General features: G+C 65.1%; 47 protein-coding genes and 1 riboswitch (2 of these 48 cut by a window edge). Of the genes, 29 read left to right on the top strand and 18 right to left on the bottom strand.

Going from position 1 to position 57,671, the window contains the following annotated elements:
- Positions 1–2,990: the 5' portion of an endo-1,4-beta-xylanase gene (locus ACW5CM_RS14585; RefSeq protein WP_457125440.1), read on the bottom strand. Its footprint begins 1,243 nt before the window's first position; the window shows 2,990 of its 4,233 coding nt (coding positions 1–2,990); the start codon lies at positions 2,988–2,990; the stop codon falls past the left edge of the window.
- A 230-nt stretch (positions 2,991–3,220) separates the two neighbouring features.
- Between ACW5CM_RS14585 and xylA the strand changes: the two genes are divergently transcribed.
- The 4 genes from xylA to ACW5CM_RS14565 are packed head-to-tail and all read left to right on the top strand — an operon-like array spanning position 3,221 to position 7,172.
- Positions 3,221–4,408 carry a xylose isomerase gene (gene xylA / locus ACW5CM_RS14580; RefSeq protein WP_457125439.1) on the top strand — a complete coding sequence of 396 codons (1,188 nt, stop codon included), beginning with the start codon at positions 3,221–3,223 and terminating at the stop codon, positions 4,406–4,408.
- Positions 4,409–4,410: 2 nt separating this feature from the next.
- A complete protein-coding gene (xylB, locus tag ACW5CM_RS14575) occupies positions 4,411–5,862 on the top strand; it encodes a xylulokinase (protein WP_457125438.1) in 1,452 nt (483 codons plus the stop codon).
- The gene (locus tag ACW5CM_RS14570; RefSeq protein ID WP_438253207.1) at positions 5,859–6,578 is read left to right on the top strand and encodes a DUF6882 domain-containing protein; all 720 of its coding nucleotides are present in this window, start codon (positions 5,859–5,861) and stop codon (positions 6,576–6,578) included. Before xylB ends, ACW5CM_RS14570 begins: the two co-directional genes overlap by 4 nt.
- A gap of 51 nt (positions 6,579–6,629) precedes the next feature.
- Positions 6,630–7,172: a hypothetical protein gene (locus tag ACW5CM_RS14565; protein ID WP_457125437.1), complete on the top strand. Its 543-nt coding sequence runs from the start codon at positions 6,630–6,632 to the stop codon at positions 7,170–7,172.
- Between the two features lie 105 nt (positions 7,173–7,277).
- Here ACW5CM_RS14565 and ACW5CM_RS14560 read toward each other — a convergent pair whose 3' ends face one another.
- Both ACW5CM_RS14560 and glyA read right to left on the bottom strand, forming a co-directional pair.
- Complete coding sequence (locus ACW5CM_RS14560; protein WP_457125436.1) at positions 7,278–8,165, bottom strand: bifunctional methylenetetrahydrofolate dehydrogenase/methenyltetrahydrofolate cyclohydrolase; 888 nt, start codon at positions 8,163–8,165, stop codon at positions 7,278–7,280.
- Complete coding sequence (gene glyA / locus ACW5CM_RS14555; protein ID WP_438253204.1) at positions 8,162–9,436, bottom strand: serine hydroxymethyltransferase; 1,275 nt, start codon at positions 9,434–9,436, stop codon at positions 8,162–8,164. The genes ACW5CM_RS14560 and glyA overlap by 4 nt, the downstream gene beginning before the upstream one ends.
- Before the next feature lie 62 nt (positions 9,437–9,498).
- Positions 9,499–9,583: riboswitch (ZMP/ZTP riboswitch) on the bottom strand.
- Positions 9,584–9,657: 74 nt separating this feature from the next.
- Between glyA and ACW5CM_RS14550 the strand changes: the two genes are divergently transcribed.
- The 6 genes from ACW5CM_RS14550 to ACW5CM_RS14525 all read left to right on the top strand — a co-directional run bounded on the left by ACW5CM_RS14550 (position 9,658) and on the right by ACW5CM_RS14525 (position 16,867).
- Complete coding sequence (locus ACW5CM_RS14550) at positions 9,658–11,157, top strand: beta-N-acetylhexosaminidase (protein WP_457125435.1); 1,500 nt, start codon at positions 9,658–9,660, stop codon at positions 11,155–11,157.
- Positions 11,154–12,302 carry an N-acetylglucosamine-6-phosphate deacetylase gene (gene nagA / locus ACW5CM_RS14545; protein ID WP_438253202.1) on the top strand — a complete coding sequence of 383 codons (1,149 nt, stop codon included), beginning with the start codon at positions 11,154–11,156 and terminating at the stop codon, positions 12,300–12,302. The genes ACW5CM_RS14550 and nagA overlap by 4 nt, the downstream gene beginning before the upstream one ends.
- A 375-nt stretch (positions 12,303–12,677) precedes the next feature.
- Positions 12,678–14,669 carry a sigma-70 family RNA polymerase sigma factor gene (locus ACW5CM_RS14540; protein ID WP_457125434.1) on the top strand — a complete coding sequence of 664 codons (1,992 nt, stop codon included), beginning with the start codon at positions 12,678–12,680 and terminating at the stop codon, positions 14,667–14,669.
- 68 nt (positions 14,670–14,737) lie between these two features.
- Complete coding sequence (locus ACW5CM_RS14535) at positions 14,738–15,109, top strand: YrdB family protein (protein WP_457125433.1); 372 nt, start codon at positions 14,738–14,740, stop codon at positions 15,107–15,109.
- Positions 15,106–16,467 carry an FAD-binding oxidoreductase gene (locus tag ACW5CM_RS14530; RefSeq protein WP_457125432.1) on the top strand — a complete coding sequence of 454 codons (1,362 nt, stop codon included), beginning with the start codon at positions 15,106–15,108 and terminating at the stop codon, positions 16,465–16,467. The genes ACW5CM_RS14535 and ACW5CM_RS14530 overlap by 4 nt, the downstream gene beginning before the upstream one ends.
- Positions 16,460–16,867, top strand: coding sequence for an NUDIX hydrolase (locus ACW5CM_RS14525; RefSeq protein ID WP_457125431.1), 408 nt, complete (start codon positions 16,460–16,462; stop codon positions 16,865–16,867). Before ACW5CM_RS14530 ends, ACW5CM_RS14525 begins: the two co-directional genes overlap by 8 nt.
- Before the next feature lie 98 nt (positions 16,868–16,965).
- On the opposite strand, the gene nagB is transcribed toward ACW5CM_RS14525, so the two are convergent.
- Together nagB and ACW5CM_RS14515 are read right to left on the bottom strand one after the other, a co-directional pair.
- Positions 16,966–17,745 (bottom strand): glucosamine-6-phosphate deaminase, encoded by a 780-nt coding sequence (gene nagB / locus ACW5CM_RS14520; RefSeq protein WP_438253197.1) that lies wholly within the window; start codon positions 17,743–17,745, stop codon positions 16,966–16,968.
- A gap of 150 nt (positions 17,746–17,895) precedes the next feature.
- A complete protein-coding gene (locus ACW5CM_RS14515) occupies positions 17,896–19,080 on the bottom strand; it encodes an ROK family transcriptional regulator (protein ID WP_457125430.1) in 1,185 nt (394 codons plus the stop codon).
- Positions 19,081–19,273: 193 nt separating this feature from the next.
- Here ACW5CM_RS14515 and ACW5CM_RS14510 point away from each other — a divergent pair, with 193 nt between their 5' ends.
- Positions 19,274–20,737, top strand: coding sequence for a L,D-transpeptidase (locus tag ACW5CM_RS14510; protein WP_457125429.1), 1,464 nt, complete (start codon positions 19,274–19,276; stop codon positions 20,735–20,737).
- Between the two features lie 69 nt (positions 20,738–20,806).
- On the opposite strand, the gene ACW5CM_RS14505 is transcribed toward ACW5CM_RS14510, so the two are convergent.
- Complete coding sequence (locus ACW5CM_RS14505) at positions 20,807–23,026, bottom strand: NADP-dependent isocitrate dehydrogenase (RefSeq protein ID WP_457125428.1); 2,220 nt, start codon at positions 23,024–23,026, stop codon at positions 20,807–20,809.
- Positions 23,027–23,144: 118 nt separating this feature from the next.
- Here ACW5CM_RS14505 and ACW5CM_RS14500 point away from each other — a divergent pair, with 118 nt between their 5' ends.
- From ACW5CM_RS14500 to ACW5CM_RS14470, 7 genes are all read left to right on the top strand, one after another.
- On the top strand, positions 23,145–23,603 hold the full coding sequence (locus tag ACW5CM_RS14500) for a GNAT family N-acetyltransferase (protein WP_438253193.1): 459 nt from the start codon (positions 23,145–23,147) through the stop codon (positions 23,601–23,603).
- A 172-nt stretch (positions 23,604–23,775) separates the two neighbouring features.
- Entirely contained in the window at positions 23,776–24,786 is a 1,011-nt protein-coding gene (locus tag ACW5CM_RS14495) for a LacI family DNA-binding transcriptional regulator (RefSeq protein WP_457125427.1), read from the top strand.
- An 82-nt stretch (positions 24,787–24,868) separates the two neighbouring features.
- Entirely contained in the window at positions 24,869–26,173 is a 1,305-nt protein-coding gene (locus ACW5CM_RS14490; RefSeq protein ID WP_457125426.1) for an ABC transporter substrate-binding protein, read from the top strand.
- 57 nt (positions 26,174–26,230) lie between these two features.
- Complete coding sequence (locus tag ACW5CM_RS14485; RefSeq protein ID WP_457125425.1) at positions 26,231–27,193, top strand: carbohydrate ABC transporter permease; 963 nt, start codon at positions 26,231–26,233, stop codon at positions 27,191–27,193.
- Positions 27,193–28,080, top strand: coding sequence for a carbohydrate ABC transporter permease (locus ACW5CM_RS14480; protein WP_457125424.1), 888 nt, complete (start codon positions 27,193–27,195; stop codon positions 28,078–28,080). The genes ACW5CM_RS14485 and ACW5CM_RS14480 overlap by 1 nt, the downstream gene beginning before the upstream one ends.
- The gene (gene yicI / locus ACW5CM_RS14475; RefSeq protein WP_457125423.1) at positions 28,080–30,317 is read left to right on the top strand and encodes an alpha-xylosidase; all 2,238 of its coding nucleotides are present in this window, start codon (positions 28,080–28,082) and stop codon (positions 30,315–30,317) included. Before ACW5CM_RS14480 ends, yicI begins: the two co-directional genes overlap by 1 nt.
- Complete coding sequence (locus ACW5CM_RS14470) at positions 30,314–31,750, top strand: GH1 family beta-glucosidase (RefSeq protein ID WP_457125422.1); 1,437 nt, start codon at positions 30,314–30,316, stop codon at positions 31,748–31,750. Before yicI ends, ACW5CM_RS14470 begins: the two co-directional genes overlap by 4 nt.
- 3 nt (positions 31,751–31,753) lie before the next feature.
- Here the strand turns inward: ACW5CM_RS14470 and ACW5CM_RS14465 are convergent, their stop codons facing one another.
- A complete protein-coding gene (locus ACW5CM_RS14465; protein WP_457125421.1) occupies positions 31,754–32,662 on the bottom strand; it encodes a hypothetical protein in 909 nt (302 codons plus the stop codon).
- Between the two features lie 239 nt (positions 32,663–32,901).
- Between ACW5CM_RS14465 and ACW5CM_RS14460 the strand changes: the two genes are divergently transcribed.
- On the top strand, positions 32,902–33,741 hold the full coding sequence (locus ACW5CM_RS14460; protein WP_457125420.1) for an endonuclease domain-containing protein: 840 nt from the start codon (positions 32,902–32,904) through the stop codon (positions 33,739–33,741).
- Positions 33,742–33,836: 95 nt separating this feature from the next.
- Here the strand turns inward: ACW5CM_RS14460 and ACW5CM_RS14455 are convergent, their stop codons facing one another.
- Together ACW5CM_RS14455 and ACW5CM_RS14450 are read right to left on the bottom strand one after the other, a co-directional pair.
- A complete protein-coding gene (locus ACW5CM_RS14455; RefSeq protein WP_438253182.1) occupies positions 33,837–35,651 on the bottom strand; it encodes an ABC transporter ATP-binding protein in 1,815 nt (604 codons plus the stop codon).
- Positions 35,648–37,519 carry an ABC transporter ATP-binding protein gene (locus ACW5CM_RS14450; RefSeq protein ID WP_457125419.1) on the bottom strand — a complete coding sequence of 624 codons (1,872 nt, stop codon included), beginning with the start codon at positions 37,517–37,519 and terminating at the stop codon, positions 35,648–35,650. Before ACW5CM_RS14450 ends, ACW5CM_RS14455 begins: the two co-directional genes overlap by 4 nt.
- A 261-nt stretch (positions 37,520–37,780) precedes the next feature.
- Between ACW5CM_RS14450 and ACW5CM_RS14445 the strand changes: the two genes are divergently transcribed.
- Positions 37,781–38,236, top strand: coding sequence for a hypothetical protein (locus ACW5CM_RS14445; RefSeq protein WP_438253180.1), 456 nt, complete (start codon positions 37,781–37,783; stop codon positions 38,234–38,236).
- On the opposite strand, the gene ACW5CM_RS14440 is transcribed toward ACW5CM_RS14445, so the two are convergent.
- From ACW5CM_RS14440 to ACW5CM_RS14420, 5 genes are all read right to left on the bottom strand, one after another.
- Complete coding sequence (locus ACW5CM_RS14440) at positions 38,228–38,731, bottom strand: methylated-DNA--[protein]-cysteine S-methyltransferase (protein WP_457125418.1); 504 nt, start codon at positions 38,729–38,731, stop codon at positions 38,228–38,230. The two genes, ACW5CM_RS14445 and ACW5CM_RS14440, sit on opposite strands and share 9 nt — an antisense overlap.
- Positions 38,728–40,227, bottom strand: a complete 1,500-nt coding sequence (locus tag ACW5CM_RS14435) for a DNA-3-methyladenine glycosylase 2 family protein (protein WP_457125417.1) — start codon at positions 40,225–40,227, stop codon at positions 38,728–38,730. The genes ACW5CM_RS14440 and ACW5CM_RS14435 overlap by 4 nt, the downstream gene beginning before the upstream one ends.
- A gap of 65 nt (positions 40,228–40,292) precedes the next feature.
- The gene (gene purH / locus ACW5CM_RS14430) at positions 40,293–41,900 is read right to left on the bottom strand and encodes a bifunctional phosphoribosylaminoimidazolecarboxamide formyltransferase/IMP cyclohydrolase (RefSeq protein WP_439256108.1); all 1,608 of its coding nucleotides are present in this window, start codon (positions 41,898–41,900) and stop codon (positions 40,293–40,295) included.
- A 34-nt stretch (positions 41,901–41,934) separates the two neighbouring features.
- Complete coding sequence (purN, locus tag ACW5CM_RS14425) at positions 41,935–42,516, bottom strand: phosphoribosylglycinamide formyltransferase (protein ID WP_439256109.1); 582 nt, start codon at positions 42,514–42,516, stop codon at positions 41,935–41,937.
- A gap of 9 nt (positions 42,517–42,525) precedes the next feature.
- Positions 42,526–43,857 carry a cell division protein PerM gene (locus tag ACW5CM_RS14420; RefSeq protein ID WP_457125416.1) on the bottom strand — a complete coding sequence of 444 codons (1,332 nt, stop codon included), beginning with the start codon at positions 43,855–43,857 and terminating at the stop codon, positions 42,526–42,528.
- Positions 43,858–43,948: 91 nt separating this feature from the next.
- Here ACW5CM_RS14420 and ACW5CM_RS14415 point away from each other — a divergent pair, with 91 nt between their 5' ends.
- The 4 genes from ACW5CM_RS14415 to ACW5CM_RS14400 all read left to right on the top strand — a co-directional run bounded on the left by ACW5CM_RS14415 (position 43,949) and on the right by ACW5CM_RS14400 (position 49,584).
- Positions 43,949–45,382 (top strand): NCS2 family permease, encoded by a 1,434-nt coding sequence (locus ACW5CM_RS14415; RefSeq protein WP_457125415.1) that lies wholly within the window; start codon positions 43,949–43,951, stop codon positions 45,380–45,382.
- Between the two features lie 117 nt (positions 45,383–45,499).
- Positions 45,500–46,255: a GntR family transcriptional regulator gene (locus ACW5CM_RS14410; protein WP_438253172.1), complete on the top strand. Its 756-nt coding sequence runs from the start codon at positions 45,500–45,502 to the stop codon at positions 46,253–46,255.
- 147 nt (positions 46,256–46,402) lie between these two features.
- Complete coding sequence (locus ACW5CM_RS14405) at positions 46,403–48,370, top strand: glycerophosphodiester phosphodiesterase (protein WP_457125414.1); 1,968 nt, start codon at positions 46,403–46,405, stop codon at positions 48,368–48,370.
- Between the two features lie 179 nt (positions 48,371–48,549).
- Complete coding sequence (locus ACW5CM_RS14400; RefSeq protein WP_457125413.1) at positions 48,550–49,584, top strand: hypothetical protein; 1,035 nt, start codon at positions 48,550–48,552, stop codon at positions 49,582–49,584.
- Here the strand turns inward: ACW5CM_RS14400 and ACW5CM_RS14395 are convergent.
- The gene (locus ACW5CM_RS14395) at positions 49,559–49,936 is read right to left on the bottom strand and encodes a VOC family protein (RefSeq protein ID WP_457125412.1); all 378 of its coding nucleotides are present in this window, start codon (positions 49,934–49,936) and stop codon (positions 49,559–49,561) included. The genes ACW5CM_RS14400 and ACW5CM_RS14395 overlap by 26 nt on opposite strands.
- A gap of 103 nt (positions 49,937–50,039) precedes the next feature.
- Here ACW5CM_RS14395 and ACW5CM_RS14390 point away from each other — a divergent pair, with 103 nt between their 5' ends.
- Both ACW5CM_RS14390 and ACW5CM_RS14385 read left to right on the top strand, forming a co-directional pair.
- Positions 50,040–50,624, top strand: coding sequence for a TetR/AcrR family transcriptional regulator (locus ACW5CM_RS14390; RefSeq protein WP_457125411.1), 585 nt, complete (start codon positions 50,040–50,042; stop codon positions 50,622–50,624).
- Between the two features lie 72 nt (positions 50,625–50,696).
- A complete protein-coding gene (locus tag ACW5CM_RS14385) occupies positions 50,697–51,629 on the top strand; it encodes a glycerophosphodiester phosphodiesterase (protein ID WP_457125410.1) in 933 nt (310 codons plus the stop codon).
- Between the two features lie 44 nt (positions 51,630–51,673).
- On the opposite strand, the gene sucD is transcribed toward ACW5CM_RS14385, so the two are convergent.
- Both sucD and sucC read right to left on the bottom strand, forming a co-directional pair.
- Positions 51,674–52,576 carry a succinate--CoA ligase subunit alpha gene (gene sucD, locus ACW5CM_RS14380; protein WP_457125409.1) on the bottom strand — a complete coding sequence of 301 codons (903 nt, stop codon included), beginning with the start codon at positions 52,574–52,576 and terminating at the stop codon, positions 51,674–51,676.
- An 18-nt stretch (positions 52,577–52,594) separates the two neighbouring features.
- Positions 52,595–53,761 (bottom strand): ADP-forming succinate--CoA ligase subunit beta, encoded by a 1,167-nt coding sequence (sucC, locus tag ACW5CM_RS14375; RefSeq protein ID WP_438253164.1) that lies wholly within the window; start codon positions 53,759–53,761, stop codon positions 52,595–52,597.
- 113 nt (positions 53,762–53,874) lie between these two features.
- Here sucC and ACW5CM_RS14370 point away from each other — a divergent pair, with 113 nt between their 5' ends.
- The gene (locus tag ACW5CM_RS14370) at positions 53,875–54,540 is read left to right on the top strand and encodes a TetR/AcrR family transcriptional regulator (protein ID WP_438253163.1); all 666 of its coding nucleotides are present in this window, start codon (positions 53,875–53,877) and stop codon (positions 54,538–54,540) included.
- A gap of 4 nt (positions 54,541–54,544) precedes the next feature.
- On the opposite strand, the gene ACW5CM_RS14365 is transcribed toward ACW5CM_RS14370, so the two are convergent.
- Positions 54,545–55,033, bottom strand: coding sequence for a hypothetical protein (locus ACW5CM_RS14365; RefSeq protein ID WP_457125408.1), 489 nt, complete (start codon positions 55,031–55,033; stop codon positions 54,545–54,547).
- 31 nt (positions 55,034–55,064) lie between these two features.
- Between ACW5CM_RS14365 and ACW5CM_RS14360 the strand changes: the two genes are divergently transcribed.
- Positions 55,065–56,528 carry a phytoene desaturase family protein gene (locus ACW5CM_RS14360; protein WP_457125407.1) on the top strand — a complete coding sequence of 488 codons (1,464 nt, stop codon included), beginning with the start codon at positions 55,065–55,067 and terminating at the stop codon, positions 56,526–56,528.
- 132 nt (positions 56,529–56,660) lie between these two features.
- Positions 56,661–57,671: the 5' portion of an ATP-dependent DNA ligase gene (locus tag ACW5CM_RS14355; protein ID WP_457125406.1), read on the top strand. It continues 33 nt past the right edge of the window; 1,011 of the gene's 1,044 nt are visible here — the first part of the coding sequence; its start codon is at positions 56,661–56,663; the stop codon falls past the right edge of the window.

Below are 57,671 nucleotides of genomic sequence, written 5' to 3'. Positions count from 1 at the left end.
AGATGCTCGCCCTCGACAACGGTCTCGATACCGGGGACGGAGTCCGGGGCATCCTTCTGGTAGACGAACTCTTGGTCGCCATAGGTGAACTCGACGCGGTCTGGGGCGACCGTGCTACGAACCAGAATGGTCAGATGGTCATCGCTCCAGCGCGATTGGAACCCGCCCACGTCTCCGGTCAGCACGTTCTCTGGCAGGTTCTGCCATTCGATCGCGTCCGCGAATCCATCGGTCAGCGCGATGTCACCGGCGAACACGTTCGCGGTCGTGATCAACGCTGGCAGGCCATCCGGATCATCGATGACTCCGTAATAGGCGGGCTTGGCCTGCAAACCGGCACCGAACACGAGTGGCTCCTGCTCAGATCGCCATGAGCGGTTGTCGGTGAGACCCCAGATAGTGGCGGCAAACACCTTCTCCGCATCCGGTGCCGCCGCGTCATAGTCACGCAGCAGCCGGAACACATCGCGGTAGAAGTATCCCTGCCTGATCCGGTTAGCCTCTGTGGCCGGGTTGATCGTGACGTCGAGCTCCGTGACTTCCTGCAGCAAGCCGAGGCCGGCGAATCGGTCGAGCGCACCCTGCAGCGACGCGATCGTGGTGTTGATTGAGACGTGGAACTGGTGGCCCACGCCGTCCAATGGCACTCCAGCTGCCAACAGTCTCTTCACGAGGGCCTCATACTGCGCGCCCTTACGATCTTGCTCGGTGTTGTAGTCGTTGATGAAGAGCATCACCGGGCGATCGGTGCCCGACTCTGCGTACGTATTGTTGAAGGCCTCCTCCGCGAGCTCGAAAGCGAGCGAGATGTACTCCTCGCCCAGCACTTGATACCAGCGGCTGGTGCGCAGCCCATCGTCAGTGCTCTGATCCGCCACCACCTCGTTGACGACGTCCCACGCGATAATCGGATTGGTCGATGAGCCGTACAGGCCGTAGTCATCAGAAATCGATCGGGCCACGTTGTCGATGTGGGTCGCAAGACGGTCGCGGAGGATCTGCTTGTCAGCATCGGTGTCGGTCAGTTCGCGTCCGGAGTCATCCTGGAAGAACCAGTCCGGCGTCTGCGAGTGCCACAGCAGCACGTGTCCATACATTCGCAGGTCGTTCTGCTGCGAGAAGTCCAGCAGCGCCGTTGCCTCGGCGTTGCGCTGGAAGTCACCGTTCTCGTCGTACCAGGCTTCCACCTTCATGTGGTTCTCAGGCGTGATCTGGTCGAAGTGGTGCAGCAGCAGGTCGGCTGCGGCTCCGCTCGTCTCCCGAGAATCGATCGCGACACCGACCGGGAAGTCCACGGTGTCCTTGATCGGCACCAGGCTGGTGTCGACCGGGTTCGGCTCCGGTACGCTCACGCGCAGCTGATCGACCAGGAACACCGAGGTATTGCCACTGTTGTAGCGAGCCTCGACATAGAGTTCGGCGGCGGTGTCGTAGGCGGGCACCGTGAACTCACCGGACACGGTGGTCCACACCTCGGCGCTGGCATCCTCGATCTGGAGCAGGTTGGCGTACGAGGCGGACTCGCCCGTAACGGTACGCATCGAGATACTCAGCCCCTGTCCGACGTCTGCGCCCTCGGCGAAGCGCACAGTGGCCTCGAGCAGGTAGGTATTTCCTGGCAGCAGCACGTCAACGACGTCGAACTGGATGCCGTCACCCTCGTGCGTGCGCTCGGAGACCTGTGCGGCGAATGCCGAGTCGTCGGCACCGCCTGGCACGACTGAGATGGTCGGTGCCGATTCGCCCGATCCGGAGCGGGCGAACCATCCATCCAACTCGCCATCGTCGAAGTTCGTGTCGATGAGTGCGCCCGTCTGCTGCGGGGCGGGAGTGCCGAGCGGGAGGGTGAAGACCCAGCCGTCGGCCAGCCGCTCGTCGACGACGGTCGCGACCGCCTGCAGCGACGGTTCGCGGTCACCGCCACCGTCATGCACGAGCACGATCTCGCCGGGCTTCATCGCGGTGCGCAGATTCTCGGTGAGTACGGCCGGGTCGGTCTCTGCCCAGTCGTTAATCGTGTTGGTGACGGCCAGCGGCTGCATGCCGAGCGAGACAGCGACGGCGGCAGTGGCGCCCCAGCTGCCGTTGGGCGCGCGGAAGAACGGCACCTGTGCGTCAGGGTCGCCGAGCGCCTCGCGAATGATGCGCAGATTCTCGACGAGATCGGTGCGGATGCTGTCGGCATCCCAGGAACCCATGTCCGTGTAGCTCGTGGTGTGGTTACACAGTGTGTGCCCCTCGGCGACGGTGCGCCTGAGCAGATCGGCACCGCCGGGCGCGGTGATGTTCTGGCCGATGACGCAGAACACCGCGTGGATGTCGTTGGCCTTCAGATAATCGAGCAGCGCCGCGGTGGTGGCACCGTTGGGTCCGTCATCGAATGTGAGGGCAGAGACGTTCCCGCTGCCGGAGGCGAGGCTGACCGGTGTGGTTGTCGGGTCGACGGCGCCGCCAGGGGCGACGTCGGAATCTCCTCCGCCGGGCGCGGGGGCACGCGTGATGAGCACATCGTCAAGATAGAACGATGATGTCGCCGGGTCCACCTCGATGTAGACCTGCGTGTCATCCGCGTCTGCGGTCAACGTGCCGGAGATCGTGGTCCACTCCCCCGCGGGGATCGCCTTGTCGGCGACCCAGTGATAGCCATCCTTGACGAGGAATCGGGCTTGCGCGGCAGCATCCTGTACCAGCACTCGCGCCGAGAGCGTATACGTCACGCCCTCGGTGAATAGGCCCTCAGGGCTCTGCAGCGTGTGCCACGTCTCGGTGCGGTCGGCCACGCTCAGTACCTGACCCGCGCCTCCGTTCGGGTCGGCGGTGACGGTGAGGGTGGGGTCGCCGCTGGCGAACCAGTCGCCGGTCGTACCGTCCTCGAAATCGACGCTCGAGATGATCTCAGGATCTGCCGCAGCAGCGGAGATAGGGATAAGTGGGGCCGCGATGAGAGCAGCGGCGGCGGAGAATGCCAGCAGGGTTGATCGACGTTGCACGGGGCGCTCCTTTGCGCAGATGATTTGTCGTTGGCCCAAACATATGGAGTAAGCCCCCACCCGTGTCAACCCGTTACCAGAAAGTTACGTGCAGTCCGCCGATAATTTCGACCGACACCATCGGACACCTTTCGAGCGCCGGAAGCGCTGGACGTAGGTGCCCATCCTGCTATAGGTTGTGAACAGCAACAATTTACGTACGCGACGACGCGTCGCAAGAAGGAGCCGTCATGGTCACCCCCACCCGCGAAGACAAGTTCTCCTTTGGTCTGTGGACCATCGATTACAACGGCACCGACCCGTTCGGCGGTCCGACCCGGCCGCGTCTCGACGTCGTACATGCAGTTGAGAAGCTCTCCGAACTCGGCGCCTACGGTCTCACCTTCCATGACGATGATCTGTTCGCCTTCGGCTCGACCGATGCCGCACGCCAGAAGCAGATCGATCGTCTGAAGGGCGCGCTGGCCGACACCGGCCTGGTCGTGCCGATGGTCACCACCAACCTGTTCAGCGCACCGGTCTTCAAGGATGGCGGCTTCACCTCGAACGACCGCGACGTGCGCCGCTTCGCCCTGCGCAAGGTTTTCCGCCAGCTCGACCTCGGTGCTGAGCTCGGCGCCAAGACGTTCGTGATGTGGGGCGGCCGCGAGGGCGCCGAGTACGACTCGGCCAAGGACGTCCGCTCGGCGCTGGAGCGCTACCGCGAGGCCGTGAACCTCCTCGGCGACTACGTCACCGACAAGGGCTACGACATCCGTTTCGCCATCGAGCCCAAGCCCAACGAGCCCCGCGGCGACATCCTCCTGCCGACGCTTGGCCACGCGATCGCGTTCATCGGCTCGCTTGCACGCCCCGAGCTCTTCGGCGTCAACCCCGAGGTCGGCCACGAGCAGATGGCTGGGCTCAACTTCACCGCCGGCATCGCGCAGGCGCTGTACCACGACAAGCTCTTCCACATCGACCTCAACGGTCAGCGCGGCATCAAGTACGACCAGGACCTCGTGTTCGGTCACGGCGACCTGCACAACGCATTCTCACTGGTCGACCTGCTCGAAAACGGCGGCCCTGGCGGCGTCCCTGCCTACGACGGACCGCGCCACTTCGACTACAAGCCGTCGCGCACCGAAGACGAGACCGGCGTCTGGGACTCTGCCGCCGCCAACATGCGCACCTACCTGCTGCTGAAGGAGCGTGCTGCGGCCTTCCGCGCCGATCCCGAGGTGCAGGAGGCACTCGCCGCGGCCAAGGTCGACGAGCTGGCCAAGCCCACGCTGAACGACGGTGAGACATACGACGACTTCCTCGCCGACCGCAGCGCCTACGAAGACTTCGACGCCGACGCTTACCTCGGCGGCAAGGGCTTCGGGTTCGTTCGTCTGCAGCAGCTCGCTACCGAGCACCTGCTCGGCGCACGCTGATCGTGACGCTGGTCGCTGGCGTCGACTCGTCGACGCAGAGTTGCAAGGTCGTCATCCGTGATGTCGACTCCGGTGCTGTCATCCGGTCCGGCCGTGCCGGGCATCCGGAAGGCACCGAGGTCGATCCCGCCGCCTGGTGGGACGCGCTGCAGAGCGCGATCACGGATGCCGGTGGCCTTGACGACGTCGCCGCCATCGGCGTCGGCGGCCAGCAGCACGGCCTGGTGGCGCTTGACGCCGCCGGTCACGTCATCCGTCCGGCACTGCTGTGGAACGACACCCGTTCCGCAGACGCAGCAGCAGCCCTCGCCTCCGAAGTCGGAGCCGCCGAATACGCTCGGCGCACCGGCGTCGTGCCGGTCGCATCGTTCACGGCGAGCAAGGTGCGCTGGGTCGCTGATGCCGAACCTGAAAACGCCGCCCGCATCGCGGCGATCGCGCTCCCCCACGACTGGCTGACCTGGCGTCTGCGCGGCTACGGTCCCGCAGACCAATCACCGCTCGGCGCCGTGCTCAGCGAGCTCGTCACCGATCGATCGGATGCCAGCGGCACCGCATACTTCGATCCGGCCAGAAACGAATACGACCGGGAGCTGCTGTCGATCGCGCTGCGTCGCGATGCCGCTGACATCGTGCTCCCCCGGGTCCTCGGCCCCTCCGATCACGTCTCGGGGCACAACGGCATCCTCGTCACCGGTGGCGCTGGAGACAACGCCGCCGCAGCTCTCGGAATGGGCGCCGGCAGCGGCGACATCGGTGTCTCCATCGGTACCAGCGGCACCGTGTTCGCAGTAACTGATGTCGCTGTCACCGACGCCTCCGGTACCGTCGCCGGCTTTGCTGATGCCTCCGGTGGATTCCTTCCCCTGGTGGCGACGCTCAACGCGGCCCGTGTGCTGGATGCCACGGCATCCCTGCTCGGTGTCGATCACGATGAACTCGGCCGGCTGGCGCTGGCGGCAGAACCCGGTGCCGGCGGACTCGTCCTGCAGCCCTGGTTCGAGGGCGAACGCACACCGAATCTGCCGAATGCCACGGCGACCCTGTTCGGGATGACACTGGGCTCCACCAGCCGTGAGAACCTTGCCCGCGCTGCGATCGAGGGCGTGCTGTGCGGTCTGGCTGAGGGCCTTGACCGCATCCGCAGCCACGGTGTAAGTGCCGAGCGCATCCTGCTTGTGGGCGGGGCGGCGCAGAATGAGGCCGTTGCACGGATCGCGGCGCAGGTGTTCGACGCCCCCGTCGTGGTGCCCGCTCCCGGCGAGTACGTCGCGATGGGCGCTGCCATCCAGGCGGCCTGGGGCCTCACCGGCACCGTGCCGACCTGGTCGGTCGCGATCACCGCGCGTGTCGATGCGCAAACTCAGCCGATCATCCGCGAGCAGTACGCCGCGCGGCTCGAAGTGAGCAAAAGTGGCGAACTCATAGGCGGAGCCTCCACACTAGAAGCATGACCTTCGCAGCCCTGCAGCCTCTCGCCGATCGCGCCGCACTGTTCGTCGCTCTCCGACAGGAGGCGCTCACCGCCGCCGCCGAGCGACTCGGTGAGCACCGCTGGGATGCGGACATGACAGCGGGAACGCTCACCTTCACGTCCAATGCGAATCCGGAGCAGCAGCTGGTCAGCGCTGCACACCTGGTGGCGACGATCGCTCCGGGGCCACGATCGCTGCTGTGGGCGTGGGCGCACCCGCAGGGCGACCCGAACGGCATCGCCGGACAGTTGCGCGACTATGGCATCAAGTACGACATCGCAGCGCTGGCACAGTCCGAGCTGCTCTTCCCCGAAGACACCGGCGACGATCTCGATGAGTGGATGACGCAGGCCGCACACCAGGTCGGCAACGTCGCGGTGGAGATCACCGGACGCTCGCCGTACTACTCGGCTCCGATCGATGGCGGCACACGCGCGGTCTTCCTGCTGGACGCTCCCCTCGATCCGCTCACTGTGCGAGATGCCGTGATCGCCGCGCCCCGCTTGCTGGAAAGCCTCGCGCTGCGCGACGCCCGCTCGGCGGTGTGGGATGCCGCTCGCCTCGCCGGCTGGAACATGCAGTGGACGGACGAGCAGTTCTCGGGTGCCACTGTCAGCGACGCCAGCGGCGAAGCCACTTTCCGCTTCGACGAGCAGGCTCGAGTCATCGGTGTGGAAAGCACACTCGGAGCCTAAATCTCTTCGGTGTTCTCGCGCCGTCCGGTGTGAACGTGACATGCTGTGCACATGAAGAAGTGGCTGGTGCGGGCCGTCTCGCTGTATGTGTTCAACGTGGCAGCGCTGCTGTTGATCGGACTGATCATGCGCAGCGTGCAGGTCGGCTGGCATGCACTGTGGGCAGCGGTCGTCTTGACACTGGCAACGCTTGCGCTGAAGCCCCTGCTGCTGAAGTTGTTCCGCCAGTCAGCCGCGAAGTCGGCCAGCGCACGCACGAGGTTCGGCGAGAAGCTCGTGCAGTACGTGCTCGTGTTCGTCGTCGAACTGATCGTGTGGGTGCTGACCGTGATCTTCAGCGGTGTCGCGGTGCACGGATGGTTCTGGGGCTACGTTCTCCCGCCGGTCTACCTGCTCATCGCCTGGGTGATCTACGACCAGATAGACGATCGGATCGAAGCGAAGACCGGCGCCGTGATCGGGTCGGTGCGGTCGAAGATGACGGGTACGACGGCATCCGATTCGATGCCGCCGTCACCTGCGGCATCCGCGGGGCGTGCCGAACTGAATGATGGTCTGACGCCCGAACAGCGGCGGATGCTGGACAACCTGTAGCCGGCGGGCCGCCGCGTTGTTGCATTTCGCGGAGCCTGTGACGAATGTCGGAGGTTCTCGCCGATTCTCTCCGACATGCGTCACAGGGTCCGACAGGTGTAACAGTCAGTCCGCGGCAGCAAGCCGTTCCGCGGCCTCGACCACATTCGTCAGGAGCAAGGCGACGGTCATCGGACCGACACCACCGGGGTTCGGCGACAGGAAACCGGCGACCTCGGCGACATCAGGATGCACATCGCCGTAGACCTTGTTCTTACCGGTCTCCGGGTCGCTTTCGCGCGTGACGCCGACGTCGAGAACAGCTGCCCCCGGCTTCACGTCTTCCGCACGGATGAGGTGTTTCACACCCGCACCGGCGACGATCACATCGGCCTGGCGAAGGTACGGCGACATGTCGGGCGTGCCGGTGTGCACCTGGGTCACGGTCGCGTTGATGTCGCGGCGCGTCAGCAGCAGCCCCATCGGCCGCCCGATCGTCACCCCGCGTCCGACGACCACGACGTGCTTCCCCGCGAGGTCGTATCCATTTCGCTGCAGCAGCTCGATCACGCCGCGCGGTGTGCACGGTAGCGGCGTGTGGATCGGCGCGTTGACGTTGAGCACAAGCCGACCGAGGTTGGTCGGGTGCAGGCCGTCGGCGTCCTTGTCCGGGTCGATCCGCTCGAGAATCGCATCGGTGTCGATGTGCTTCGGCAGCGGCAGCTGCACGATGTAGCCGTGGCAGTCCGGGTCGGCGTTGAGCTCGTCGATCAGCGCTTCGACCTGCTCCTGTGTGGCATCCGCCGGCAGCTCACGCTGGATCGAGTTCATTCCGACCGCCTCGGACTGCCGATGCTTCATCCCGACATACAACTGGGATGCCGGATCTGCGCCGACGAGCACCGTTGCGATGCCGGGCGTGATGCCCTTCGCCTTGAGTGCGGCGACGCGTTCGGTCAGTTCCGCTTTGATCTCCGCGGAGGCCGCTTTGCCGTCGAGGACGACAGCGGTCACTGCTGCAGCCCCGGGTAGAGCGGGAACGCACCGGTGAGAGCATCGACGCGCGCCTTGAGAGCCTCGACATCGGCGCCCGGCAGCAGCGCCAAGGCGATGACGTCGGCAGCCTCGGTGAACTCGGCGTCGCCGAAACCACGGGTCGCAAGCGCCGGGGTGCCGATGCGCAGGCCCGACGTCACCATCGGCGGACGCGGGTCGTTCGGCACAGCGTTGCGGTTGACCGTGATGTGAATGTCGTGCAGCAGATCCTCGGCCTGCTTGCCGTCGATCTCGGCGTCACGCAGGTCGACGAGCACGAGGTGCACGTCGGTTCCGCCAGAGCGCACGGCGATGCCGGCATCCTTCACGTCCTGCTGGGTGAGTCGCTCGGCGAGGATTGCAGCCCCGCGGACGGTGCGCTCCTGGCGCTCCTTGAACTCCGGCGACGCCGCGATCTTGAACGCGGTCGCCTTGGCCGCGATCACATGCATGAGCGGTCCGCCCTGCTGGCCGGGGAAGACCGCCGAGTTGATCTTCTTCGCAAGGTCGGCGTCGTTGGTCAGGATGAAGCCCGAGCGCGGACCACCGATTGTCTTGTGCACGGTTGAGGAGACGACGTGCGCGTACGGTACGGGGTTCGGGTGGATGCCGGCGGCGACGAGACCGGCGAAGTGAGCCATGTCGACCCAGAGTAGGGCACCGACCTCATCGGCGATCGCGCGGAACGCGGCGAAGTCGAGCTGGCGCGGATAGGCAGACCAGCCAGCGATGATGACCTTGGGCTTGTGCTCGATGGCCAGTCGGCGCACCTCGTCCATGTCGACGAGCGAGGTCTCCGGATTCACGCCGTAGGCGACGATGTCGTAGAGGCGGCCGGAGAAGTTGATCTTCATGCCGTGCGTCAGGTGCCCGCCGTGGTCGAGCGACAGCCCGAGCAGCGTGTCACCGGGGCGTGCGATGGCGTGCAGCACGGCGGCGTTCGCGGTCGCACCGGAGTGCGGCTGAACGTTCGCGAACTGGGCACCGAACAGGCTCTTGGCCCGCTCGATCGCGAGGGACTCGGCGACGTCGACCTCTTCGCAGCCACCGTAGTAGCGGCGACCGGGGTAGCCCTCGGCGTACTTGTTCGTCAGCACCGATCCCTGAGACTGCAGGATGGAGACGGGTACGAAGTTCTCGGATGCGATCATCTCGAGGTAGCCGCGCTGCCGGTTCAGCTCGCGCTCGAGAACCTCGGCGATCTCAGGATCAACCTCGGAAAGCGGGGCGTTGAAGTACGGGTCGGTCATGTCGTCCTCTTTTCGTCAGGATTCGGTCGTGTGAGCACATCCGCACAGCGGACGCGTCAAAACGCATCGGCCCAGGCGCGCGGTCGAATTTCCGTAACGGTCGCTCCCCGGTGGTGACCCACCCAGACGCCAGTCGCGACGGTTCGAGCATAGCGGAATTCCCGAGTCCCACAGTAGCCGTGAAGCCCCGCGGACACAGCGCCACAGGATAGATTTCGTTCATGGTCCTTCCTGTTGTTCCGCTCCCTGCTTCTCTCGTGGAATCCCCCGGCTCGCTCACGCTCACCCGCCGCACACGCATCGTTGCGAATGACGAGACGGATGCCGCGGCATCCATCCTCGCGAAGTCGATCGCCGAACGCACCGGGCTCACGCTCCCGGTCGTCGCAGAACCGGCCGCAGCCGGTGACCTCGTGCTGCGACACACGAAAGACACCGGCGAGGGGTACGCACTTCGCATCGACGACGCCGTCGAGCTCTCCGGATCAGCCGCTGGTCTCTTCTACGGCATCCAGACCATCCGTCAGCTGTTGACCGCTGCCGATGACGTCTGGGCTCTCCCCCGCGTCGCGATCGACGATGCCCCACGCTTCGGCTACCGCGGCGTGATGCTCGATGTCGTTCGCACCTTCTTCGATGTCAACACCGTCAAGGCGTTCATCGACCGGGCGTCGTCGCTGAAGTTCAACCGCCTGCACCTGCATCTCACCGACGATCAGGGTTGGCGACTGCATATCGAGAGCCGCCCGCTGCTGACCGAGCGCGCCGCCAACACGGCTTCTCTCGGTCGCCCTGGCGGGTTCTACACGCACGACGACTTCCGCGAGATCGTCCGATATGCCGCTGAGCAGCACGTGATGGTTATTCCGGAGATCGATCTGCCCGGCCACACCCATGCGATCGGTCTCGCCTACCCCGAGCTCGTCGAGGATCCGGTGATGACCGACAACCTCCGTGCACAGGCTCGCGAACTCGGACAGCCCCTGCCCGTGGCGGGCGAACCGTACCGGGGCTGGGGCGTCGGACACTCGTCGGTGAAGATCCATGACGAGGCGACGTGGACGTTCCTCAGTGACGTGCTCACCGAGGTCGCAGCGCTCACTCCTGGCCCGTATCTGCATGTCGGTGGAGATGAGGCTCACGGCACACCGCAGACCGACTTCGACGCATTCGTCGAACGTGTCACGGCACTCACCACACGCCTCGGGAAAACTCCCGTCGCCTGGCATGAAGCAGGATCCGCGCAGGTCGCCGAGGGAACCATCGGCCAGTACTGGGGCAGCACGACTCCTGCCGGCACGAGCGCTGACGATGTTCGTCGGTTCGCCGAGCGCGACGGCGCGGTGATCATGTCACCGTCAGATACGGCCTACCTCGATCAGAAGTACGACGCGGACTTCCCCCTCGGGCTGGATTGGGCGGCGCTCATCGATCTGGAAACCGCGTACAGCTGGGAACCGGCATCCATCATCGCCGGTCTGCCGGAGACCGCGATCATCGGTGTCGAAGCGCCGCTATGGTCTGAGACTCTCACCTCGCTGGCCGACATCGACCAGCTCTTCTTCCCCCGTGCCGCAGCAATCGCCGAGGTGGCCTGGTCATCAGCCGATTCTCGCGATTGGGCATCGTTCCGTTCGCGCATCGGGCATCTCGATGCGCGTTGGGATGCCGCAGGCTGGGGAGGACACCGTCCCGCCGAGATCACTTGGAGCAACCGTTGAACACCACCCTGATCCACTCCGCTCGCCTCATCACCGAAGGTGAGGAAACCGCTGATGCCTGGGTGCGGTTCGAAGGTGGCGTCGTCGCGGCCACCGGCACGGGTAGCGATTGGGCACCTGCTGACGCCGTGATCGACGCGACCGAGGTTGCGGGCGCCGGCGCCATCCTCACGCCCGGATTCATCGATATCCACGGTCACGGCGGCGCCGGGGCAGCCTTCGACGACGGCATCGAGGCGATCCGCACCGCCCGCGACCTGCATCGCACGCACGGTACGACGCGAGCTGTGATCTCTCTGGTTACAGCCCCCGTCGATGATCTCGTCCGTCGGGTCGGTGAGATCGCCGATCTCATGCAGACGGATGCCGACATCGTCGGGTCCCACCTCGAGGGCCCTTACCTCGACCCGGCACACAAAGGTGCGCACGAGCCGACGCTGCTGCGGCATCCGGAAGCCTCCGAGGTGCAGCGCCTGCTGGATGCCGGTCGCGGCACGATCCGCCAGGTCACCATCGCCCCCGAGCTTCCCGGTGGAATCGAAGCGATCCGGTTGATCGTGGCTTCGGGCGCCGCCGCGGCTGTCGGTCACACGAGTGCCGATGCCGCGCAGGCCGTCGCCGCGTTCGAGGCGGGTGCGACGATCCTCACGCACGCTTTCAACGCCATGCCGGGCATCCACCACCGCGCCCCGGGACCCGTGCTCACCGCTGCGGCCGACCACCGCGTAATCCTCGAGGCGATCGCCGACAATGTGCACCTGCACCCGCCCGTGATCAAGTTGCTCTTCGACTCGGCGCCGGGACGCGTGGCGCTGGTGACGGATGCCATGGCCGCAGCCGGCAGCGCCGATGGCAGCTACGACCTGGGGGCGGTGAAGGTGACGGTGACCGATGGCATCGCCCGCACCGACGAGACCGGATCGATCGCCGGATCGACGTTGACGCAGGATGTGGCCTTGCGACGAGCCGTGCAGGCCGGGGCGTCTCTCGTCGAGGCGATTCGCGCGCTGACGGAGACGCCGGCTCGAGCTATTGGTCTCGGTGACCAGCTCGGACGGCTCATTCCCGGATATCAGGCGGATGCCGTACTGCTGGATGCCGACCTGCAGGTCGTCCACGTGCAGACGGGCGGCGCACTGCGCTGAGCGCGGGTGTGGGGCTGAACGTGGGTGCGGGCCACCACTCCCCAGCAGCAGCCCGCGCTCCCCAGGCGCGAGACAGGCGGCTCAGGAACTCCTCCCCCGAGGCACCTGAGCCGCCTAACCGTGCATTTCCCCCGCACGGTGCCGAACTCCGCCCCCCGGTGGTGTTCTGATGGCTGTCTCTATTTGATGAGACGACGACCTGGTGGATTCATTACGCGAAAGTCGAAGATTCTTTTCGAGAGTTGTTCGTTCGCGATGAACAGGGGTGACATCACAGGCAATTTCGAGGAGAATAGGCCAGTCGCGTGATGAAAGACAGCATCACGCGTCTCTTCTTGTGAGAGCAACTCCGTCTCTCACGACCAATGGAAACCAGTGCAGAACGACGAGACTTTTGAGGCCGGCCCCGCCGATGCCGATCTGATCCTGCGCACCCGTTCGGGTGACAGTGCAGCATTCGGTGAGCTCTGGCGACGCCACTACCCGTCGGGGATGTCCGTCGCGCGCTCGATCACCTCCAGCATCGACCCGGACGATCTGGTGCAGGAGTCGTACACACGCATCTATCAGGCGGTGCTCAAAGGCGGCGGACCGAACGGTTCGTTCCGTGCATATCTGTTCACCAGCATCCGGAACACCGCGGCATCGTGGGGCCGTTCGCGTGTCGAAACGCCGATGGACGAGCTCGAGACCATCCCGGATCCGGACAGCACCGACCAGGCCGCGAACGATGCTCTCGACCGCAGCCTCACCGCCCAGGCATTCCGCAGCCTTCCCACGCGCTGGCAGGAGGTGCTCTGGTACACCGAGATCGAGCGGATGAAGCCAGCAGAGGTCGCACCGCTGCTGGGGATGAAGGCTGGCGCGGTCTCGCAACTGGCATTCCGTGCGCGCGAGGGCTTGCGAGAAGCGTGGATCGGTGCGCATCTGCGCAGCACGAAAGACGGCTCCGAGTGCCACTGGACCATCGAACACCTCGGTGCGTATTCGCGCGGCAACCTCAGCGCTCGCGATCAGAAGCGCGCTGATCTGCACCTCGATGAGTGTGCCCGATGCATGATCGTGGCAGCAGAGGCGAAGGACGTATCCAACCGGCTTGCTCTCGTTCTGCTCCCTCTCGTGCTCGGTGTTGCCGGGGCAGCCGGATACGCCGCGATGCTTCAGGGCAGCGGGGTGCCAATCGTGGCGCTGGCTGCGATGCCGTCATCCGTAAGCGGTAGTGCTGTCAGCGTCGGTGGCGCGGGAGTGACTGCAGGAACCGGCGCGCTTCACGGCAATAGTGGGGCGGCAGGAGGCACAACGGCAGGAGCCGGTTCCGGCGGCGCAGTCGGAGGCGGCGCGACCGGAGGCGGTGCAGCAGGCGGTGGTATCTTCACCGGCATCGGCGCTCTGGTCGGCGCCGGATCCGCGGCAGTTCTCGTCGCCGGCGCAGTCGCGGCGGCAGCGATCGTCCCGGGGCTGGTCAACGCCGCTCCCGTCATGTCGATGTCCAGTGCCAGCGCGCCGGGCGACTCATTGATCACAACGGAAGTCGCCCCGGACGAGGATCTGGATGCTGACGAGAAGTTCGTCCTCGAGATCGCCGAGGATGCGCCCGAGCGCGGCACCGACACGAACACGGAGCCTGAAGTTGAGGCTCCCGCCCCTCACCCGTCGATTCGGCCCACCGAGCAGGAAGATCGCCGAGAGGATGAAGGCGGAAACCAGGTCCCCGTTCCTGAGCCGACGGAACCGACGGAATCGGATGAGCCTACCGAGGCGATTCCTGAGCCTGACGAACCTGAAGCGCCCGTTCCCGAGCCCGAAGAGCCGGGCGAGGTCGAGCCTGAGGCACCCGCCCCGCCCGTGCCAGATGTTCCGGTCGATGTTCCGACTGTCCCGCTGCCGGAGCCGGAGCCGGAGCCCACGCCTGAACCCGAGCAGCCGGCCGCGCCGAAGCCGGAACCAACGCCCACGCCGGAACCCACGCCTGAGCCGAAGCCTGAGCCCGCTCCCGAGCCGGAGCCGGAGCCGGAACCAACGCCCACGCCGGAACCGGAACCGACGTTACCGGCCGGTACCCCGACGATTGGCGCCACAACCGTAGAGTGCCTCCCCGACAGGCTTATCGACCAGACTCAAGTCACTGTGGTGATTACCGGTGCCCCGGATTCGACCGTCATGGTCAGAACCGCCGGGATTCTGGGCATTGATCGTGACGATACGGCGATCACGTTGGATTCGGATGGTGTCGGATCAGTTACCCTCAGACCAACTGCCCCACAGCTCCTCGGAAGCCTGTCCGTGTATTACATCGCAGGAGACCAGACCGGCGACAAAGCGAGCGTCCGCTTCACACAGTTGATCGACATCACAGAGTGCGTCTGACCGGTTGGTTGCGCTTCGAGCGTCCTGCCCCGACTGAGCCACCTCCCCCGGCCGAATAGACTGGGAGCATGTCCGAAGCTCCTGACGCAATCCCCGGTGTCAATCGTCCGAACATCGCTCCGCTCGACATCATCCGGGCCGTGATCCTGGTCGCAGCGATCGCATCGCTCGTGCTCTGGGGCTTTGCGATGTGGACCTTCCCGTGGAACCTCGTGTTCGGTATCGGTGCGCCGTTGCTCGTTCTGGTCATCTGGGCGCTGTTCCTGTCGCCGCGTCCTCTGCTTCGCCTGCATCCATTCGTGCGCGCGGTCGTCGAACTGCTCATCTATGCCGGTGTCACCGTTGTTTGGTGGTCGATGGATCAGGCTTGGGTCGGGCTCGGCTTCGCCCTCGTCGCCGTCACCGCCGGACTCTTCGCGGGTCGGAGAAACCTGCAGTGACCGTCGCTGCGGCCCTGCGGGACGCTCTCGGCGACATCGTCGATGTCACCGACGGCACGCTTGAAGCCGCGCGCGCAGACCGTTCCGGGCATGCCTCCCCAGGCCGCCCGCTCGCTGTCATTCATGCCGAGACCGTCGAGCATGTGCAGCAGACGATGCGAATCGCCACGCAGACCCGCACACCTGTCGTGGTGCGCGGTGCAGGCACCGGGCTCGCGGGGGCTGCCAACGCCGGGCCCGGTGAGATCGTCCTGTCGACTGTGCGGATGAACCGGGTGCTCGAAGTGCGCCCCGATGATCTCTTCGCCGTCGTCGAGCCCGGCATCCTGAACGCCGAGCTGAACACGCTGCTCGCAGAGCACGGGCTATGGTGGCCGCCGGACCCGGCCAGCCGAGACATCTCCACGGTCGGCGGCAACATCGCCACTGGTGCCGGTGGACTGCTGTGCGCGAAGTACGGCGTCGTGCGCGATGCAGTTCTCGCGATCGATCTCGTACTCGCGGATGGACGGCTCCTGCATCTGGGCCACCGCAGCGTCAAGGGCGTGACCGGGCTCGATCTGACTTCTCTCGTCATCGGTTCGGAGGGAACCCTCGGCGTCGTGGTCGGCGCGACACTGAAGCTCAAGCGTGTCGTGGCCGGAGACGTCTGCACCATCACAGCGCTGTTTCCCACCGTCACCGATGCGGCCACCGGCTCGGCAGCGGTGACGGCATCCGGCGCTCAGCCCGCGATCATGGAACTCATCGATGCGACCAGCCTCGCGGCCGTCCACCGATTGCTGAGTCTGCCCGCTCCCCTGGCTGGATCGTCTCAACTGACGATCCAGACAGACGGCCCGGCTGCCACGGCAGAGGCCGATCTCATCGCCGCAGTGCTCACCGACGCCGGCGGGCAGGTCGTGCTGAGCTACGACCGTGCTGAAGGCGAACGGTTGCTCGCGATCCGCCGCTCGATCCATCCGGCGCTGTCAGCTCTTGGCACCACGCTGATCGAAGACGTCTCGGTTCCGCGCAGTGCCCTGCCGAGTATGTTTGACGAGATCGCGCGGATCGAGCAGAAGTTCGGCCTGACGATCCCCACCGTTGCGCATGCGGGTGATGGCAACCTGCATCCGAATTTCATCTTCGAGGGGCCCGACGTTCCTGCCCAAATCTGGGAGGCGGCCGATGAACTGTTCCGCGCCGCCATCCGCTTGGGAGGGACGCTGACCGGCGAGCACGGCATCGGGATGCTGAAGAGCCGCTGGCTCGCCGAAGAACTCGGTGAAGACCAGTGGGAGCTGCAGCGTCAGATCAAAGCAGTCTTCGATCCTCTCGGCATCCTCAATCCCGGGAAGGTATTCAACCGTGCCTGACATTCATGTGAGCGCAGCGATCATCCAGGACGCCGCTGGCCGGGTGCTCGTGGTTCGCAAGCAGGGCACGCTCGCCTTCATGCAGCCGGGCGGGAAGCCCGAGGCTGGCGAGAATCCCGCGCAGACACTCGCCCGGGAACTCGATGAGGAACTCGGCCTCAAGGTCGATGAGAACGCACTGCGCCCGCTCGGACGGTTCATTTCTGCCGCCGCGAATGAGCCGGGACACCGTGTGGTCGCGGATGCCTTCGCCCTCACGATCGATGCGAGCGAGGTCGCGGTGCAGGCGGAAATCGCCGAGCTGCGTTGGATCACCCCTGCGGAGATCGGCACGCTGCCCTTGGCCCCGCTGAGCGTGGAGCATCTGCTCCCCCTCGCCTGGCCCGCTGTTTCCCCCTAGCGAGCGGGCGGCTGTGGCTCATAAATCGCGAAAACTTGAGCCACGCGCGCCCACTCGCAAGCAAGGGGTGAGGGTGAGTGAGGGGGTGGGGGTGAGGGTTAAATTCCCTGCCAGGCGGGCTTGTTCGCAAAGGCGTACCGGTAGTAGTCGACGAGCTTCAGCTTCGACGCTGCTGCCTCGTCGACGACGACTGTGACGTGCTGATGCATCTGAATCGCGGATGCCGGCACCAGTGCGCTGACCGGTCCTTCAACAGCCTCCGCCACAGCACGTGCCTTGCCCTCGCCGAACGCCAGCAGCACCAGGTGACGCGCGCGCAGGATCGTGCCGAGCCCCTGCGTGATGCAGTGCCTCGGCACGTCATCGATCGAGTCGAAGAAGCGCGCGTTGTCCTTGCGTGTCTGCTCGGTGAGCGTCTTCACCCGGGTCTGTGAAGCAAACGACGAGCCCGGCTCGTTGAAGCCGATGTGCCCATCGGTTCCGATCCCGAGGATCTGCAGGTCGACGCCGCCCGCTGCGGTGATCGCTGCTTCGTAGTCGGCGCCGGCGTGCTCGATTCCGTCGAGAGAGCCGTTGGGCACGTGTACGTTCTCCGGGTTCAGCCCGAGAGGTTCGACGACCTCTCGAGTGATCACCGAGCGATAGCTCTCCGGATGCTTCGGGTCGATGCCCGCATACTCATCCAGCGCGAAGCCACGGACCTGCGACACATCGGTGCCCGCGAGTCGTCCGTGAAGCGCCTGGTAAACCGGCAGTGGCGTCGAACCGGTCGCAAGGCCCAGCACCGTATCCGGGCGGTGTGCGATGAGTCGCACAATCTCGCCCGCCACCAGTGCACCTGCAGCAGCGGCGTTCTCGACAACAACGACTTCAGCCATGGACGACAGTCTCCTCTTCACGGACATGTGCTCCCACCGGCGCGGCGCTGAGAGCAGCCGCAGGGGAACCGGATGGAAGCAGTTCAATTCTCTCATCGAGGCGCGATGGAATCCGCCCGGCCAGACCTCTGACCGGGCGCACCACTGCCACTATGAGACTCCTAATTGTCCCGACAGCACCATCACTGTGGTGCCGAGCAGGACGATGTCATCCTGCGGGGTCAGACGAATCACCACGTCGCGGAACTCGTCGAGAGTCCGCTCGCGAAATGCTGCGAGTGCGGCATCGATGAACGTTCCGCTGAGCAGTTCCGCTGGTCCGTCAACGACGACGTCAGTCAGATCGAGTGCAGCGACGGTGGCAGCGATCGCGATCGCCAATCGGGTACCGGCGTCGCGCAAGATCTCCTCGCGCGCCTCGGGATTGGCATCGATCTCGGCGGTCAGGCGCGTGACGCTCAGCCACGCTTCCAGGCAACCGCGTTTGCCGCAGATGCACTGTGGGCCCCCATCGGTGCCGACCACGACATGGCCGATTTCACCAGCGGCGAAGCGACTGCCGCGCAACGGTTGTCCACCGGAGATGAGTCCGGATCCCACGCCGACCCCGATCTTGATCAGGATGAAGTCCGCACGAGCGGCGCCGAAGGTGTATTCGGCGAGTGCTGCCGCGTTGGCATCATTGCGCACCAGAACCGGGAGGCCGAGAGCAGCGTTCAGCTTCTCCTCCAGCGGAAAATCAAGCCAGCCCAGGTTCGGCGAGTTGAGTACGACCCCGTCGGTGCGCACGACACCGGGGGTTCCGACGCCGACGCCGAGCAGGGTTTCTGTGGATGCCGCGATGAGGTCGCGGCCGAGTCCCAGCACCGCGGCAAATGCGGCATCCCCATCGCCCCGCTCTGTGCGTGCGATCTCGCGACGCTCCACGACTTCACCATCCAGGGTGAGCACGGCGCCCCGGAAGACCTCAGCATCGGAAAGATCTATTCCGATGATCTGATGTCCCTTGCGGTCGATGTCGATGAGAATCGGTGGCTTGCCCGGACCAGAGGTCTCTCGCACACCGAGCTCGACGACGATGCCGTCAGCGATGAACTCCGAGACCAGATCCGAAATAGTCACCCGGGTCAGGCCCGTCTCGCGAGCCAGATCCGCCCGGCTCATCTCGCCTTCGTGGTACAGCATCTGCAGCACCAACGCGCGGTTGTGGCCGCGGGCGTGCTCAGGAAGCGCCTTGACCCGCGAGCGCAGCCTGCGCGATGGCCCGAAGGCATGAGAGCCGACAGCAACTGGCTCAGTTACGGGCGACTGAGGCGTGTCATCCAATGCGGACATATTTGTTAGTAGACCTTACGAACGACAGTTTCGCAACCACTTTTACCCCCAGAGTAAAAAGTCCACGAAAGCAATTTCCTCATCCTACGCCGCAGCTCGCCCCTACCCCGCGACCAACCGTTGCCTCTCCGTTACCCGGCGCACCGTATGATAAGGGGAAGTATGTCGCGTCAAAATCACGGGGGGTGAATTCGTGACTGATCTTGCTGCCACTCCAGGCGCAGACACTGCACAGACCACGGTTGTCACACCGGCGCCACCGCCGCCGGGCGGCAGTGGCCCGTCAGTCGAATGGGCTCCGCACGAGCCCGCACCGAAGAAACGCCGTGTCGGCCTCTGGGTCGGAATCGGCGCAGGAGCTCTGCTGGTCGCTGCCGGTGTAGCCTCCGTATTCTTGATCGCACCGGGAACGACCATCGCTGGCGTCCCTGTCGGAGGCCTGACCCCCGGTGGCGCAACGGATGCCGTCAACTCGCGCCTAGCGAACCTCGAGATCACCCTCACCGATGTCGCCGACGAGCAGGTCATCACCGGCGCCGAGCTCGGCGCTGCCATCGACGCCGGACCTCTGGCTGAAGAAGCATTCGCCGCTCACCCGATGTGGAAGCTCGGCGAATGGATGCCAGAACCGCTCACCGGCACGATCTCCGTCGATCCGGAACTGGCGACCGACGCATTGCGTGCGCTGATTCCGGCCAGCTACACGGATGCTGTCGACGCAACCGTCGCGTTTGACGCGGGCACCGGCACTTACGTCTCCACGGCAGCTGAAGCCGGAACCGGCATCAACCTTGCCGATCTCACCACCGCCATCACCGAAGCTCTCACTGACGGTGAGAGCTCGATGAGCTACTCCGCGGCTCCCGCCGAATCTCCGGCGCTCATCAGCGACCAAGAAGCCGCCACCACCGTGGAAGAGCTGAACACCATGCTCGCCGCCATCGGCTTCTACGTCGGCGAAGAGCGCACGGTCCCCGTCGAACCGGCCGTCGCCGCCACCTGGCTCAACGTCTCCAACGACGGCAGTGAGTTGAACATCACCGCGGACGAGTCCGCGATCCAGGCTGTCGTCGACACCCTGCCCGAACTCGTCAATCGTGCCGCCGTCAACGCCGACGTGATCGTCAACGGCGCAGGAGACGTGCTCCGCGAGATCGTCGCCGGCGTCAGCGGTCGCGAGTTGGGCGACGTCAGCAATGCGGCATCCGACTTCGCTGAGCAGCTTCAAAGCGGCGACGCCGCATTCGAACTGAACGTCAACGAAACCGCGTTCGAGACCACGACGCGGCTGCGTCAGATCGACATCAACCTCGCCACTCAGACCATCACTGTTCTGGAGAACGGCAACGCCATCGACTCTTGGCTCGTCTCCTCCGGCGTCAATGGTTTCAACACGCACACCGGCTCGTACCAGGTCGGCTGGAAGACGTCCAGCCAGAACATGGGCAACCGTGACCTCGCACAGGCTCCGCACTACTTCCAGCCGAATGTGAAGTCGGTCATGTATTTCAACGGCGACCAGGCAATCCACGGTGTGTACTGGCACGAAGCCTGGGGCACGCCCAAGAGCCACGGTTGCGTGGGGATGCCTGAGTGGCGCGCGCAGTGGCTCTACGACTGGTCACCCGAGGGCGTCGGCATCAATATCCACTACTGAGCCAACACTGGCAACAGACAACAATGGGGCCGGATGCCACAGCATCCGGCCCCATTGTTGTCCCTGTGCTTACGCCAGAGCGTCGATGATGCTGTTCAGCGTCGCCGACGGACGCATGATCTTCGCGACCTTGGCGGTGTCGGGGCGGTAGTAGCCACCGATGTCGACGGGGTTGCCCTGTGCTGCCTTCAACTCCTCGACGATCTCCTGCTCCTTGGCAGTGAGGTCTGCGGCGATCGGACCGAAGGCGGCGGCCAGATCTGCATCCTTCGTCTGTGCGGCGAGCTCCTGCGCCCAGTACAGCCCCAGGTAGAAGTGGCTGCCGCGGTTGTCGATCGTGCCGAGCTTGCGGCCGGGCGAACGATCCTCTTCGAGGAACGTTCCGGTCGCAGCATCCAACGTCTCGGCGAGAACGCGCGCCTTCTCGTTTTCGGTGCGGTCGGCGAAGTGCTCGAATGACGCTGCCAGCGCGAAGAACTCGCCCAGCGAGTCCCAGCGCAGGTAGTTCTCCTCCACCAGCTGCTGCACGTGCTTCGGCGCCGATCCACCGGCACCGGTCTCGAACAGGCCTCCGCCGGCGAGCAGCGGAACGATCGAAAGCATCTTGGCGCTCGTTCCGACCTCGAGGATCGGGAACAGGTCGGTCAAATAGTCACGCAGCACGTTTCCGGTGACCGAGATGGTGTCTTCACCGCGACGCAGGCGCTCCAGCGAGTAACGGGTGGCGTCCTCGGGAGCGAGGACCTTGATCGTCAGCCCCTCGGTGTCGTGATCCTTCAGGTACTCATTGACCTTGGCGATGAGTGCCGCGTCGTGCGAACGTGCCTCGTCCAGCCAGAAGACGGCCGGCGTCGCACTCGCGCGAGCTCGCGTGACGGCCAGCTTCACCCAGTCACGGATCGCAACGTCCTTGGCCTGAGTGCCGCGCCAGATGTCGCCCGGCTGAACGCTGTGCTCGAGCACGACGTCGCCAGCTGCGGTGACTACCTGGATGCGGCCGGCTGCCGTGACCTCGAAGGTCTTGTCGTGGCTGCCGTACTCTTCGGCCGCCTGTGCCATGAGGCCGACGTTCGGAACAGTACCGATCGTGGCCGGGTCAAGCGGACCATTGGCGATGACGTCTTCGATGGTCGCCTGGTAGACGCCCGCGTAAGACGAGTCGGGGATGACCGCGATCGTGTCGTCCTCGCCGCCATCCGCTCCCCAGAGCTTTCCGCCGTTGCGGACGAGCGCCGGCATGGATGCATCGACGATGACGTCGGAGGGCACGTGCAGGTTCGTGATGCCCTTGTCGGAGTTCACATACGACAGGCGCGGCCCGTTCTGCATGGCGCGGAAGAACGCCTCGGCGATCGTCTCGCCACCGTCGAGGTCGGCGAGTCCTGCGAGGATCGAGCCGAGACCGTCGTTGGCGCTGAGGCCGGCCGCAGCCAGCTTGTCGCCGTAGTCGGCGAACACATCGGCGAAGTAGGCCTTCACGACGTGACCGAAGATGATCGGGTCGGACACCTTCATCATCGTGGCCTTGAGGTGCACCGAGTAGAGCACGTCATCCGCCTTGGCGGCGGCAAGCGTCTCAGCGAGGAACGCGTCCAAGGCCGCGGCCGAGAGGAACGTGGCATCCACGATCTCGCCGGGCAGAACCTTCAGGTTCTCCTTGAGCGCGGTAACCGTGCCGTCTTCGGCGACGTGCTGGATGGTCAGCACATCATCGCCGGGGCTGACCCAGCTCTTCTCGTTGGCCTTGAAGTCGTCGTGACCGAGAGTCACGACACGAGTCTTGGATCCGTCTGCGAACGGCTTGTTGCGGTGCGGGTGCTTCTTGGCATAGTTCTTCACTGCCAGCGGCGCGCGGCGATCGCTGTTGCCCTCGCGCAGCACCGGGTTGACGGCCGATCCCTTGATGCGGTCGTAGCGTGCGCGCACGTCCTTCTCTTCGAGAGAGGAGGGCTCGTCCGGGAAGCTGGGGACGTCATAGCCCTGCGCCTGCAACTCGGCGATGGCCGCCTTCAGCTGCGGGATCGATGCCGAGATGTTCGGCAGCTTGATGATGTTCGCCTCGGGGAGCGTGGCCAGTCCACCCAGCTCAGCGAGAGCATCAGAGACTTCCTGGTCGGCAGTCAGCTTCTGCGGGAAGGTCGCGAGGATGCGCCCGGCCAACGAGATGTCGCGGGTTTCGATGTCGATTCCGGCCTGTGCTGCGTAGGCCTGGACGATCGGGAGGAACGATGCAGTGGCCAGAGCCGGTGCCTCGTCCGTGTACGTGTAGATGATGGCGTCGTCGGTCACCGGGAGATTCTCCGTTCACGAGTCAAATTTGTCTCGATACCAAGATACCTGAGTGCCCTCGAAGCCGTTCGCAGACATCTTTTGCCCGCAGAATGCTTCGAGAGGTTACCCTGGGCTTATGTCGGAACTGCGCATGGTCGAACTATCCGCTGCGACGATCGTCGCTGTGAACAACATGTCGCTCAAGCCTGGGCAGGAGCAGTTCCTCGCTCCGGTGTCCTACGGTATCGCCGCCACGGTGATCAACCCGCAGACCTCATGGCAACGAGTCGTCTTGGATCGCAACGAGGTCGTCGGCTTCGTCAGCGCCAACTTTGACGATGAAGCACCCGAAGAGCACTTCCGGTCCGTCCTCTGGCGCATCAACGTCGACGCGGACGATCAGGGTCGCGGTATCGGCCGCTTCGCCGTGGCGAATCTGCTTGATGAGGCCCGCACGCGCGGTATGGAACACGTCAATGTGATCTATGAGGCCGGCAGCGATGGCCCTGAGGCGTTCTTCCGCCGCGTGGGGTTCACCCCGGTCGGCGAGACCGCGTATTCCGAAGTGATCGCTGAAATCCGTCTGACCCCCTGATACCGGCGGCGGGGCTTCGGATCCCCTCCCCCACCGAGGCCTCGTCGCCTTTCTTTTGTTGGGTTTGACCACAAAAGGCTTGCGCTCGCGCTCGAACTCTGCGTAGTATCACTGTCGAAGCGTTTCGCGAAACGCTTCGACAGCATTCCGCAAGAGCGACGAAGGAGTCCGGATGACGTCAATACACGACGTGGCCAAGGCCGCCGGCGTCTCGATCAGCACTGTGTCTTATGCACTCAGTGGCAATCGACCGGTTTCTGACAAGACCCGTCGTCGCATTGAAGATGCTGTCCAGGAACTCGGCTACCAGCCCAATGCCGGCGCACGGATGCTGGCCGGTCGACGAACCCACATCTTCGCCCTGACCGAACCGCTCCGCGCCGACACCCATGCGCCCACGCACATGGCCTTCGTGCTGGCTACCGCAGTGGCGGCGCGCAAACGCGGCTATGACATTCTGCTGCTGACCGATGAGCAGGCGTCCGCTGGAATGAGTCGAGTCGCTGCCACCGACCTGGTCGATGCGATCCTCGTGCTTGATGTGGCCCCCGACGACGAACGTGTGAAGATCGCGCGATCAGTGCAAACTCCGACGATCTTTGTCGGCATTCCTGACGATCACGAGGACCTGCACTGCGTCGACCTCGACTTCGAAGGCGTCGGCTCGCTTGCTGTAGACAGGCTCGCCGATATTGGCCACCGCAAGATCGCGCTGATCGGCCAAAGCGATCTCGCTTACCGTCGATCGAATTTCCCCCGCCGACTGTTGCAGGGTTTCCGCGAACGCGCCGCACAACGCGGCATCGCACAGGATTTTGCTGCGAGCGGCTCAACCATCACCGACCCTGCGGTGGTTCGCACTGCTACTGAGACGGCAATCGACTCCGGGGCAACAGCTCTCGTTCTGCATGCCGCGGATGATGTGCACACGCTGGTGCTGACAGTCCTGGCCGAGAGAGGGCTGCAGGTCGGCGAAGACATTTCGGTGCTGTCAGCAGGCACATCCTTTGATTCTGCGGTTCTTCCCGTCGCTGTCGACACCATCCCTCTCATCCCGCAGATCTCGTGCGATCTTGCAGTCGATCTCGCGGTTCGCAGCCTGGACGAGCCCCTGACTCCCTCCATTCATCTGATTCCGCCCGAGTACCACGAAGTCGGATCCGTCGCACCACCACGCGGCTGACCCAGCTGCACCCTCATATGCCGTATTTGCGCCCCGTCATCGAAACGCTTCGACGAAGGGCAAGGAGAAAGGAGTGCCAAAGATGGCACATTTCACTAGCAGGACTCGAACATTCACCGCGATCGCAGCGTTTACCGCTGCTGGCCTCACCCTGAGCGGTTGCTCTGCAGGTGGCGGAGATGACGGTGACGGTCAGACCCTGAAGCTGTGGCACTACGAAGGAGCCGACAGTGCTATGGGCAAGGCCTGGGCTGAGGCCATCTCGATCTTCGAGGACGAGACGGGTGCCACCGTCGAATTCGAGGAGAAATCATTCGAGCAGATCCAGAAGACTGCGAGCCAGGTGCTCGATACCGATGCCGCACCGGACCTGATGGAGTTCAACAAGGGCAACGCGACGGCCGGCTTCCTGGCTTCCACCGGTCTCATCGCCGACATCTCGGATGCCGTCGAGGAGTACGGATGGGGCGATATGCTCGCCCCATCGCTGCAGACCACCGCGAAGTACACCGACGACGGCGTGATGGGCGGCGACACCTGGTATGGCGTCCCGAACTACGGCGAGTTCGTCGGCGTCTACTACAACCTCGACGCATTCGCTGATGCTGGCTTGGAGGTGCCGGAGACCTACGACGAGTTCGTCGCAGTTCTCGACGCCTTCGTCCAACAGGGCATCACTCCGCTCGCCGAGGCCGGTGCGGAGTACCCGCTCGGTCAGCTCTGGTACCAGCTGGCGCTGATGAAGGCCGACCGCGGCTTCGTCGATGACTATCAGCTCTACGCCGACTCCGTCGATTGGGCCGGTGAGGAGATCACCTCCGCTACCGAAACTCTCGCGGAGTACGTCGACAAGGGCTATATCGCAAGCGACGTCTCATCGATCAAGGCAGAGGATGCTGGTGTGTCGTTCATTAACGGCAGCGCACCCATCTTTGTCTCCGGTTCCTGGTGGTACGGGCGCTTCGTCAACGAAGCCACCGGGTTCGATTGGACCATGACGGCATTCCCCGACTCCGACCTCTCACTCGGTTCATCGGGAAACCTGTGGGTCGTTCCGGAGAACGCGTCGAACCAGGATCTCGCCTACAAGTTCATCGACATCACGATGCGCCCGGAGATCCAGGCGATCATCGGCAACAACGGCGGCCTCCCGGTCGCCGCAGACCCGGCCGACATCACCGATGAGAAGAGCCAGGAGCTCATCAGCGTATTCAACGGCATCCTCGATGCTGACGGTCTCTCCTTCTACCCGGACTGGCCTGCGCCCGGCTTCTACGACGTGATCGTGCAGGAACTGCAAGGTCTGATCACCGGCACGCAGGATGCGGCGACCACCAACGCCAACCTCGGCGAGCAGTACGACGAAGGAACCGCGGAATACCGCTGATCGACCAGTGGGGGCAGCACCTGTGCTGCCCCCACTCCGGCTTGAAGGACAACCACCATGTCTCAACACACAATCGTCAAGAGGGCGCGACCACCGGCTGAGCAGCCGGCCATCCCGCAGCGCGGCGGCGGCACCCGAGCGTACTGGGCGTACCTGCTGCCGGGGTTCCTGCTCCTATTGATCGTGGTCATCGTCCCGCTGATCTGGAATGTCTATCTCACTTTCACCTCTTGGAAGGGCGTCCGCACTCCAGAGTTCATCGGGCTCGACAACTGGGTGAAAATCCTCGGTGACGAAGACTTTTGGACTTCCTTCACCAACTCCATCTGGATGGTACTTGCCATGGTGGTGCTGCCTACCGTGCTGGGCCTCGTTATCGCTGCGCTGCTGTTCGACGTCATAGGACGCAAGTTCGGTGGACGCACGGCGAGCTTCTTGCGCGCCACTTTCTACCTTCCCCAGATTCTGCCGGTCGTGGTTGCTGGCATTGTGATCGGATGGATCGTCCGCCCCGGAGCGGACGGCGCGCTCAACCAGATCCTCGCGGTGTTCGGTATTGGTGCGGTCGACTGGCTCGGCAAAATGCCTTCCGCTCTCATCGTGCTGATGGTCGTCCTGGTCTGGGTGCAGATTGGGTACCCCGTGGTTGTTTTCATGGCCGCGCTCCAGCGGGTTGACCCCGAGCTCTACGAAGCCGCTGAGCTCGACGGCGCGAACTGGCTACAGCGATTCCGCTTGATCACGATGAGCATCATCCGGCCGGAGATCTTCGTCGTCACCCTTACCTGCACGATCGCCGCGTTGAAGGTGTTCGGCCCGGTGTACGTCATCACTCGCGGCGGCCCCGCGGGTTCGACGCTGGTCCCCGCCTATTACGCCTATCAGGAGTTCTTCACGAAGCGGAACGTCGGGTACGGCGCGACGATCGCGACCGTTCTGACCATCGTCGTGGTCATCGTGTCTATCGTCTTCATCCGCGTGCAGAATGCACTCGAGAACAAGGAGAGGGCGGGACTGTGATGCATGCCACCACCGCCATCGTCACCGGCAAGCCGGGCAGGAGCCGTCCCCGTGGCGGAATGACCAAGAAGCGCGGTATCGACTGGCTGCTGATCGCGCTCGTCGCCATCGGTGCGCTAGCTGTGATCGCTCCGTTCTATCTGGTGCTGGTCAACTCATTCAAATCTCCCGTCGAGTACGCCACCGCGGGCCCATTGGGCCTGCCTGCAAGCCTCGATTTCAGCGGCATGATCGCTTTTTGGGAACGGGTGAACTTTCCCGAGAAGGTATGGAACTCGATCTTCATCTCTGGCGTCGTCTCGGTACTCGCCGTCATCATCTCGATGTTCAATGCTTTTGCCATCGGCATCGGCCGTGTGCGCGGGCGTAGCTGGATTGTGCTGTTGTTCCTGATGGCGAATCTGCTGCCGCAGGAAGCGCTGCTGTATCCGCTGTATTACATGTTCAAGGAGGTCGGTCTCTATGACAATGTCTGGTCGGTGATCATCGTGTTCACCGTTGTGCAGGCAGCGTTCGGAACGTATCTGCTCTCCTCCGTGTATGGAACCTTCCCCAAGGAAGTTCTCGAGGCAGCCTCGATCGACGGTGCCAGCAGGTGGCAGATCCTTTGGCGCGTGGTCTTCCCCATCAGCCGCCCGACCCTGTCGGTTCTGCTCATCTTCTTCTTCATATGGACGTGGAATGAGTTCCTCATCCCGCTGACGTTCCTGGCATCCAATGCCAATCAGACGGTACCGGTGGCGATCAGCGTGCTGCAGGGCGACCGGCTGATGGATGTCACGACGACGAGCGCGTCGGCACTTCTGGGCATCATCCCCACGCTCATCTTCTTCCTCATCTTCCAGCGCACTCTCACACGCGGCATCACAGCAGGAGCAATCAAGTAATGAAGTTCACCGACGGATTTTGGCAGCTGCGCCCTGGCGTCACGGCACTGTACGCGCAGGAGGCCTATGACATCGAAACGACCGAGAACACCGCCGATGGTGCGGGGATCGTTGCGACCGCCCCCACGCTGGTCATCGCCAAGCGCGGCGACACGCTCAATCGACCAGTGTTGACCACGACACTCTCCTCCCCCGCGGCCGGCGTCATCCGGGTACGTGTCGCGCACCACGAGGGCGGACGCTGGCACGGCGGTTTCGATCTACCGGGAGCGGATGCTTCGGGTGCAGACGCAGCCTCCGTATCTGGTGATGGCGGAGCGCTCACCAGTGGAGCGCTCACAGCACGGATCACCCCGGGCGCCCCGTGGAACCTCTCTTTCGAGATCGATGGCAAGCGCGTCACCGGCAGCGGACACAAGGCGCAGGGTTACATGCAGTTGACCGCCGATGCACAGGTTGATCCAGGAATCGTGGGCAACGCCCGTGCAACCACCTCGCCGCCCTCACAAACGACGTTCGTGCACGAACAGCTCGATCTCGCCGTCGGTGAACTCATCTACGGTCTCGGCGAACGCTTCGGTCCACTGGTCAAGAACGGTCAGACCGTGGACATCTGGAACGCGGATGGCGGCACCTCCAGCGAGCAGGCTTATAAGAGCGTCCCCTTCTATCTGTCCAATCGCGGGTACGGGATCCTGGTCAACGACCCCGGTCACGTCTCCTACGAGATCGGATCCGAAGCGGTCGAACGCGTACAGTTCTCGGTACCGGGCGAGGTGCTGGAGTACTTCGTGATCGCTGGCCCCACACCGAAGGACGTCCTCGACCGCTACACCGCGCTGACCGGGCGTGCACCCGTCGTGCCGGCATGGTCCTACGGCCTGTGGCTATCGACGAGCTTCACCACCGACTACGACGAAAAGACCGTGAACTCGTTCATCGACGAGATGTCAGCCCGCGAGCTTCCCGTCTCGGTCTTCCACTTCGACTGCTTCTGGATGCGTGAGTTCAACTGGTCCGACTTCGAATGGGACACGCGGGTCTTCCCTGATCCTGTCGGAATGCTCGAGCGGCTGCATAAGAAGGACCTTCGGGTGTCGGTCTGGATCAACCCGTACATCGCACAGCGTTCCCCGCTGTTCCGCGAAGCCGGCGACGCGGATTACCTCGTCAAACGGGCCGATGGCTCGATCTGGCAGTGGGATCTCTGGCAGGCCGGAATGGGGCTGGTTGACTTCACGAACCCCGATGCGGTGGCCTGGTACCAGTCGAAACTTCGCGCGCTCGTCGATCAGGGCGTGGACTGTTTCAAAACCGACTTCGGCGAGCGCATCCCCACCGACGTGGTCTGGGCCGATGGGTCAGACCCCGCACGTATGCACAACCTCTACACGCAGCTGTACAACCGCGCCGTGCACGACGTGCTCGTCGATGCGCGAGGCGAGGGCGACGCGGTGCTGTTCGCGCGCTCGGCGACCGCCGGTGGGCAGAGCATGCCGGTGCACTGGGGCGGCGACTCGACCTCGACGTTCGCGTCGATGGCAGAGACGCTGCGCGGCGGCCTTTCGCTGGCACTGAGTGGCTTCGCTTTCTGGAGCCACGACATCGGCGGCTTCGAGGGAATGCCCGATGCAGGAGTGTTCAAGCGCTGGACGGCCTTCGGCCTGCTGTGCTCGCACTCCCGCTTTCATGGCTCTTCGTCGTATCGGGTCCCGTGGGCCTTCGACGATGAAGCCGTCGAGGTGACCCGGATTTTCACCCATCTGAAGATGCAGCTGATGCCGTATCTCTTCCAAGCGGGAATGGATGCCACCCGCTCCGGCATCCCGCTCATGCGCCCGATGTTGCTCGAGTTCCCCGACGATCCTGGCGTCGCGCATCTGGATCGGCAGTACATGCTCGGCTCGGAGATCCTGGTCGCACCGGTGTTCTCGGAATCGGGCGAGGTGGAGTTCTATCTACCCGCAGGCGAGTGGACGCATCTACTCACCGGCGAACACGTCACCGGTAGCGGCTGGCGACGCGAGACGCACGGTTTCGACTCTCTGCCGCTGTACGTCCGCCCTGGAGCAGTGATCCCCTGGGGAGCACGGACCGACCGCCCGGACTACGACTACCATGACGAACTGAAGCTGCGCGTCTTCCCCGGTGGTACCGGGAGCCGCACGATCACGGTGACGTCGCCTGGCGGAGTCGCCCGCACCTACACCGCAGACCTCGAGGAGACCACCGAATGACTGCCACAACTGGCTCGGCCGACTACCGCGATTCCGGCCTCGTCTTCCCCAAGAGTTTCACGTTCGGCTCTGCCACCGCCTCGTACCAGATCGAGGGCGCAGCGGCCGAGGACGGACGTACCCCGTCGATTTGGGACACCTTCAGCAAGACACCCGGCAAGGTGTGGAACGGCGACACGGGAGATGTGGCATGCGATCACTACCACCGCGTCGATGAAGACCTCGACCTCATGAAGGAGCTCGGACTCGAGGCGTACCGCTTCTCGATCGCCTGGCCACGGATCCAGCCGACCGCCGACGGTGCGGTCAATCAGTCGGGCATCGACTCCTACTCGCGCCTGGTGGACGGGCTGCTCGAGCGCGGCATCCGTCCTGTCGCGACGCTGTATCACTGGGACCTCCCCCAGTACCTCGAGGATGCCGGAGGCTGGACGTCGCGCGCGACCACCGATGCTTTCGAGCGCTACGCGGAGATCATGGGCACGGCGCTCGGCGACCGCGTGCACACCTGGACCACGCTGAACGAGCCGTGGTGCTCGGCGTACCTCGGCTACGGCCAGGGCGGGCACGCCCCCGGACGCACCGAGCCAGCATCCGCGCTCGCAGCCGTCCACCACCTGAACCTCTCCCACGGTCGCGCGATCCAGGCACTGCGAGCAACCTCCACCGGAGACCCCGACTACTCGGTCACGCTCAACTTCCACGTGCTGCGCGGCCAGGGCGATGGTGCTGCCGAGGCGATGCGCCGCATTGATGGTCTCGCGAACCGCGCGTTCACGCATCCGATGCTGCGCGGCGAGTATCCCGCCGACCTGCTCGCTGATACCGCAGAGGTCACCGACTGGTCTTTCGTGCAGGACGGCGACCTTCAGGCCATCAACCAGCCGATCGACGTGCTCGGTGTGAACTACTACTCCACCGCGACCGTTCGACTGTGGGACGGAGTCTCCGCGAAGCAGCAGAACGACGGGCACAAGGGCACCTCAGCCGGCACGGCCTGGCCGGGCAGCGACCAGCTCGTCGAGTTCGTCCAGCAGCCGGGGCCGTACACGGCGATGGGCTGGAACATCGCACCCGAGGGTCTGGAGGAGCTCCTCGTCTCGCTGTCGGAGCAGTTCCCCGAGCAGCCACTGATGGTCACCGAGAATGGCGCAGCCTTCGAAGACGAGGTTGCCGAGGACGGCTCCGTGCCCGACCCCGAGCGCACCGACTACCTGCGGCGCCACTTCACCGCAGCGCACCGCGCCATCGAGCGCGGCGTCGACCTGCGCGGTTACTTCGTGTGGTCGCTGCTGGACAACTTCGAGTGGGGCTACGGCTACGCGAAGCGGTTCGGCATCGTGCGCGTCGACTTCGACACGCTCGAGCGCACGGTCAAGGACTCCGGGCACTGGTACCAGGAGCTCGTGCGCACGCGCGCGCTCCCCGCGTAATCGCTACTGCTGCGGCGGCGTCTCGTCTTTGCCGGGCCGCCGCCGCGCCGGCTTCGCCGTGCTGCTGTCGGTCTCGGCCCGGGATTCATCGGCCGAGCGATCCTTAGCCGGACGCCGCTCGTTCCAGGCTGCGAAAGCGGATGCTGCCGCACCAGCAGCCTTGTCAAGAGCTTCCGCTGACCGTACGAACACCTGCTGCGCGGCATCCTGCCAGGCCTGTCCCGCATTCGGATCCACACCGTTCGCGCGTGCCTTCGCTGTGTGCTCAGCCACGTCGAAGGCACGCTCAAGGTGTGCGACAGCATCACGATAGGCCGAGAACTCCGCCGTGGTGACATGAGGGCTGAGCGACGCACGCAGTTCGCTCGCTCGCTGTGAAGCGGTCAGAAAAGCCGAAGTCGCCGGCTCCTTGCCATCGCTCATGGCGGGATAGGCGATCAGCTTGGCAGGATCGGTCTCATAATCCATCCACCGCGCGAGCACGGCGTCATGCGCGCGGTACAACTTCGTCAGCGGATAGCGCTCACGTGCAGACGTCGGCGGAATCTCCGCGTATGCGACCTTGACGTGGACCCGCCGAGCGCGCACATCCGCTGCCGCCACCTTCAGATTCTGCTCGGCCTGTTTCAGCATCCGGCGAGAGCTCGCGACATCGGCGCTGCTGGCCCGCGATGCCGAGCGTTCGGCAATCGCCCTGGAGTGCTCGGCCCGCGCGACTTTCACGGCCCGACGGTGCTCACCGACCTCGAGCTGCGCCTCTTTCAGGTCTCGTCGAGCCGCGTCATGAGCCAGCCTCCGCTCCACGCTGCTGCGACGCCCGCGCATACCGATTGCGGTCGCTGCTCCGGCTCCGGCCGCGACGGCTGGCGCGATCCACCATCCGTCCGCTGCCAGCGCCACCACTCCGATCACCCCTTCATCGTAGTCACCTCATTCCCCGCAATCCCCTGCGCCCGTGAAGTAAGCTGCTCCCTTTCCGCGGTCGGTCACAACTTCGGCGGCCATAAACCCGTAATGTCTCCGCAGAAGTTGCTCCCGGCCGCCGAACTTGCACCTCCACTCTTCCTGCACAGTTCCTGCCTCGGACGACTTGTCCACCGTTCGCGCTTGCGCGACCACGCCGAACGCGTCGCACACGCCACGGTGTTCACATGGATCTGATCACCTGGCTCAGCGACCGCAACAGCATCGGGCATCGAGCGGATGCTCGTGCGGCAGGGTTCTCGCCGCCCCATGTCCGCGCAGCTATTCGGGCGGGGCACGTCCGCCGCATCCGCGCGAGCTGGATCGCGCTGGCTTCGGCTCCGCGCGAGCTGGTGGCGGCCGCCGCGGCTACCGGCCGACTGACCTGTCTGTCCCTCGCTCGCCAGCGCGGTTGGTGGATTCCAGACGGAGCCTCGGCCCGGCTTCATCTGCACGTCGGGACCAACGCGCACCGATTGACTGCGGACGCCGTTCTGCACTGGGCCAAGCCGCTCGTGGATCGCGGAAACCGCGTGCTTGAAGCATCCGTAGAAGATGCACTCGCCCATCTCGCGCAGTGCTTGACCTACGAGGATGCCGTGTCCGTCTGGGAATCCGCGGCCAAAGCCGAACGACTCGACCCGGAATCGTTGCGCACTGTCCACTGGCCGGATGCCGCGTCCCGTGCGTGTGCGAATGCAGTCACCGGCCTGTCCGACTCGGGGCTGGAGACCGTGTTCGTCGTACGACTGAGCACGTGGGGAGTCCCGATCAGACAGCAGGTTCGACTGGCAGGACACAACGTCGACGTGCTGATCGGCACGCACTTGGTCGTCCAACTCGACGGGTTCGCGTTTCACTCTTCCTCGGCCGATCGCACCCGTGATGTCAGGCACGATGCTCAGCTGCGTCTGCGCGGCTACACCGTCCTGCGCTTCACCTATGCGCAGGTCATTCATGATTGGGCCTATGTCGAAGCCACCATTGCCGCCGCGATCGCACGCGGTCTGCACCTGCGCCCCGCCTGATACCAGCCAACTTCTACGGTCAATTGCAACTTTGGCGGCCAGCATCCGAAGATGTGGCCGCCAAAGTTCCTCTGCCCCGCCAAAGTTAGAGGCCGCTAGACGAGCGTCTGCTGCCACGCGGCGTGCAGCTGCGCGAACTTGCCGGTGCCGCGGATGAGCGCATCAGGCGTGTCATCCTCGATGATCTTCCCGTGCTCCATCACCAGCACCCGATCGGCAATGGCGACTGTCGACAGTCGGTGCGCGATGATGATCGCTGTTCGATCGGCCAGCAGCGTCTGCAGGGCGTCCTGGATGAGCCGCTCCGACGGAATGTCCAGCGATGCCGTGGCCTCATCGAGGATCAGCACTGCGGGATCAGCGAGGAACGCTCGCGCGAACGAGATCAGCTGACGCTGCCCCGCCGAAACGCGACCGCCGCGCTTGTTCACATCGGAGTTGTAGCCGTCCGGAAGCGCCGAGATGAACGCATCCGCACCGACCGCACGCGCTGCCGTCTGAATCTCTTCCAGGGTGGCATCCGGTTTTCCGAGCGCGATGTTGTCCGCGACCGTACCGCTGAACAGGTAGGCCTCCTGCGTGACCATCACGATGGCCCGGCGCAGATCCTTCGGATGCAGCGAGCGCAGATCGACGCCGTCCAGCGTCACACGCCCGACGGTGGGATCGTAGAACCGCGAGATGAGCTTCGCCAGCGTCGACTTGCCGGCACCGGTGGTCCCCACCAGCGCGATCGTCTGCCCGGCCGGGATGTCGAGTGAGAAGTTCGGCAGGATGGTCTTCTCCCCCGAGTATCCGAAGGTGACCTCGTCGAAGTTGACGTGTCCGCGTGATTCCCAGAGGTCGATGGGCTTGTCGGGGTCCGGAACCGTCGGCACCTCGTCGAGCACACCGGATACCTTCTCCAGCGCCGCGGTGGCGGACTGGTAGGAGTTCAAGAACATCGCGATCTCCTGCATGGGCGCGAAGAAGTTGCGCACGTACAGAACTGCAGAAAGCAGAACTCCAACCGTCAGCGCACCATCGGCGACACGGATGCCGCCCCACAGCACGACCAGTCCGAGGGTGAGCGCGGCCACGCCCATCAGCCCCGGCTCGAACGTGCCGAACAGCAGCATCGAGCGACGGTTCACATCCCGGTAGTCACCGGCGACCTTCTGGAAGGCGACATCGTTTCGCGGCTCCTTGCGGAACGCCTTGACCGCGCGGATGCCGGTCATGGTCTCCACGAACTGCACGATGACCCGGGCACTGATGACCCGCGACTCCCGGAAGATCAGCTGCGAGCGCGAGTAGAACCAGCGCATCAGCAAGAACAGCGGCACTCCCGCCAGCAGCAGGATCACGCCCGATTCCCAGTCCCACACGATCAGCGCGATGAAGGTGAACGCTCCGAACAGCACACCAGAGACGAGGTTGTTCAGACCACCGTCAAGCAGTTCACGAATCGAATCGAGGTCGCTCGTCTGGCGCGAAATGATGCGCCCGGACGTGTACGTCTCGTGGAACTCCAGGCTCAGTCGCTGCGTGTGCAGGAAGATTCGCTTGCGCAGATCAATGAGCACTGCCTGGGTGATGCGCGCGGCCACGACCACATACCAGCCGATCAGTGCAGCAGCAGCGGCACCGGCGAACAGGTAGATGAACCCGATCGTGAATGTCGGCATCCAGTTCGCGTTCTTCAGCACCTGCGGCAGCGCCCAGTCCAGCCCGACGCTGATGAGGATGGGGCCTGCGACCTGCAGGGCCGTCGAGATCACCAGCACGGATGCTGCGAGCACGATCTGCGCGCGCAGCGGAGACACGAGCGAACCGAGCAGCCGCAGCGAACGCCGGCGGATCGCCTTGCTCTCTTCTCGCGTGTAGTTGGAACGGTCCTCATCCTGTGTTCCCGTCAGTGCGGCGCTCATGCCTGCACCTCCTTCTCGGTCGCTGCGAGGTCCTCATCGGTGATGATCGGGATCGCTCCAGTGCGCGCTGCCTCTTCCGCTTCCAGACTGGAGATCACATGTCGATAGTGTCTGCTGGTCTTCAGCAGCTCGGAGTGCGTTCCCACGGCGGTGATGCGGCCGCTCTCCAGTAGCGCCACCCGGTCGGCGAGCGCCACGGTGGAAGGCCGGTGGGCCACGATCATCGCTGTGGTCTCGGCGAGCACATGCCGCAGCGCTTCTTCGACAAGAGCCTCGGTGTCGACGTCCAGTGCCGACAGCGGGTCATCGAGCACCAGCACTTTCGGGTTGGCTGCGACGGCACGCGCCAGGGCGAGCCGCTGACGCTGGCCTCCCGAGAGGCTGAGGCCTTCTTCCCCGATCACAGTCTCCACGCCGTCAGGCAGGGAGTCCACGAAACTCGCCTGCGCAACGTCGAGGGCTTCACGCAGCACGCGCTCACCCTCCGCACTGTGGATATCGAGTTCGGCGCGCCCCAGCAGCACATTCTCCCGAACGGATGCGGAGAACAGAGTCGCGTCCTCGAACGCCATCGCAATGTGCCGGCGCAGCTCTGCCAGGGGCAGGTCGCGCACGTCGACGCCGTCAAGCAGCACGCGCCCGCCGGTCACGTCGTACAGGCGGGTGGGCAACGTCGTCAGCGTGGTCTTGCCGCTGCCGGTGAGTCCCACCAGCGCCATCGTCTCGCCAGGTCGCAGCACCAGGTCGATCCCGTCGAGCAGGTCGCGCTCTGCAGCACCGGCATCCTGATAGCGGAAGTGCGCTGCTTCGAACACCAGCTCACCGCGCGGCTCGTCGATGTGCACCGGGTTGTCCGGGTCGGTGATGCTGTTCTCCTCGGAGAAGATGTCGAACACGCGGTCGGTTGCGGTTCGGGCATCCAGCATGAACGAGAACAGGAACCCGATCGACTCGATCGGCCACCGCAGCACGGTCGCCATCGCGAAGAACGCAAACAGCTCCGGCAGTTCGATCATCCCCTGCGAGATCAGCCAGATTCCCGACATCAGGCTCACCCCGAAAGCGATCTGCGGCATCAGGTCGAGGAAGAACCAGAGCCCGCCCACCGAATGCGCCTTGCTCATCTCGGTTTCCCGCAGGGTTTCTGCCTGCCCGGTGAAGCGATTCAGCGCGTGCTTGCCGCGGCCGAACGCCTTGAGCACCCGGATGCCATGCACGCTCTCCTCGACGCTGGTGGCCAGGTCTCCCGCCTGGTCTTGGCTGCGGCGGGTCAGTACGCCGTAGCGCTTTTCGAACAGGTAGCCGCGAATCCACATCGGGATGCCCGTGACCAGGAAGATGACCCCCAGCAGCCAGTGCCAGCGGAACAGCAGTACCGAGCCGATGGCGATCGTGAGAATGTTCACGACCAGCAGGATCAAACCGAAAGCCAACCAGCGACGGATGAGGCCGATGTCCTGCATCATGCGGCTGAGCAGCTGACCCGACTGCCAGCGATCGTGGAAGGCCACGGGCAGTCGCTGCAGGCGCGAGTAGAGCTGGGAGCGCATCTGGAACTCGACCTCGGTGGAGGGCTTGAGGATGAACCAGCGGCGAAGCCACACCATCACGGCCTCACCGATTCCGAGCGCAAGAACGGCGAGAGCGCCGAGCGCGATGAGGTTGACGTCACCGGACTCGATCGGTCCGCGCACGATCTGTTCGAGCACGATGGGGATCATCAGCGCGATGACGGCCGCGCCGAGCGCACTGGCCGCGCCCCCGACGAGACGCCAGATGACGGGACGGACGAATGGCTTGAGCCGCCACAGAGCGGCGGGGGTGGACAGCGAAGCGGATGATCTTTGCGATGACGACGAGGAAGACATGACTCTCAATGAGTGGAGTTGCGGAAGGGAAGGAGCGGGGCACACCTGTGGCGTGCAAACCCCCGGGAGAAACGCGGCTGTGCTAGCGGGTAAGACCGGCCAGGTTCGAGCCAAGAACGGTGATCGGCGCGATGGCGATCGAAATCATGGTGTCCTCCTCAAGCTCGACATCGTCGCCCGGTCTGCGCGACAGCCCTCCAGCCTATGGCTGTGAGCTTGCTGAAGGCAAGCAGTATTTTCTGTCGCCCCTAGGCTGAGCACATGAGTTCTCGTTTGCGCATTGAAAGCATCGACATCGGGCCCGAAGATCTGGCGGCACAGTTGCCCGCTGAAGCGCGGTTGCTTCGTCAGGCATCGGGGCCGGATCGCACCGATTACTTCTTCGCTGTGCTCGATGAGGCACTCACCTACCGCACGTCGCTGACGGCGCTCGGCGAAGCAGGCGTGAATCCGGATGCCGCAGATCCCCAGTTGATCACGATTCACGAGGACGGCACCGTCGACCTGCGCGTGTTCGGAATCGTGTTCGCCGCGCGTCTCGCCGGTGCGCACCCGCACGCCGGGATGAAGGACTTTCCGGTCATGCTCGCGTATGTCGTCGACAACACCGCTATGCGTGACGAGGTGGTCGACTTCTCCAAGCTCATCTATGCCGCGGTCGCGTTCATCAGCGACATCGATGAGGAAGCGCCCGCACCGCAGCCGACGTCAGCGTGAGCTGAACTCCCGCTCGCGCGCCAGCAGACTCTGTTTCACCGGCAGCCCCCAGGCGAAGCCGCCCAGCGAGCCGTCCGAGCGCAGCACGCGATGGCAGGGGACGAACAGCGCCGGAGCATTGCGTGCGCAGATGGATGCCGCAGCGCGCACCGCACGCGGATTGCCCAGGGCTGCGGCAAAGGATGTGTAGGTGAGCGGTTCGCCCGGTGCGATTCGCCGCAGAGCCTCCCACCCCGCCTGCTGCAGTCCCGTGCCGATCTGACGTACGACGACGGAATCGATCGCCGCCAGGTCCCCGCCGTAGTACGCACGGACGATGGATGCCGCATCCGTGTCGTGCTCGCGCACCGCGGTGGGTCGTGCGTGTTCGGGCAGACGATTCAGGATTGCGACATGGTCGTGTGTCCACCCGGACGCGAGCACGTGCTGCCGTGCGTCGACCAGCAGGGTGAATGCGCCATCCGGGGTCTGGAGAGTCTCAATGAACGCGGTCATGAGTCGGCCTTTCGTTGGGAGGTTCGCACGGGGGCCGCCCGCCACAGGTGCGCGGTGAGGTAGCTGCGCCAGGGCGCGATCTGTTCTGCCCACGCTGTGAGCGGGGCAGGGTCTGACGGGATGCCAGCAGCCGCAGCCCCGGCACGAACAGCGACGTCGCCGGGCAGGAAGACATCGGGGTCGCCGAGTACGCGCATCCGGACGTAGTCAGCGGTCCAGGGTCCGATGCCCGACCTGGCGAGCAGCACCTCGCGCTGAGCGACGCGACCGTCGCCGACGGTGAGCGTCAAGGAACCGTCCGCGAGTGCTGCGGCAGCACCGGTGATCGCACGGATGCGCGCTGCGGGCCCGCGCAGCACCTCGACAGCGTGCTCGGCGATCGCCGCCATGGTCGGGAAGAGAAGGCCGGGGCCGTCATCGGCTGCGGGGCTTGCCGCAGCCTCTCCGAGAGCCGCGGCGAGCGCCGTCAGCGCCGTGCGTGCAGCGGCGACGGTGATCTGCTGGCCCACCATCGCCCGGATGAGCATTTCATGCGGATCAGCGGCGCCGGGCACGCGGATGCCGGGGACTCTGGCGACGAGCGGAGCAAGCAGCGGATGCGCGGAGAGTGCGGAGTCGACGGCGACAGGGTCAGCATCGAGGTCGAAGATCCGCCGAGCTGTCGAGACGAGAGGCGCCAGGTCGCTGAGGTGCGCGACACGAGCCCGAAGGCGCAGGCGACCGGTCTCATCCTGTCGCACCTCGAACCACGCAGGCCCACCTGCCATCCGCAGGTTGCGCGCGAACGAGGTCGCCGTACTCGTCTCCACTCCGGGGATGGCTCGTGCGTTCATCCAGGCGAAGATGCCGGCGGCATCCATCGGCTCACGATGCGGAAGGAGAAGGTCGATCTCACCGAGTGCGGGTACTCCGATGGCGCTTGCCGGATGGCGACGCGCTCTGAGCTCAGTCGGCGTCAGCCCGAACACCTCACGAATCGTGTCGTTGCACTGGCGGACGCTGGCGAACCCGGCCGAGAACGCGATGTCCGAGATGGGAAGATCCGTGCCGACCAGCAACATCCGCGCATTATGAGCACGATGCGCACGGGCAAGGGCGAGCGGTCCGGCACCGAGCTGGGTGGTCAGCAGCCGAGTGAGGTGACGGGAAGAGTACCCGAGGCGGGCGGACAGACCGGATACGCCTTCGCGTTCCACTACGCCGTCGGCGATGAGACGCATCGCCCGCGCGGCAACGTCACCGCGCAGGTCCCAGGCGGGCGAGCCCGGGGCAGCTTCCGGAAGGCACCGTTTGCAAGCGCGGAACCCGGCCTCGTGTGCGGCTGCGCTCGTCGGATAGAAGCTGACGTTCTCGCGCTTCGGGGTACGCGCGGGGCATGAGGGCCGACAGTAGATGCCCGTGGTGTGCACGGCGGTGACGAACTGACCGTCGAAGCGGATGTCCCGTGCGTCGATCGCACGGTACCGCTCGTCGAAACTCATCGTCGGGAATGCCATGCCTCCACTCTGACACGCCCCCACGCCGATGGCTCGCGGAAATCGGACACGACTGTGCCCGCGGATCAGTGGAAGAAGTGCCGCTCCCCCGTGAAGAACATGGTCACGCCCGCTGCCTTAGCCGCCGCGACGACTTCGTCATCGCGCACGGATCCACCAGGCTGCACGATCGTGGTGATACCGGCATCGATGAGCACCTGGGCACCGTCAGCGAACGGGAAGAACGCGTCGGATGCCGCAACAGCCCCAGCCGCACGGTTACCGGCCCGCTCCACCGCGAGGCGGCACGAGTCGACACGGTTGACCTGGCCCATGCCGACACCGACAGTCGCGTTGCCCTTGGCGAGCACGATCGCGTTGGATTTCACCGCGCGGCAGGCCTTCCACGCGAAGATCATGTTCTCCAGCTCCGAGTCATCCGGACGCTCACCGGAGACAAGCTCCCAGTTCTTCGCCACCGAGAGGATGTCGTCGGGGAAGCGGTCAGCGTCCTGCAGCAGCAGGCCGCCGGAGACCAGTCGCACGTCCATGCGCTCCTGCTGCCAGTCATCGGGCAGCTGCAGCAGACGCAGGTTCTTCTTCGCCTTGAATACTTCCAGTGCTGCCGGCTCGAACGACGGGGCGACGATGACCTCGGTGAAGATGTCCTTGAGGTTCTCGGCCATCTTCAGCGTCACGGTGCCGTTGGTGGCGATGACGCCGCCGTACGCCGACACCGGGTCGCACTCGTGTGCACGCAGGTGGGCGCTGGCGATCGGGTCGAGCGCGTTGGGCGCGGTGGTCGCGATACCGCACGGGTTCGCGTGCTTCACGATAGCGACGGCCGGAAGGACCATGTCGAACGCAGCGCGCAGCGCAGCATCAGCGTCGACATAGTTGTTGTACGACATCTCCTTGCCCTGCAGCTGCACGGCCTGCGCGATGCCGTGGCCACCAACACGGGTGTAGATGGCGCCGCGCTGGTGCGAGTTCTCGCCGTAGCGGAGGGTCGAGAGGCGTTCGGCCTTGATGGTGAGGTGCTCAGGCAGTTCGCCGCCCTCGTTGAGGGTGCGCTCGGCGAACCAGGCGGCCACAGCCGTGTCGTAGGACGAGGTGTGCGCAAAGGCACGCGCGGCGAGTTCACGTCGCTGCGTGAGGGTGGTCCCCCCTGCCCCGATCGACTCGATGATCGCCGGGTACGACTCCGGAGAGACGACAATCGCAACGTTGGCGTGGTTCTTGGCCGCGGCGCGCACCATGGCGGGACCACCGATGTCGATCTGCTCGATGACGTCGTCGCCGCTGGCGCCGGAGGCGACCGTCTCCACGAAGGGGTACAGGTTCGCCACGACGAGCTCGAACGGGGCGATGCCCAATTCGGTGAGCTGACGCTCGTGGTCCTCGAGACGCAGGTCAGCGAGCAGACCGCCGTGGATGCTGGGGTGCAGCGTCTTCACACGTCCATCGAGCATCTCGGCAATACCGGTGACGCTGGCGACGTCGGTGACCTCGTGGCCGGCGTCGCGGATCGTTGCCGCAGTCGATCCGGTCGACACGATCTCAATGCCGGCGTCGGCGAGAGCCGCGGCCAGCACGAGCAGATCGGTCTTATCGCTCACCGAAACCAGTGCACGCTTGATCTCGACGACATCGCGTTCGCGGTACAGGGACGAATCGTGGCTCGGACCGGCCATAAGAGTGCTCCTTCGTGCTGTGGACGTTCGGGGGTCAATGAGTCAGAACGAGCTCGCCGGTCGCGACGCGGCGCACCACGTCGATCAGCAGGCGTCGTTCGACGGGTTTGATGCGTTCATGCAGGGCATGCTCAGTGTCATCTGCCTGCACCGGAACACGTTCCTGGGCGAGGATGGGCCCGGAGTCGACGCCGTCATCGACGACGATGACGCTGGCGCCGGTCTGGGTGACTCCGGCGGCAAGCGCATCGCGAACGCCGTGGGCACCGGGGAACTCCGGCAGATATGCGGGGTGGGTGTTGATGATCTGCGGCGCGTACCGCGCGACAAGTGCCGCTGGCAGCAGGCGCATGAGACCGCTGAGGACGATGAGGTCCGGTGTCCAGACATCGAGCTGGCGTGCGAGTTCTTCGCCCCACGCTTCGCGGTTGTCGAAAGAACGGAACGGAACGGTGAAGCTCGGGATGCCGAAGGCTTCGGCGTGTGCGAGCCCTTCGGCGTCGCGATCCGCTCCGACGACGACGATTCGGGCCGGAAAATCAGGGTGGCTCGCAGCTTCGAGCAGAGCCCGGAGGTTCGAGCCGGAGCCTGAGATGAGAACGGCGACCGTGAGCACCCCGCCAGTCTACCGGGGCGTGGGAGTACTGCCGTCCGCGAAGAAACCGTGCTCATCTAACGGCTGGGTTTCGGCGGCATCCGAGGTCGGCGAAGCGCCCATCTCGGCGACCCAGCGATCGGTGCGCTCCTCGGCGAGCTCGTCCCGATGCCGGGGAGCGAGCAGCATGATCGCAGCGCCGATGAGTACTTCGATGCCCACCGCCAGCGTGATCGCTCCGACATTCGGTCCGGTTTCCGCGAGCCGGCCTGGTCCGATCGATCCGGATGCCAGCATCGTGGCGACAGCGGTGACCGCTGCTGTCAGTGCCGCGGTGCTTACTGCGATCACAGCCCGCGGGGCGATCGCGTGCGCCACGTCTTCCCAAACGAGCCGGGATCGGATGATCCAGCCGGCGAAGGCGCCGGCGGCAACCGGCAGCAGCACGACGATCAGCATCCAGAACGAGCTGCCCTCCGGCAGCAGACCGAAGATCGGCAGGCCCGGAACAACACCGAGTTCCGTGCCCGCCGGCGATACGGCAGTGCCTACCCCCACCGAGAATCCGGGGCCAGCGATCCAGGCCAGTGCCCAGACGAGCATGGTCGGAAGGTAGGCGAGGTGACCGAGGGTGAGCACGGTGGCGCCGGTCGCATCGACGCGCGCGGCTTCGAAAAGGGCGACGACCTCTCCCCCGCGCGTGGCAACCGCCACCGCAACAGTGAGGCCGGCGACACCGGTGAGTCCGACGAGCACCGCGGCTGCGCCCCGAAGAGCCTCGACCGGCACGACACCCCAGTCTCCCCAGCTGTCGACGGCGTCGTGCAAGCGGTCGATCAGGCCGTTGTCGCCCTCCCGCCAGGCGTAGCGGACGGCGCCGAAGACGGTACCAATGACGTAGACGACCGCGGGCAGCAGGATCGCGAGCGCCACTGGCGTCTCAGCAATCTCGGCCCTGGATGTCAGAGCCACCGCTGCTGCGATCAGAGCGAATGCGACGGACCCAGCGATCACGCCCAGCATCCAGGCACCGGATCGCGCAGCCCGGGCACCGGAGCGGGCCGCGAACAGCAGCGTGAAGAGGAGGAACGCCAGCGGCGTCAGCGAGAGCACGAAGTTCGCGGCCTCCGGTGCGATACCGACGGCGGCGGTGACGGCATCCGGAATCGCAATACTGATCGGCACCCCGTGGCCGAACTGCCAGAGCGTCCCGGTGACGGGCCAGAGCGCACCCCACTCGGCGGTCACTCCGAACGCGAGAGTCCACAGCAGGGTCAGCGGAGCGAGCAGCACGGCGAGGCCGACGGCCGCCGCGATGGCAGCGTCGACGGCGGCGAGAATCGCGACGAGGAGGCGTTGCATGACTCCATGAGACTACGACGAGAACCTGACTGCCTCGCGGGGACGCGCGAGGTGTCGCCGACACGATATCGTCTCCAAGGAGGTTTACCCGATGACTACTGCCCCCTCGACCACAACTGACCAGACGGCTGAGCCCGCTGCTGAGCCGAAGAACGCGTTGGATCGCTTCTTCGAGATCAGCAAACGCGGATCAACGATCGGCACGGAGGTCCGTGGCGGCCTGGTGACGTTCGTCACGATGGCCTACATCGTGATCCTCAACCCCCTCATACTTTCCACCCCCGACGTCGATGGCACAGTGCTCGATGGTGGTGCCGTCGCGGCGGCCACTGCCTTGACAGCCGGTGTCATGACGCTGCTGTTCGGCATCGTCACGCGTCTGCCGTTCGCGTTCGCCGCGGGCCTGGGCATCAACGCCTTCGTGGCGTTCTCCGTCGTCGGGTCCGTGACCTGGCCGGAGGCGATGGCCCTGGTGGTCATCAACGGTGCCGTCATCGTACTGCTGGCAGCGACCGGCCTGCGCAAGATGATCTTCGACGCTGTTCCCGTGCAGCTCAAGCTGGCGATCACGGTCGGAATCGGCCTGTTCATCGCGTTCATCGGCTTCGTCAATGCTGGCTTCGTCACCGCGACGGGGAACCCGTCTCCCCCGGTCGACCTCGGTGTCGGCGGCTCCGTCGCCACGCTGCCGACTCTGCTGTTCGTCATCACCCTGCTTATCGGCGGTGTGCTCATCGCGGTGCGCCTGAAGGGCGCGATCCTGATCGCCCTCGTCGGTGGCACGGTGCTCGCGGCGATCGCCAACCTCATCTGGCCGTTCGGTCTTGATTTCGGTTTCGCCGGCGGCATCATGAGCATGCCGGACCTCAGCCTGATCGGCGCGGTTGACTTCGGATTCGACCTGTCGAAGGTGAGCGTCGTCGCACTGGTGATGTTCGTGTTCACCCTGGTGTTCTCGAACTTCTTCGACGCCATGGGCACGATGACGGGGCTCGCGAACGAAGCGGGCCTGGCCGATAAGAAGGGCGACTTCCCGCGCATCAAGTCGGCACTGGTCGTCGAAGGTGTCGGCGCGATCGTCGGAGGCGGCACGTCATCCTCGTCTGCGACGGTGTTCGTCGAATCGGGCTCTGGAATCGGCGAGGGCGCCCGCACGGGCTTTGCCAACGTCATCACGGGCCTGATGTTCCTGCTCGCGATGTTCTTCACCCCGCTCGCATCGATCGTTCCCGGTGAGGTCGCCGCGGCAGCGCTGGTGCTGGTCGGTGCGATGATGCTCGCGCAGATCAAGAACATCGACTTCAGCGACTTCCGGGTGCTGCTGCCGGTGTTCCTCACCGCGACCGTGATGCCGATGACCTACTCGATCGCCAATGGCATCGGTGCGGGCTTCGTCAGCTGGATCATCGTGAATGCGTTCTCCGGCAAGGCGAAGACCATCCACCCGCTGCTGTGGATCGTCGGCCTCGGCTTCGTGCTGTTCTTCGCCCGCGGGCCGATCGAGGCGCTCTTCGGCGTGGCCTGATACGCCGCCACCACCTGACGACGAGGGACGGATGCCACGGCATCCGTCCCTCGTCGCATCTCCGAGACTTCACCGGAACTGCTTCACGCGTTAACCCGTGTCCGGCAGGTTCGGAGCGTGAACCCACGCCGCAGGTCCCACCGTCCCAAGCACCTCGAGATCGCCGCTGAGCTCACGGCCGACATCACTTCGGGACGAGTTCCGATCGGCGAGGCGCTGCCCAGCGAATCCGCACTGGCGGCGCGCTTCGATGTCGCTCGAGGCACCGTGCGTCGGGCGCTCGAGCACGTCGAGGCCACCCACCGCCGATTGTCGAGACAGGGCACACGCTGGGTCGTGCACCCGGAGCGGCTCGCCCAGGACGTCACGGAGCTGCGCTCCTTCGGGCAGTGGGCGAAGGCGATCGGGCACGAGCCGGGCGGACGCACGGTCTTGTGCTGCGAGGGCCGCGCGACACCGGAGGAGGCCCTGGCCCTCGCCATCAGCCCGCAGCGGCCAGTGCTGCGCATCACCCGGCTGCAGTACCTCGACGATGCGCCGGTGATGGTCAAGCGCACCACCTTCCCGCAGTGGCTCATGCAGACCATCGCGCAGCTCCCGCCGGATGCCCGCTCGATCATGGAAGTCGTCGAGCGCGAGCACGGGCCGCAGCTCGCTCACGGCGAGCACCTGATCTCGGCGGTGCTGCCGGATCCAGAGGATGCCCGTCTGCTCGGAGTGACCCGCACCACGCCTCTGCTGCGCGTGCAGCGCTCCGCGCGCACCTTCGATGGCAGGCCGTTCGAGTACAGCGATGACCGCTACCTCGCAACGGCCACGTCATTGAGCATCGTGAACTCTGCTCGACTGCCTGAGCGCGCCATCGCGCAGTGACCGTTTCCGCCGACTGTCAGTCCGCGTCACCAGGTCTTCGCCCGACGGTGTCCCAGACGTCGGGCTCCGGGCAGGGACGCGACGTGCGCGCCTTCTTGAGTGGAGTCGCCCACCCGGGCGAACCTCTCCCCTTGGAAGGAAACACTCATGACCATTCGCCGTTCGCGCTTATCGCGTCTCGGAGCTGTCTGCGTCGCCACGACCACCGTATTCGCGGGCGTTCTCGCCCCGGGCATCGCGCACGCAGCCACATCAGCTCCGACAGCCACGGATGTTCCCGTGGATGATCGCGTCTTCCTCTCCGAGTCGTTCGACTCGGGCACGATCCCGGAGAACTGGAATGCCGTCGCAGGAACCTGGAGCGTGAAGGACGGCGAGCTCGTCGGTAACGGCACCGGCGGCAACGCCAAGATCCTGTTCGGCGAAAACCGCGAGAACTTCGCGATCGAGGCCGACATCACCTTCGAATCGGCCGCGGACAGCGCACGCTGGCTGGCATTGGTAATCGATGCCCCTGCCGATGGCTCCGGCCCCTGGCAGCACGCAGCGCTGCGCAATGGCTCGAGCTCGGGCAACGGCGTCGAGTTCGCACAGCTCAATGCATCAGGCAACTGGAATGTCACGGACACCGGTTCCACGGCCAGCGACATCGGCATTGGCACCCAGGCGCACCTTCGCGTCGAAGTGAACGGAAACGTCGGAACCTGGTACATCGACGACAAGAAGATCATGAGCACGCGTCAGCTGGTGCGCACCGCGGACGGCGTGCAGGGCCTGATCGCGAACAACTCGGTCGTGCGCTATGACAACATCGTGCTCACCGAGATCGACCCGCTGCCTCCGATCACGCTCCGTCAGCCCGGCGAAACCGGCGTCATCGTCGGACACCGTGGAAACTCGACCGTGACCCCGGAGAACACGATGCCGGCGTTCGTTTCGACGACTCGTGCCGGTGCCGAATACTTCGAGATTGACATGTACCTCTCCAAGGACCGCGTGCCCGTGGTCATCCACGATGGCACGGTGGATCGCACCACTGATGGCACCGGCTCGGTGACGAACATGACACTTGAGGAACTGCGTGCGCTGGATGCCGGATCCTGGTTCTCTCCTGCATTCGCCGGCACGAAGATCCCCACGTTCGACGAGGTGCTCACCTATGTCGCGAATGGTGGCGCGGATGTCGTCATCGAGTACAAGGGTGAGTGGAATGTCGAAGACACCCAGCTCACGGTCGACATGATCGAAGCCGCCGGTGTCGAGAACAAGGTCCTCGCGCAGAGCTTCAGCGCTACAACGGTCGCAAACTTCGCCACGGTTGCACCCGACCTCCCGGTCGGCTGGCTCACCGGTGGGATCGACGCATCGATCATCGCGACCGCCGAGCAGATCGGCGCGGATGCCATCAACCCCTCCAACGCGACCGCGGAGAGCGTCGCTCTGGCACACGAGCACGAACTCGGCGTCTTCGTGTGGACGAAGAACAACGCGGCCGATTGGGCATCTCTGACGGCCATGGGCGTCGACGGCATCATCACTGACCGTCCCGACGCACTCCGTGGCTGGATGCAACGCTACAACCAGGCTCCTCCGGTCGTCGAAGAGCCCGGTACACCCGCCGAGCCGGTGCCCAACGAGCAGGCCATCAACGTGAACATCCCGGAGGCTAACCAGCCGGCTGGCGAGTTCACCTGGCGCTTCAGCTCGCAGGATGTCGTGTCGCTGGGTGAAGCGACGCAGCTCGGTGACAGCTACGTCGCCACCGGTGTATTGAACGACATCGAGATCACCGACACCCGCGCCAACCCCTCCTCGAGCTGGACTCTGTCGGGCCAGGCCGCGGCCTTCGCCTCGGCGGACGACGCGTTCGAGGCGAGCGCGCTCGGCTGGACACCGCGTCTGACGGCCGAGGGTGCTGGCGCCATTGCCGGTGACCCGGTCGAGGCTGGCGTCGGCAACGGCCTCGCAAGCGCAGCCGTGCTCGTTTCGGCTCCGAGCGACGAGTTCAAGGGCGTCGACACGGCGGTTGTCGCGGCCGACCTCGCCCTGCGCCTGCCGCTCGGCCAGGCCGCAGGCGACTACGCCTCGACCCTGACGGTGACCGTCATCCAGTAATGAACGGCGGGGGGGGGGGGGGAGGGGGGAACGCCCCCCCCCCCCCCCCTTGCCGCAAAAAAAACCCCAGCGGCACTACGCCTAGACCCGGAGGGGGGCCGTCATCAGGGAGGGAATGGGGGGGTGCGGCCTCGCGGCCACACCCCGCTTCCCCTCTTATCGATCCGAAAGGCCTCCCGATGCTCCGTCTGATCCGCCGCTCCCGATTTCTGCTCGGCGCCGTCGCTGCCGCAGCGCTCGTCGTCCTGACTTCGACGGCTACCTCCGCGCTCAGCGCCCGCGCAGATGACACTTCCCTGGCATCCTCCGCCAGCCAGGTCGCGTGGAGCATGACGCCGGTGATCACCGACGTCGGCGAGGAGCGCAGCAACTTCGCCTACGCCCTCGACCCAGGCGCGCGCGTCGATGACGCCGTACTGGTCCGCAACTCCGGCGCGACAGCACTGGATCTCGCCGTGCATGGCTCAGACGCGTTCACCGACGGCACGGGTGCCCTCGACATCTCCACCGAGTCCGTGGCCGACGGCGTCAGCTCATGGATCTCACCGGCCGTCGACACTGTGCACATCGCACCGGGTGAACTCGTCCGCATTCCGTTCAGCGTCGCCGTGCCCGCGGATGCCCAGCCCGGCGAGCACGCGGCTGCCCTGCTCACGGTGCTCGCCAGTGCGGGCGAGACCGTCTCGGTCGATATGCGCTACGCGACACGGGTCACCGTGACAGTCGCGGGAGAGCTCACCGCCGGGCTGTCGCTGGATCAGGCACAACTCGAGGTGACGACCGGATTCTGGCCGTGGGAGTCGGCCTCCGCCGATGTCTCCTACGCGGTCGGCAACACCGGCAATACTCGTCTCACCGCTATGCAGCTGATCACAGCCCCGGGCGTCGAACTGTACTCGTCACCGGATGCTTCGACGGGCCTGCTCAGCCTCGCCGAGCTTCTTCCCGCGGCCGCCGTTGATGTGCAGGCAACGGTTGATGGGCTCTCTGCATGGTCGCCCTTCACCGCGGTGGAGGTGTCGGTCTCGCCGACGGTCATCGCAACGACGGCCTCGGCCGAGATACCGACGATCGCCCAGCAACAGCTCAGCCTCTCCGCTCTCGCCATCGCCCCGGGATGGTGGGTCATTCTCGCGGCCGTCCTGCTGTTGATCATCGTCGCCGTACGCGTGGCCGTGCGCAGACGCGTCACTCCCCCGCGTACGCCGCGCTGAACTCTGCGGACGGTTCGATCGGCTCGATCACGTCAATGAGCACTCCACCCGGTGCTTCGATGATGAAGTGCCGCTGGCCGAAGTCCTCGTCGCGCAGAGAGAGGCGCTCCGGCAGGCCGAGAGTCTCGACCATGCGGACGTGTTCGGCGGCAGCATCTGGCACCTCCACGTTGAGCAGCAAACCGCGCACGGAGTCGCGGAAGCCTTCGGGGATGGTTTCGTGCGTGCGGTTCAGAATCGCGAGTTCGCCGCCGTCAAAACGCAGACTTACGTACCAATCAGTCTCGAACGTCGTATCGAACCCGAGCACGTCGCGGTAGAACCGGGCAACAGTGTCGACGTCGTCGACCATGAGCACAGGGTAAAAACTGGAGAAGTTCATCATTCCTCTTACATTCATCGTGTTTGTATCGGCGGATACTAAGATACATACACATCGCATGTAAGGGAAGGCTATGGCTCGAACAACTGCGGCGGAAGCCGCCGAAACCTCTCGAAGGATCCTCGAAGTCGCTACCGCTCAATTCGCCGAGCATGGCTACGCGGCGGCAGCTGTCGACGACATCGCTCGCACGGCCGGCGTCACGCGCGGAGCGGTCTACCACCATTACTCCTCGAAGCCCGGGCTCTTCACCGCAGTGGCCTCCGGGCAACAGCAGCTGATCGCTGACGCCATTGCCACTTCAACAGACGGGGCGGATGCCATGAGCGCACTCCGCCTGGGAAGCCACGCCTTTCTCGACGCGATCACGCAGGGCCCCGCAGCGCGCGTGCTCCTCGTCGACGGACCCGCCGTGCTCAGCTGGGATGAGTGGCGCCGGCTGGATGCCGATGGGCCAGCGACGCAGCTGCGGGCGGGACTGGCAGAGGCAGAAGTCCCGCCGGCACTGATCGACGCGCTGACCGCCGCACTGTCCGGCTCAATGAATGAGCTGGCGCTCTGGCTCTCCGAACGCCCTACCAATACAGAGGCGCGCATCCGCGCACACGAGACGCTTGATCTGCTGTTGTCCGCCGTGCTGGCATCCGGCCGCGGCTGATCACACGCCGCGTTCGCCAAATATAACGAAAAGGTCTCGACGGGAACGCTCGCCTCTGGCAGGATGCAGATCATGAGCGTTCATCGTCGACGCCTGTGGTGCGCAGGAGCCGTCTGGGTTGTCATGTGGGCAGCCGTCACCGCATTGTCATCCCCCGCACATGGCGCTCTCGCTCAGTTCCCCAGCGACGCCAGCACTTCGTACTCGTCCGCCAGCGACAGACCCTCGCTGCTGACGCTTGACACGATCATCCTGCGGCCGCTCGTGGTGCTTCGCGAGCCCGGGCAGCCGGGGGTCGTCATCGCGCATCGAGGCGATTCAGCGGTGGCACCCGAGAACACGATGCCCGCGTTCACATCAACGACGGATGCCGGCGCCAAGTACATCGAGATCGACATCCGCATGTCGAAGGACGGTGTACCGGTGGTCATCCATGACAGCACGGTGGACCGCACGACGAACGGGACGGGCATGGTCTCGGAGATGACCATCGAGGAGCTGCGTGCGCTGGACGCGGGCTCCTGGTTCGACGATTCCTTCACCGGCACAAAGATCCCCACACTCGACGAGGTGGCATCTCACATCGCCGACAGCAGCACGGACGTCATGATCGAGTACAAGGGCACCTGGTCTCAGTCCGCCATTCAGACCACCGTCGAGATGCTTGACGCCGCGGGTCTCGACGGCCGTGTGATCACGCAGAGCTTCAGTAAGAAGACCGTCGCGAACATCTCAGAGCTCGCACCGCGACTCCCGGTGGGCTGGCTCACCGAGAAACTCGATCCGTCCACCATCGCGACAGCGCAGAAGATCGGGGCGGATGCCGTAAACCCCAGCCGCGCCAGCGCCCAGGGCGTCGCGCTCGCGCACCAAGCCAAGCTCGGGGTCTTCGTCTGGACTCATGATTCAGATCCGGACTGGGAATCGCTGACGGCGATGGGCGTGGACGGCATCATCACGAACCATCCCGTTGCCCTTTACGAGTGGATACACGGGAAAAAGTGAAGGCCCCAGGGTGGAGCCCGGGGCCTTCACTATCAGTCTAGTACTTAGAGCGACTCGACGATTGCACGCATGAGGTCAGCCGCCTCGGACGGGGTCTTCCCGACCTGGACGCCAGCAGCCTCGAGTGCTTCCTTCTTCGCCTGCGCGGTGCCAGCAGAGCCCGACACGATGGCGCCTGCGTGGCCCATGGTCTTACCCTCCGGAGCGGTGAAGCCCGCGACATAGCCGACGACCGGCTTCGTGACGTTCGCCTTGATGTATTCGGCGGCACGCTCTTCAGCGTCACCACCGATCTCACCGATCATCACGATTGCCTTGGTCTCGGGGTCGGCCTCGAACGCAGCGAGCGCGTCGATGTGCGTGGTGCCGATGACGGGGTCGCCGCCGATGCCGATGGCGGTCGAGAAGCCGAGGTCGCGCAGCTCAAACATCATCTGGTAGGTCAGGGTTCCCGACTTCGAGACGAGGCCGATCGGGCCCTTGCCGGTGATGTTCGCCGGCGTGATGCCGACGAGTGCCTCACCGGGCGTGATGATGCCGGGGCAGTTCGGGCCGATGATGCGGGTCTTGTTGCCCTTGCTCTTCGCGTACGCCCAGGCCTCCGCCGAGTCGCCGACGGGAACACCCTCGGTGATGACGACGAGCAGCGGGATCTCGGCATCGATGGCCTCGATCATGGCGTCCTTGGTGAAGGCGCCGGGAACGAAGGCGATCGACACATCAGCGCCGGTCTCCTTCATGGCCTCTTCAACAGAGGCGAAGACGGGCAGCTCGACCGGGTTGCCTGCGCCATCGGTGTGCGAGACGGCAGTGCCGGCCTTGCGGGCATTGACGCCACCGACGACCTGGGTGCCGGCCTTCAGCATGAGGGCGGTGTGCTTGGTGCCCTCGCCTCCGGTGATGCCCTGGACGATGACCTTGGAATCCTTGTTCAGGAAGATCGACATATCTCTAATCCTTCTGTCTCAGGCGTTCGCCAGCGCGGCGGCCTTGTCAGCGCCCTCGTCCATGGTGGCGGCGAGGGTGACGAGCGGGTGGGCGTACTCGGCGAGGATCGCGCGACCTTCGTCGACGCGGTTGCCGTCCAGGCGGACGACGAGAGGCTTGGAGGCGGTGTCGCCCAGAGTCTCGAGGGCGCCCTTGATGCCGTTGGCGACGGCGTCGCAGGCGGTGATGCCGCCGAAGACGTTGACGAAAACAGACTTCACCTGGGGGTCACCGAGAATGACGTCGAGGCCAGCAGCCATGACAGCAGCCGAGGCACCGCCGCCGATGTCGAGGAAGTTCGCAGGCTTCACGCCACCGTGGTTTTCACCGGCGTAGGCGACGACGTCGAGCGTCGACATGACCAGGCCCGCACCGTTGCCGATGATTCCGACCTGGCCGTCGAGCTTGACGTAGTTCAGGCCCGACTCCTTGGCCTTGGCCTCGAGCGGGTCCGCAGCATCCTTGTCCTCGAGCGCTTCGTGCTCGGGGTGACGGATCTCGGACGCGTTCTCGTCGAGCGTGACCTTGCCGTCGAGGGCGATGATGGAGCCGTCTTCGGTGCGAACGAGCGGGTTGACCTCGACGAGCGTCGCGTCCTCACCCTTGTACACCTCGTACAGCTTGACGAAGACGTCGGAGACCTTCTCGATGAGGTCTTCGGGGAACTTCGCGGCCCGGGCGATTTCGACGGCCTTGGCCTTGTCGATGCCGGTCAGCGGGTCGACCTCGATGCGAGCGAGCGCCTCGGGCCGCTCAACAGCGAGTTCTTCGATCTCCATGCCGCCCTCAACCGAGCAGAGGCTCAGGTAGGAACGGTTCGCACGGTCCAGCAGCACAGAGAAGTAGAACTCCTCAGCGATGGCTGCACCCTGGGCGACCATGACGCGCTTGACGATGTGGCCCTTGATGTCGAGACCGAAGATCGTCTTTGCTGCTTCGTATGCCTCGTCGGGGGTCTTGGCGACCTTTACGCCACCAGCCTTGCCGCGGCCACCGGCCTTGACCTGAGCCTTGACGACGACGACGCCGCCAATCTTCTCCGCAGCTGCTTTCACCTCCTCGGGGGTGTCAGCAACGATGCCGGCGAGAACCGGCACCCCATACTTCTCGAAAAGGTCTCGTGCCTGGTACTCGTACAGATCCACTGTGCTTCCTTCGCTGGGCTGCGGTCCGGAAAGTCTCTCGATGTCGAGATATCGACCAGTATCAAATCTTACTACCTCTAGATGAGCGGTCCCGTCGGTCTAGGCTTCTCGCTATGCATGAAACCGCAGAACCGCGCACCGGCGTCGTGGCCGCCGCGCTGAAGCTGTTCCAGGAGCAGGGCTTCGACCAGACCTCGGTCGAACAGATCGCCAAGGCGGCTGGAGTCTCTCGATCAACGTTCTTCCGCCAGTTCGGCGGTAAAGAAGACGTGGTCTTCGCCGACCACGAGGCGCTGCTGGAGGATTTGCGTGCGTTCCTCGCCGAGGGGCACAGCGACCCGTGGGAGGCCGTCTGCCAGGCGTCCCAGCACGTGTTCTCGCACTTCGCGCACGACCCGGAACTGGCCAGGCTGCGCTACCAGATCGTCCGCCGAGTACCGGCACTGCGCGAACGAGAGATCGTGACCGTGTTCCGCTACGAGCGGCTGTTCGATGACTACCTGCGTCGTGCACTGCCGGGAATCGACCCTCTGGATGCCGTCGGCTTCGCCGCTATCGTCACTGCGGTACACAATCATGTGCTGCGCCAACTACTGCGGGGTACGAAGAAGGTGGCGCCGTCTGTGCTGCAGAATGCACTGGACGATGCTCGCCGTCGCTACGGCGTGTTCCCGGATGCCGCAGGCTCTGCCCCCGACGACATGGTTGTCGCCGTGTTCCCCCGCGCGATGCCGCTCGCGGAGGTTTCACGGCGTCTTCAGACGCGGCTCGAGCGGTAGTCGCTCAGCAGCTGCAGGTGCCCGAGGCGGTGCGCACCATGAAGCAGACATCGCACACGCCGTAGTCTCGCTCGATCGGTTTCGCTACGCGGGCCACCCGCGGCTCTGACGATGCCGTCGCCGCCTTTCGCGGTGCGCGCGACGATGCCGCCGGTGCAACCGGCCGGAATTCGCTGGGGTGCGTGACGTAGAAGTACGGCGCGCGGCCCTCGCTCGCCCGCAGGCGCAGCGTTGTGGAGCCGACGACGATCTGCTCGTCTTCGGCGAAACCATTGGTGTAGGTCTTACCGATGTGCAACGCGGTGCCACCGTCGCGACGGACCGCTTCGATGTAGCGACCGCGGTCGATGAAGGACGAGATTCCAACAGCATCTGTGATCGCTGTGATGAACTCGTGGTTCGCAAGTTCGATTCGGTGCGCGCGCAGCGCCTCCGGGAGGTTTCGGTAGGGACGGGATGTGCCGGCGGGCGTTGGCCCCTGAGTTTCGTTCATCTTCTTCAGGATCCCATGGAAGACTGAGCGTGTGGCACAGGCAACCATCGTCGGCAGCGGGCCCAACGGGCTATCCGCAGCAGTGACGCTCGCACGCGCAGGATATGACGTCCGCGTTGTGGAGGCATCCGACACGATCGGCGGCGGCGTAAGCACTGTCGATTCGACGCTTTCCGGGTTCCGCTACGACGTCGGCTCGTCCGTGCATCCTGCGTCCCTCGCTTCCCCGTTCTTCCAGGCGTTCGGGCTGGCCGAGCGCGTTGACTGGATTCGTCCGGAGATCTCGTACGCCCACCCTCTCGACAACGGCCGCGCCGGCATCGCGTGGCACGACATCGAACGCACTGCAGCGGGACTGGGCGTCGACAGCCGTGCCTGGTTGTCGCGCTTGCGCCCACTCAGCCAGCACATCGATGGTGTGGTCGACTTCACCGGCAACCAGATGCTGCGCATCCCCCGCGACCCGCTCACAGCAGTGCGCTTCGCGTTGCGGATGCTAGACCAGGGCACGCTGCTGGCGCGCTCGTCATTCCGCACGGATGAGGCGGCAGCTCTCATGTCGGGGGTGCTCGCACATGCCAACACTCCGCTGCCATCGCTTGCGGGAGCGGCAGCAGGTCTGCTGCTTGCCGCGCAGGCGCACGCCGGCGGCTGGATGTACCCGCGCGGCGGTGCCCAGAAGATCACCGATGCCCTTCTCGCCGACCTCGAGGCGCATGGCGGCAGCGTCGAGACCGGTACGCGCATCACCGATCTGTCCACACTCGACTGGGGAGACTCAGACCGGGGCGATGTGCTGTTGCTGAACTCATCGCCGCGCCTTGCGCTCACGCATCCGGATATCCCCAGCCGGTATGCCCGAGCGATCGCCTCCTACCGCTACGGGCCTGCGGCTGCAAAAGTCGATTTCGCGCTCGATGGGCCGGTGCCGTGGACGAACGATCAGGTCGCCCAGTCCCCCACCGTGCACGTCGGCGGCACGCAGGCCGAGGTCTGGGCGAGCGAGAACGCTGTGGCGAAGGGGCACGTCAGCGACCGGCCGTATGTGCTCGCTGTGCAGCCGTCTGTCCTCGACGACACCAGAGCGCCGGAGGGCAAGGCGGTGCTGTGGTCGTACATCCATGTCCCGCAGGGGTCGGATCTCGATGCCACCGAGCTCATCACCCGCCAAATCGAGCGTTTCGCCCCGGGTTTCCGCGAACGGATCCTCGCGCATTCGTCTGTTCCCGCATCGTCTCGAGAGGCGATCAACCCGGCGAACATCGGCGGTGACATCCTCGGCGGCGCATTCACGATCCCGCAGGCGATCCGGCGCCCCGTGCTATCGACGGCGCCCTGGCGCACGCCGATGCGCGGCGTCTATTTGGCGTCAGCATCCACCCCGCCCGGTCCTGGGGTGAACGGCATGGCCGGCTGGCACGCTGCGCGCACCGTGCTGGCGGATGCCGGCGTCCGCAGCCGCACGTTGCTCGGCGAGCTGTTCGGCTCCCGCTGATTCCGCAGGTACAGGTGTCGGTCGATTTCCACACCTGTCAGCCCATCCGGCGTGTTTCCGGCCGGCGCACGTGCTGTTCGGCTGACGCCTGTACCCCTTCCGCGACCTGCGAGATGGCGCGAGGATGGACGCATGCGCTACGAGATCCCCACGCCGATGCTCGCGAAAGCCGCCGCCGCCGTACCTGACCCCTCGAAGGCTGCGGGTGGGATGCTGTTCGAGCCGAAGTGGGACGGCTTCCGCGGGCTCATCGCGTGGGACGGCGAAACCGTCGAGATCGGTTCACGCGGCGCAAAGCCTCTGACTCGCTACTTTCCCGAGCTCGTCGAAGCCATACCGCAGATCCTCACGGCTCCGTGCTTGCTCGACGGCGAGATCGTCGTCGCAACGGGCGAACCCGGGTCCCAGCGGCTGGATTGGGAGGCGTTGAGCCAGCGCATCCATCCGGCAGCGTCCCGCGTTGCGCTCCTGTCCGAACAGACACCGGCGATGTTCATCGCGTTCGACCTGCTCGCCCTCGGCGAGGAGATGCTGCTGGATGAACCGTTCGCGCAGCGCCGCGCGCGCCTCGAGGAGTTGCTCGCCCCGGCCCAGCATCCGCTCCACCTCACTCGCACGACGACCGACCGTGACACGGCCGTGCGCTGGCTCGCCGAGTTCGAGGGCGCCGGCCTCGACGGCATCGTCGCGAAACCGCTCGACCAGCCCTATGCGCCCGGAAAGCGCACGCTGATCAAGGTGAAGCATGCACGCAGCGCCGACGTCGTCGCGCTCGGATATCGCATCCACAAATCCGGCTCCGGGGTTGGTTCGCTGCTGGTCGGTCTGTACGACGCGGATGGGGTGCTGCGCCAGGTCGGCGGTGTCGCGGCCTGGAGCGACAAGCGACGTCAGGAGCTCATCAACGAACTAGCGCCACTGGTTGAGCGTGACGATTCGGGTGCAGCGGTGACCGGCGAAGGAGAGCGCAGCAGGTTCACCGGTTCGAAGGACGTCTCCTTTGTCCGGCTGCGCCCCGAGCGCGTGCTGGAGGTGCGATACGACCAGCTTGAGGGAGCGCGTTTCCGACACACGGTGCAGTTCGAGCGCTGGCGCCCCGACCGCGACGCCCGATCGTGCACCTACGACCAGCTCGAGACCGTC

Source organism: Microbacterium wangyouchuni (assembly GCF_054072595.1).
Note: the sequence above shows the minus strand (reverse complement) of the source record. Positions and strands in the feature narration are given on the sequence as shown.

Excerpts from the sequence above, each read along its gene's own strand:
- xylA (WP_457125439.1), top strand. The coding sequence starts at position 3,221 with ATGGTCACCCCCACCCGCGAAGACAAGTTCTCCTTTGGTCTGTGGACC.
- ACW5CM_RS14570 (WP_438253207.1), top strand. The coding sequence starts at position 5,859 with ATGACCTTCGCAGCCCTGCAGCCTCTCGCCGATCGCGCCGCACTGTTC.
- ACW5CM_RS14565 (WP_457125437.1), top strand. The coding sequence starts at position 6,630 with ATGAAGAAGTGGCTGGTGCGGGCCGTCTCGCTGTATGTGTTCAACGTG.
- glyA (WP_438253204.1), bottom strand. The coding sequence starts at position 9,436 with ATGACCGACCCGTACTTCAACGCCCCGCTTTCCGAGGTTGATCCTGAG.
- ACW5CM_RS14550 (WP_457125435.1), top strand. The coding sequence starts at position 9,658 with ATGGTCCTTCCTGTTGTTCCGCTCCCTGCTTCTCTCGTGGAATCCCCC.
- ACW5CM_RS14535 (WP_457125433.1), top strand. The coding sequence starts at position 14,738 with ATGTCCGAAGCTCCTGACGCAATCCCCGGTGTCAATCGTCCGAACATC.
- nagB (WP_438253197.1), bottom strand. The coding sequence starts at position 17,745 with ATGGCTGAAGTCGTTGTTGTCGAGAACGCCGCTGCTGCAGGTGCACTG.
- ACW5CM_RS14515 (WP_457125430.1), bottom strand. The coding sequence starts at position 19,080 with ATGTCCGCATTGGATGACACGCCTCAGTCGCCCGTAACTGAGCCAGTT.
- ACW5CM_RS14500 (WP_438253193.1), top strand. The coding sequence starts at position 23,145 with ATGTCGGAACTGCGCATGGTCGAACTATCCGCTGCGACGATCGTCGCT.
- ACW5CM_RS14495 (WP_457125427.1), top strand. The coding sequence starts at position 23,776 with ATGACGTCAATACACGACGTGGCCAAGGCCGCCGGCGTCTCGATCAGC.
- ACW5CM_RS14490 (WP_457125426.1), top strand. The coding sequence starts at position 24,869 with ATGGCACATTTCACTAGCAGGACTCGAACATTCACCGCGATCGCAGCG.
- ACW5CM_RS14485 (WP_457125425.1), top strand. The coding sequence starts at position 26,231 with ATGTCTCAACACACAATCGTCAAGAGGGCGCGACCACCGGCTGAGCAG.
- ACW5CM_RS14480 (WP_457125424.1), top strand. The coding sequence starts at position 27,193 with ATGCATGCCACCACCGCCATCGTCACCGGCAAGCCGGGCAGGAGCCGT.
- yicI (WP_457125423.1), top strand. The coding sequence starts at position 28,080 with ATGAAGTTCACCGACGGATTTTGGCAGCTGCGCCCTGGCGTCACGGCA.
- ACW5CM_RS14470 (WP_457125422.1), top strand. The coding sequence starts at position 30,314 with ATGACTGCCACAACTGGCTCGGCCGACTACCGCGATTCCGGCCTCGTC.
- ACW5CM_RS14460 (WP_457125420.1), top strand. The coding sequence starts at position 32,902 with ATGGATCTGATCACCTGGCTCAGCGACCGCAACAGCATCGGGCATCGA.
- ACW5CM_RS14455 (WP_438253182.1), bottom strand. The coding sequence starts at position 35,651 with ATGAGCGCCGCACTGACGGGAACACAGGATGAGGACCGTTCCAACTAC.
- ACW5CM_RS14450 (WP_457125419.1), bottom strand. The coding sequence starts at position 37,519 with ATGTCTTCCTCGTCGTCATCGCAAAGATCATCCGCTTCGCTGTCCACC.
- ACW5CM_RS14445 (WP_438253180.1), top strand. The coding sequence starts at position 37,781 with ATGAGTTCTCGTTTGCGCATTGAAAGCATCGACATCGGGCCCGAAGAT.
- ACW5CM_RS14440 (WP_457125418.1), bottom strand. The coding sequence starts at position 38,731 with ATGACCGCGTTCATTGAGACTCTCCAGACCCCGGATGGCGCATTCACC.
- ACW5CM_RS14435 (WP_457125417.1), bottom strand. The coding sequence starts at position 40,227 with ATGGCATTCCCGACGATGAGTTTCGACGAGCGGTACCGTGCGATCGAC.
- purH (WP_439256108.1), bottom strand. The coding sequence starts at position 41,900 with ATGGCCGGTCCGAGCCACGATTCGTCCCTGTACCGCGAACGCGATGTC.
- ACW5CM_RS14420 (WP_457125416.1), bottom strand. The coding sequence starts at position 43,857 with ATGCAACGCCTCCTCGTCGCGATTCTCGCCGCCGTCGACGCTGCCATC.
- ACW5CM_RS14415 (WP_457125415.1), top strand. The coding sequence starts at position 43,949 with ATGACTACTGCCCCCTCGACCACAACTGACCAGACGGCTGAGCCCGCT.
- ACW5CM_RS14405 (WP_457125414.1), top strand. The coding sequence starts at position 46,403 with ATGACCATTCGCCGTTCGCGCTTATCGCGTCTCGGAGCTGTCTGCGTC.
- ACW5CM_RS14400 (WP_457125413.1), top strand. The coding sequence starts at position 48,550 with ATGCTCCGTCTGATCCGCCGCTCCCGATTTCTGCTCGGCGCCGTCGCT.
- ACW5CM_RS14395 (WP_457125412.1), bottom strand. The coding sequence starts at position 49,936 with ATGGTCGACGACGTCGACACTGTTGCCCGGTTCTACCGCGACGTGCTC.
- ACW5CM_RS14390 (WP_457125411.1), top strand. The coding sequence starts at position 50,040 with ATGGCTCGAACAACTGCGGCGGAAGCCGCCGAAACCTCTCGAAGGATC.
- ACW5CM_RS14385 (WP_457125410.1), top strand. The coding sequence starts at position 50,697 with ATGAGCGTTCATCGTCGACGCCTGTGGTGCGCAGGAGCCGTCTGGGTT.
- sucD (WP_457125409.1), bottom strand. The coding sequence starts at position 52,576 with ATGTCGATCTTCCTGAACAAGGATTCCAAGGTCATCGTCCAGGGCATC.
- ACW5CM_RS14370 (WP_438253163.1), top strand. The coding sequence starts at position 53,875 with ATGCATGAAACCGCAGAACCGCGCACCGGCGTCGTGGCCGCCGCGCTG.
- ACW5CM_RS14365 (WP_457125408.1), bottom strand. The coding sequence starts at position 55,033 with ATGAACGAAACTCAGGGGCCAACGCCCGCCGGCACATCCCGTCCCTAC.